The sequence below is a fragment of the Cryptosporangium phraense genome, from assembly GCF_006912135.1.
Taxonomy (GTDB): domain Bacteria; phylum Actinomycetota; class Actinomycetes; order Mycobacteriales; family Cryptosporangiaceae; genus Cryptosporangium; species Cryptosporangium phraense.
Genome location: NZ_VIRS01000044.1, coordinates 1 through 53876, shown reverse-complemented (window position 1 = coordinate 53876; position 53876 = coordinate 1). Strand labels below are relative to the sequence as shown.

The 53876-nt window shown below is 72.5% G+C and carries 49 protein-coding genes; 36 read left to right on the top strand and 13 right to left on the bottom strand.

Translation table 11 applies throughout. The features are described from left to right. Nucleotides 1–1630 (top strand): sensor histidine kinase (locus FL583_RS35830; RefSeq protein ID WP_205752756.1); only part of this gene is annotated, 1630 nt, incomplete at its 5' end. On the opposite strand, the gene FL583_RS35825 is transcribed toward FL583_RS35830, so the two are convergent. Next, nucleotides 1627–2385, bottom strand: a complete 759-nt coding sequence (locus tag FL583_RS35825; RefSeq protein WP_170324048.1) for a serine hydrolase — start codon at nucleotides 2383–2385, stop codon at nucleotides 1627–1629. The two genes, FL583_RS35830 and FL583_RS35825, sit on opposite strands and share 4 nt — an antisense overlap. 182 nt (nucleotides 2386–2567) lie before the next feature. On the opposite strand from FL583_RS35825, the gene FL583_RS35820 reads away from it, so the two are divergent. After that, complete coding sequence (locus FL583_RS35820) at nucleotides 2568–3941, top strand: NADP-dependent succinic semialdehyde dehydrogenase (RefSeq protein ID WP_142709344.1); 1374 nt, start codon at nucleotides 2568–2570, stop codon at nucleotides 3939–3941. 3 nt (nucleotides 3942–3944) lie between these two features. Here FL583_RS35820 and FL583_RS35815 read toward each other — a convergent pair whose 3' ends face one another. Further along, a complete protein-coding gene (locus FL583_RS35815) occupies nucleotides 3945–5114 on the bottom strand; it encodes a serpin family protein (RefSeq protein WP_142709343.1) in 1170 nt (389 codons plus the stop codon). 101 nt (nucleotides 5115–5215) lie between these two features. Between FL583_RS35815 and FL583_RS35810 the strand changes: the two genes are divergently transcribed. From FL583_RS35810 to nagA, 8 genes are all read left to right on the top strand, one after another. Next, nucleotides 5216–5980: a GntR family transcriptional regulator gene (locus tag FL583_RS35810; protein ID WP_205752755.1), complete on the top strand. Its 765-nt coding sequence runs from the start codon at nucleotides 5216–5218 to the stop codon at nucleotides 5978–5980. Next, on the top strand, nucleotides 5977–7443 hold the full coding sequence (locus FL583_RS35805) for a glycoside hydrolase family 3 protein (RefSeq protein WP_170324046.1): 1467 nt from the start codon (nucleotides 5977–5979) through the stop codon (nucleotides 7441–7443). The genes FL583_RS35810 and FL583_RS35805 overlap by 4 nt, the downstream gene beginning before the upstream one ends. Nucleotides 7444–7554: 111 nt before the next feature. Further along, on the top strand, nucleotides 7555–8853 hold the full coding sequence (locus FL583_RS35800) for an extracellular solute-binding protein (protein ID WP_205752754.1): 1299 nt from the start codon (nucleotides 7555–7557) through the stop codon (nucleotides 8851–8853). A 73-nt stretch (nucleotides 8854–8926) separates the two neighbouring features. Further along, a complete protein-coding gene (locus FL583_RS35795; protein WP_205752753.1) occupies nucleotides 8927–9868 on the top strand; it encodes a carbohydrate ABC transporter permease in 942 nt (313 codons plus the stop codon). Next, nucleotides 9865–10689: a carbohydrate ABC transporter permease gene (locus tag FL583_RS35790; protein WP_142709340.1), complete on the top strand. Its 825-nt coding sequence runs from the start codon at nucleotides 9865–9867 to the stop codon at nucleotides 10687–10689. The genes FL583_RS35795 and FL583_RS35790 overlap by 4 nt, the downstream gene beginning before the upstream one ends. Further along, a complete protein-coding gene (locus FL583_RS35785; RefSeq protein ID WP_205752752.1) occupies nucleotides 10686–11693 on the top strand; it encodes an SIS domain-containing protein in 1008 nt (335 codons plus the stop codon). The genes FL583_RS35790 and FL583_RS35785 overlap by 4 nt, the downstream gene beginning before the upstream one ends. After that, entirely contained in the window at nucleotides 11690–12553 is an 864-nt protein-coding gene (locus FL583_RS35780) for an N-acetylmuramic acid 6-phosphate etherase (protein WP_142709339.1), read from the top strand. Before FL583_RS35785 ends, FL583_RS35780 begins: the two co-directional genes overlap by 4 nt. Next, a complete protein-coding gene (gene nagA, locus FL583_RS35775; RefSeq protein ID WP_142709338.1) occupies nucleotides 12550–13662 on the top strand; it encodes an N-acetylglucosamine-6-phosphate deacetylase in 1113 nt (370 codons plus the stop codon). The genes FL583_RS35780 and nagA overlap by 4 nt, the downstream gene beginning before the upstream one ends. Before the next feature lie 15 nt (nucleotides 13663–13677). On the opposite strand, the gene FL583_RS42655 is transcribed toward nagA, so the two are convergent. Then, nucleotides 13678–13812: a hypothetical protein gene (locus FL583_RS42655; protein WP_276611667.1), complete on the bottom strand. Its 135-nt coding sequence runs from the start codon at nucleotides 13810–13812 to the stop codon at nucleotides 13678–13680. Nucleotides 13813–13915: 103 nt separating this feature from the next. After that, nucleotides 13916–14701: an LLM class flavin-dependent oxidoreductase gene (locus FL583_RS35770; protein ID WP_142709337.1), complete on the bottom strand. Its 786-nt coding sequence runs from the start codon at nucleotides 14699–14701 to the stop codon at nucleotides 13916–13918. 196 nt (nucleotides 14702–14897) lie between these two features. On the opposite strand from FL583_RS35770, the gene FL583_RS35765 reads away from it, so the two are divergent. From FL583_RS35765 to FL583_RS35750, 4 genes are read left to right on the top strand one after another with little or no spacing between them, the layout of a single operon-like run. Then, nucleotides 14898–15797, top strand: coding sequence for an FAD/NAD(P)-binding protein (locus FL583_RS35765; protein ID WP_142709336.1), 900 nt, complete (start codon nucleotides 14898–14900; stop codon nucleotides 15795–15797). 56 nt (nucleotides 15798–15853) lie between these two features. Further along, nucleotides 15854–16210 (top strand): hypothetical protein, encoded by a 357-nt coding sequence (locus FL583_RS35760; protein ID WP_142709335.1) that lies wholly within the window; start codon nucleotides 15854–15856, stop codon nucleotides 16208–16210. Next, nucleotides 16203–16619 (top strand): hypothetical protein, encoded by a 417-nt coding sequence (locus tag FL583_RS35755; RefSeq protein WP_142709334.1) that lies wholly within the window; start codon nucleotides 16203–16205, stop codon nucleotides 16617–16619. The genes FL583_RS35760 and FL583_RS35755 overlap by 8 nt, the downstream gene beginning before the upstream one ends. A gap of 43 nt (nucleotides 16620–16662) precedes the next feature. Then, a complete protein-coding gene (locus FL583_RS35750) occupies nucleotides 16663–19425 on the top strand; it encodes a helix-turn-helix transcriptional regulator (RefSeq protein WP_142709333.1) in 2763 nt (920 codons plus the stop codon). Nucleotides 19426–19955: 530 nt separating this feature from the next. Here the strand turns inward: FL583_RS35750 and FL583_RS35745 are convergent. Next, the gene (locus tag FL583_RS35745; protein WP_142709332.1) at nucleotides 19956–20372 is read right to left on the bottom strand and encodes a MarR family winged helix-turn-helix transcriptional regulator; all 417 of its coding nucleotides are present in this window, start codon (nucleotides 20370–20372) and stop codon (nucleotides 19956–19958) included. 73 nt (nucleotides 20373–20445) lie between these two features. Here FL583_RS35745 and FL583_RS35740 point away from each other — a divergent pair, with 73 nt between their 5' ends. From FL583_RS35740 to FL583_RS35710, 7 genes are all read left to right on the top strand, one after another. Next, entirely contained in the window at nucleotides 20446–21360 is a 915-nt protein-coding gene (locus FL583_RS35740; protein ID WP_142709331.1) for an NAD-dependent epimerase/dehydratase family protein, read from the top strand. Nucleotides 21361–21379: 19 nt separating this feature from the next. Next, nucleotides 21380–21877 (top strand): NUDIX domain-containing protein, encoded by a 498-nt coding sequence (locus FL583_RS35735; RefSeq protein WP_205752751.1) that lies wholly within the window; start codon nucleotides 21380–21382, stop codon nucleotides 21875–21877. A gap of 75 nt (nucleotides 21878–21952) precedes the next feature. Next, entirely contained in the window at nucleotides 21953–23620 is a 1668-nt protein-coding gene (locus FL583_RS35730) for an NAD(P)/FAD-dependent oxidoreductase (RefSeq protein WP_142709330.1), read from the top strand. A 39-nt stretch (nucleotides 23621–23659) separates the two neighbouring features. Next, nucleotides 23660–25144 (top strand): ATP-binding protein, encoded by a 1485-nt coding sequence (locus tag FL583_RS35725; RefSeq protein ID WP_142709329.1) that lies wholly within the window; start codon nucleotides 23660–23662, stop codon nucleotides 25142–25144. Nucleotides 25145–25739: 595 nt separating this feature from the next. Next, a complete protein-coding gene (locus FL583_RS35720; protein WP_142709328.1) occupies nucleotides 25740–26696 on the top strand; it encodes an aldo/keto reductase in 957 nt (318 codons plus the stop codon). Between the two features lie 160 nt (nucleotides 26697–26856). Beyond that, nucleotides 26857–27135: a hypothetical protein gene (locus FL583_RS35715; RefSeq protein WP_142709327.1), complete on the top strand. Its 279-nt coding sequence runs from the start codon at nucleotides 26857–26859 to the stop codon at nucleotides 27133–27135. A 49-nt stretch (nucleotides 27136–27184) separates the two neighbouring features. Further along, the gene (locus tag FL583_RS35710) at nucleotides 27185–27439 is read left to right on the top strand and encodes a hypothetical protein (RefSeq protein ID WP_142709326.1); all 255 of its coding nucleotides are present in this window, start codon (nucleotides 27185–27187) and stop codon (nucleotides 27437–27439) included. Nucleotides 27440–27490: 51 nt separating this feature from the next. On the opposite strand, the gene FL583_RS35705 is transcribed toward FL583_RS35710, so the two are convergent. Beyond that, complete coding sequence (locus FL583_RS35705) at nucleotides 27491–29242, bottom strand: MFS transporter (RefSeq protein ID WP_142709325.1); 1752 nt, start codon at nucleotides 29240–29242, stop codon at nucleotides 27491–27493. A gap of 107 nt (nucleotides 29243–29349) precedes the next feature. Here FL583_RS35705 and FL583_RS35700 point away from each other — a divergent pair, with 107 nt between their 5' ends. From FL583_RS35700 to FL583_RS35690, 3 genes are all read left to right on the top strand, one after another. Beyond that, a complete protein-coding gene (locus FL583_RS35700; RefSeq protein ID WP_142709324.1) occupies nucleotides 29350–30141 on the top strand; it encodes a hypothetical protein in 792 nt (263 codons plus the stop codon). Next, nucleotides 30138–30941 carry a hypothetical protein gene (locus tag FL583_RS35695; RefSeq protein WP_142709323.1) on the top strand — a complete coding sequence of 268 codons (804 nt, stop codon included), beginning with the start codon at nucleotides 30138–30140 and terminating at the stop codon, nucleotides 30939–30941. Before FL583_RS35700 ends, FL583_RS35695 begins: the two co-directional genes overlap by 4 nt. A gap of 74 nt (nucleotides 30942–31015) precedes the next feature. Then, complete coding sequence (locus FL583_RS35690; RefSeq protein ID WP_142709322.1) at nucleotides 31016–32434, top strand: serine hydrolase; 1419 nt, start codon at nucleotides 31016–31018, stop codon at nucleotides 32432–32434. Here FL583_RS35690 and FL583_RS35685 read toward each other — a convergent pair. From FL583_RS35685 to FL583_RS35670, 4 genes are read right to left on the bottom strand one after another with little or no spacing between them, the layout of a single operon-like run. Continuing rightward, nucleotides 32409–34295, bottom strand: coding sequence for a glycoside hydrolase family 127 protein (locus FL583_RS35685; RefSeq protein WP_142709321.1), 1887 nt, complete (start codon nucleotides 34293–34295; stop codon nucleotides 32409–32411). The genes FL583_RS35690 and FL583_RS35685 overlap by 26 nt on opposite strands. A gap of 12 nt (nucleotides 34296–34307) precedes the next feature. Continuing rightward, nucleotides 34308–35114 (bottom strand): carbohydrate ABC transporter permease, encoded by an 807-nt coding sequence (locus tag FL583_RS35680; RefSeq protein ID WP_142709320.1) that lies wholly within the window; start codon nucleotides 35112–35114, stop codon nucleotides 34308–34310. Beyond that, entirely contained in the window at nucleotides 35114–36028 is a 915-nt protein-coding gene (locus FL583_RS35675; RefSeq protein WP_142709319.1) for a carbohydrate ABC transporter permease, read from the bottom strand. The genes FL583_RS35680 and FL583_RS35675 overlap by 1 nt, the downstream gene beginning before the upstream one ends. 2 nt (nucleotides 36029–36030) lie before the next feature. Then, complete coding sequence (locus FL583_RS35670) at nucleotides 36031–37320, bottom strand: ABC transporter substrate-binding protein (RefSeq protein WP_142709318.1); 1290 nt, start codon at nucleotides 37318–37320, stop codon at nucleotides 36031–36033. A gap of 134 nt (nucleotides 37321–37454) precedes the next feature. On the opposite strand from FL583_RS35670, the gene FL583_RS35665 reads away from it, so the two are divergent. After that, complete coding sequence (locus FL583_RS35665) at nucleotides 37455–38441, top strand: LacI family DNA-binding transcriptional regulator (protein ID WP_142709317.1); 987 nt, start codon at nucleotides 37455–37457, stop codon at nucleotides 38439–38441. A gap of 814 nt (nucleotides 38442–39255) precedes the next feature. Here the strand turns inward: FL583_RS35665 and FL583_RS35660 are convergent. Continuing rightward, complete coding sequence (locus FL583_RS35660; protein ID WP_142709316.1) at nucleotides 39256–40002, bottom strand: site-specific integrase; 747 nt, start codon at nucleotides 40000–40002, stop codon at nucleotides 39256–39258. Between the two features lie 211 nt (nucleotides 40003–40213). Between FL583_RS35660 and FL583_RS35655 the strand changes: the two genes are divergently transcribed. From FL583_RS35655 to FL583_RS35645, 3 genes are read left to right on the top strand one after another with little or no spacing between them, the layout of a single operon-like run. Further along, nucleotides 40214–40501 carry an STAS domain-containing protein gene (locus FL583_RS35655; RefSeq protein WP_170324045.1) on the top strand — a complete coding sequence of 96 codons (288 nt, stop codon included), beginning with the start codon at nucleotides 40214–40216 and terminating at the stop codon, nucleotides 40499–40501. Further along, on the top strand, nucleotides 40498–41181 hold the full coding sequence (locus FL583_RS35650) for a lysophospholipid acyltransferase family protein (protein WP_142709314.1): 684 nt from the start codon (nucleotides 40498–40500) through the stop codon (nucleotides 41179–41181). Before FL583_RS35655 ends, FL583_RS35650 begins: the two co-directional genes overlap by 4 nt. A gap of 56 nt (nucleotides 41182–41237) precedes the next feature. Further along, nucleotides 41238–42335 carry a magnesium and cobalt transport protein CorA gene (locus FL583_RS35645; RefSeq protein WP_142709313.1) on the top strand — a complete coding sequence of 366 codons (1098 nt, stop codon included), beginning with the start codon at nucleotides 41238–41240 and terminating at the stop codon, nucleotides 42333–42335. Here FL583_RS35645 and FL583_RS35640 read toward each other — a convergent pair. Next, entirely contained in the window at nucleotides 42332–43411 is a 1080-nt protein-coding gene (locus FL583_RS35640; protein ID WP_142709312.1) for an ABC transporter permease, read from the bottom strand. The genes FL583_RS35645 and FL583_RS35640 overlap by 4 nt on opposite strands. Nucleotides 43412–43483: 72 nt before the next feature. Here FL583_RS35640 and FL583_RS42650 point away from each other — a divergent pair, with 72 nt between their 5' ends. The 6 genes from FL583_RS42650 to FL583_RS35610 all read left to right on the top strand — a co-directional run bounded on the left by FL583_RS42650 (nucleotide 43484) and on the right by FL583_RS35610 (nucleotide 51164). Beyond that, a complete protein-coding gene (locus FL583_RS42650; RefSeq protein ID WP_142709311.1) occupies nucleotides 43484–46348 on the top strand; it encodes a helix-turn-helix transcriptional regulator in 2865 nt (954 codons plus the stop codon). A 98-nt stretch (nucleotides 46349–46446) separates the two neighbouring features. Next, complete coding sequence (locus FL583_RS35630; protein ID WP_142709310.1) at nucleotides 46447–47202, top strand: ABC transporter ATP-binding protein; 756 nt, start codon at nucleotides 46447–46449, stop codon at nucleotides 47200–47202. Then, nucleotides 47202–47918, top strand: a complete 717-nt coding sequence (locus FL583_RS35625) for an ABC transporter ATP-binding protein (RefSeq protein ID WP_142709309.1) — start codon at nucleotides 47202–47204, stop codon at nucleotides 47916–47918. Before FL583_RS35630 ends, FL583_RS35625 begins: the two co-directional genes overlap by 1 nt. Continuing rightward, nucleotides 47918–48784, top strand: coding sequence for a branched-chain amino acid ABC transporter permease (locus FL583_RS35620; protein WP_142709308.1), 867 nt, complete (start codon nucleotides 47918–47920; stop codon nucleotides 48782–48784). The genes FL583_RS35625 and FL583_RS35620 overlap by 1 nt, the downstream gene beginning before the upstream one ends. A 5-nt stretch (nucleotides 48785–48789) precedes the next feature. Beyond that, nucleotides 48790–49860 (top strand): branched-chain amino acid ABC transporter permease, encoded by a 1071-nt coding sequence (locus FL583_RS35615; RefSeq protein WP_142709307.1) that lies wholly within the window; start codon nucleotides 48790–48792, stop codon nucleotides 49858–49860. Nucleotides 49861–49895: 35 nt separating this feature from the next. Next, nucleotides 49896–51164, top strand: coding sequence for an ABC transporter substrate-binding protein (locus FL583_RS35610; RefSeq protein ID WP_142709306.1), 1269 nt, complete (start codon nucleotides 49896–49898; stop codon nucleotides 51162–51164). A gap of 93 nt (nucleotides 51165–51257) precedes the next feature. Here the strand turns inward: FL583_RS35610 and FL583_RS35605 are convergent, their stop codons facing one another. Continuing rightward, entirely contained in the window at nucleotides 51258–51641 is a 384-nt protein-coding gene (locus tag FL583_RS35605; RefSeq protein WP_142709305.1) for a winged helix-turn-helix transcriptional regulator, read from the bottom strand. A 124-nt stretch (nucleotides 51642–51765) separates the two neighbouring features. Here FL583_RS35605 and FL583_RS35600 point away from each other — a divergent pair, with 124 nt between their 5' ends. Beyond that, complete coding sequence (locus tag FL583_RS35600) at nucleotides 51766–52614, top strand: SDR family oxidoreductase (RefSeq protein ID WP_142709304.1); 849 nt, start codon at nucleotides 51766–51768, stop codon at nucleotides 52612–52614. Nucleotides 52615–52647: 33 nt separating this feature from the next. Beyond that, nucleotides 52648–53832: a GNAT family N-acetyltransferase gene (locus tag FL583_RS35595; RefSeq protein ID WP_142709303.1), complete on the top strand. Its 1185-nt coding sequence runs from the start codon at nucleotides 52648–52650 to the stop codon at nucleotides 53830–53832. Nucleotides 53833–53876: the final 44 nt, after the last annotated feature.

The window sequence follows — 53876 nt, the reverse complement described above, 5'->3', positions numbered from 1 at the left end:
CGGGTCCGCGCCTGGCGGGTCCACGCTGCCCGCGCAGGCCACGCCTGCGCCTTCCGGGCCGCCCGCGGGGCCGCCTGCGGGCGGCCCGGAAGGCCGCGCCGACCCGCTCGCGCCCGGCGCCGCGCCCGGTTCCGCGCCCGGTTCCGCGCCCGGTTCCGCGCCGGGTTCCGCGCCCGGCTCTGCGCCGGGTTCCGCGCCCGGTTCCGCGCTCGGGGTGCTGGCTCTGCCTCATCGGTATGTCGTGTTGAACCGGACGCTCGACGGGACCGCGGCTCGGATCGGACGGGACGCCGGGGCCATCCCGGCCGCCCGCCAAGCCATGGACCTCGCCTTGCGACGGGGCAAACCCACCGCCAGCGCGACCTACGTCCTCCGCCGGGACGTCGAACAGGTGCCGGCCGCCCGGCGCCAGCTGTCGTTCGTGGTCGCGTCGCCGGTCCGGTTGCTCGGGAACGCCGGGACCGGTGAGCTCCGCGGGTGGCTGGTCCTGGGCATGCGTGGCCAGGACTTCCTCCAGCGGACCCTGCAACGCGCGGCTGCAGGCCAGGTCCGGGTCGAGCTCCGCGACGTTCAGGGTTCGACCTCGCAGCGGGTCGCCAGCTGGCCCCCCGGCACGCCAACGACCAGCGGCGCCTCCGCCACCAGCCCGGCCTCCGGCCCGGCCAGCGCCACCAGCCCGGTCACCGCCGAAAACACGAACACGAACGCACAGCACCGCCGCGTCGACGTCGCCGGCCGCACCTGGCTCCTCACCGTCGCCCCCATCGACGGCTACGTCCACCCCGACGGCACCCTCGACACGGTCGTCCTCGTCGCCGGCACGCTGATCGCCCTGCTCCTGGCCTCGCTCGTCGGCACGCTCAGCCACTCCCGCGCCCGCGCGCTGGCCGACGTCGACCGCGCTACGGCGGCGCTGCGGGCCGACGTCGCCCGGCGCGAGGACGTCGAGCGAGCACTACGTCGTCGGGAGAACGAGCTGGCCGGCTTCGCCGGGGTCGCGGCGCACGACCTCCGGACGCCGCTCACCGCCGCGTCCGCCTACCTGGAGGTGCTGGCCGACGACGGCGAGCTCGACGCGCAGAGCGCGGAGTTTCTCGGCCGGGCGCGGTCGGCGGTCGCCCGCACCGACCGGATGCTGACCGACCTGCTCGGGTACGCGACCGCGGACCAGGTCGAGCTCCGCCGGACCGAGGTCGACCTCGGACGCCTGGTGGCGGACGTGGTCACGGAGCGGACCGCCCGGCTGGACGCCGATCCGCGGCGGGTCGTGGTGGGGGAGCTGCCGGTGGTGTCGGGGGACGCGAACATGATCCGGCAGGTGCTCGACAACCTGATCGGCAACGCGCTCAAGTACACAGCACCGGGTCAGCCGCCGCGGGTGTCGGTGACCGGGCGGTGGGTCGGGAGCGGCTGGCGGATCGAGGTCGCCGACCGGGGGATCGGCCTCCCGGCCGCCGAGCGCGCCGGCGTCTTCGACGCGTTCCAGCGGGGCGCGGGCAGCGGCGGCTACTCCGGCAGCGGGCTGGGCCTGGCGATCTGCCGCCGGGTGATCGAACGCCACGGCGGCACGATCGGCGTCGACGACAACCCCGGCGGCGGCAGCACGTTCTGGTTCACTCTCCCCGGCTAGGCGAACAGGATGCGGGCGACCTCGGACGTGGTCTCCACCCCGGAGGCGTAGGTCCCGCGGGAGCGTTGATCGGCCATCACCGCGACGAGATACCGCTGATGAGCCCCCACCCAGCCGACCGAGTTGAGCACCCACCCGGCCCGGTACCGGAACCAGCCGTTCTTGTTGCCGCGCACCCAGCCCGACCCAGCCGACCACACGCCCCACTGCTGGTTGTCGGCCACCCCGCGCATCCGCGCCATCAGGTAGCGACGCACCTCGCTGGGCGTCTCGCGCACCACGTACCGGACCAGCCGGCGCAGGTCGGCCGCGGTCGTCTTCATCGAGCCCCAGTGCCGCTCGAGGCCGGGCACGAACCCGGTCTCGGTCATCCCGTAGTCCTTCCAACGGTCGACCATCGACGCGCCGCCATACCGGTTCCAGAGGTGGTTCGCGGCCCCGTTGTCGCTGCTCACCAGCGCCGCGTAGAGCCAGCGCCAGTCGTCGGTGGACAGTTGGACCTCACCCCGGTGGCGGCGCATCAGGATGTCGAGCGCGATCGCCAGCTTCGCGGTGGAGGCGGCGTAGATCGGCCGGTCGGCGTACTCGTTGCGCCAGACCCGGTCGCGCCAGCCGTCGGACACCGCGACCCCGGTATACCCGGGCCGGCTCTCCACGTACTTCTGCACCCGGGCCAGGCGGGCCGCGAAGTCGCAGTCGAATCCGGTGGTCGCATCGACACACCCGTCAGCGCGGGCAACGCCTGGAGCGACCACCAACGCTCCGCCCAGGAGGGAAACTAGGACACAGATCGCGAGACGTAGACGCACGGCACTCTCCGAGTCACTTTTGTACCTAAAAGTGACGGTAGTACCGATTTGGAACATTTAAGAGGACCGTTCACGGCGGGTCGGCCTGGGTACGTCGAACGCGACACCGAACAACGAGGAGGCGCTCCGTGGCGATCGCGACGATCGACCCGACCGACGGCCGGGTCCTCAAGACCTACGACCCGCTCACCGATGCGGACATCGAGACGAGCCTGGCCCGCGCCGCGACCGCGTTCGAGACCCTGCGACGGACGACGTTCGAGCAGCGCGCGACCTGGCTCCGCGCCGCCGCCGACATCCTGGACGCCGAGCGCGACGAGATCGCCCGCGTGATGACCGTCGAGATGGGCAAGACGCTGACCGCGGCGAAGGCCGAGACCGCCAAGTGCGCGACGGCCTGCCGGTTCTATGCCAAGCACGCCGAGCAGTTCCTGGCCGACGAACCGATCGACCCGGCGCTGGTCAAGGCCCGCCAGGCCTACGTGCGCTACCAGCCGCTGGGCCCGGTGCTCGCGGTCATGCCCTGGAACTTCCCGCTCTGGCAGGCGATGCGGTTCGCCGCCCCGGCGCTGATGGCGGGCAACGTCGGGCTGCTCAAGCACGCGTCGAACGTGCCGCAGACCGCGCTGTTCATGGAGGACCTGTTCCGCCGGGCCGGCTTCCCGGAGGGGTCGTTCCAGACCCTGCTGATCGGATCGGCGCAGGTCGAAGCGGTCCTCAAAGACAAGCGAGTGACAGCCGCCACGCTCACCGGTAGCGAGGGCGCGGGCAAGGCGGTCGCCGCGATCGCCGGCCGCGAGCTGAAGAAGACCGTGCTGGAGCTGGGCGGCAGCGACCCGTTCGTCGTGATGCCGAGTGCCGACGTGCAGAAGGCCGCCGAGGTCGCGGTCACCGCCCGGTGCCAGAACAACGGTCAGTCGTGCATCGCCGCCAAGCGGTTCATCGTCCACACCGACGTCTACGACGCGTTCGCGACCGCGTTCGTCGAGCGGATGGCCGCGCTCGTCGTCGGTGACCCGATGGACGAGAAGACCGACGTCGGTCCGCTCGCCACCGAGCAGGGACGCCGGGACGTCGAAGAGCTGGTCGCGGACGCGAAGGCGCACGGCGCGACCGTGCTCACCGGCGGCCAGGCGCCCGACCAGCCCGGCTGGTGGTACCCGCCGACCGTGGTCGCCGGCCTCACGAAGGACATGCGGATGTACGACGAGGAGGTTTTCGGCCCGGTCGCCGGCCTGTACCGGGTGAACTCCTACGAGGAGGCGATCGAGGTCGCGAACTCCACCGACTTCGGCCTCGGGTCCAACGCCTGGACGACCGACCCGGCCGAGCAGGAGCGGTTCGTGACCGACCTCGAGGCCGGTGCGGTGTTCGTCAACGGGATGGTCACGTCGTACCCCGAGCTCCCGTTCGGCGGTATCAAGACGTCCGGCTACGGGCGCGAGCTCTCCCACCAGGGCATTCGCGAGTTCTGCAACGTCAAGACCATATGGATGGCATGAAATTCAGGTTCTGGGTGGGTGGGTGGGGGGTGTAGGGCCGGAGGGTTGGGTGACCCAGGCCGAGAACACCGGGACGCGGTCCCAGGGGCCACCGGGCTGATTGGCCACCGCGACCACTGCGTACGGGCGACCGAAACGCAGGGTCGCGGTGCGGCGCACCCCGTCCCGCGGTTCGACGTACGACAGGCTCCGGACGCCCAGCGCGGTGACCGCGGCCGCCGCGAAGCCGGTCTTCGTGTACCGGGCCAGCGCGGTCTGGACGGCCTCGGCCTCGAGGTCGTCCTCCGGCGCGAGCAGCGAGAACAGCGCCGCGGCCGCCTCCCGGAAGCCTGCGTCCATCAGGTCGTGCGTGCTCTCGGCGTCCCAGGCCGGGAGGATCGCCTCGCAGCGCTCCTCCCGGCCGGTCCGGGACGTCGTCCGGACCGGCTCCTCGGCCAGCGTCCAGGCGTGGCCGTCGCCGAGTGGCAGGTCGAACAGCGAGCGCCGGTCGTCGTCCGCCGCCCGGTGGGCCGCGCGCAGCACGGTGAGCGGCGGCACGTCCGGCGCCGCGATCACCGATACGACCGAGATCGGCTCCGCGTCGCCGCTCGCCGCACGGTGCACCGCGATGTCGCCGGCCTCCGGGTCGGCCGCGATCCAGGCCTGGTGCGTCGGCGCCGACCGCAGCACGGTCGTCAGCTCCCAGTCGGTCCGGCCGAGCGCGCTCGCCGGGACGTCCTCGAACGGCTCGGCCCAGTCCACGTCGGTGGCCAGCGCCGACGCCAGCACCAGGACCGTCTGCGCGTCGAGCGGGAGCGGGAACTTCTCGATCAGCCCGCCGGTGCGTCCGGCGGTCCAGGCGTCCGCGTCGGCCTGGGACGGGACCGGCCCGCGCTCGACCGCGGCGCTCAGCCCGGCCTCCCACGCCTGCAGCGCAGGCGTCCGGCGGTCCGCCCTGGTCCAGACGGCCGCGGCCGCGCCGACCGCCGGGTGGGGCTTCTCCAGCAATGCGGACGCGTACCCGCGGGCGTCGGCGGCCGAGCAGCCGAGCGCGTCCTCGAGAGCCGGATCCGGACGCGCGCCCGCGGCCAGGGCCAGCACCAGCCAGGCGCCGAGCGGGGAGGCGACGTGGTGGTCGGATCCGATCGCCGCGTGCAATCGGTCGGCATAACGAGCGATCAGGGCCGGGAGCATCGCCCCAGTGTGGCAGCCGGACGCTTGACGGACGCCCGCGTGAAGTGGTCTAGTCCGGGCTGGACCAGATACCGTCGCCGCCGGAGGCCATGCTGAGCGCCGTGAACACACCCGCCGAGGGATCGAACGTGATCGACGCGCGCAGCCCGATCCCGAAGTACTACCAGCTGCGCGAGATCCTGCTCGACCTGATCGAGCGGGAACTCACCGTCGACGCGCCGGTGCCGAGCGAACGGGAGCTCGCGGCCCGCTACAACCTGTCCCGGATGACCGCCCGGCAGGCGATCGAGCACCTGGTCAGCGAGGGGAAGCTGTACCGCGTCCAGGGCCGGGGCACGTTCGTCGCCCGGCCGAAGATCGACATGCCGCTGCAGCTGACGTCGTTCAGCGAGGACATGCGGGCCCGCGGGATGATCCCCGGCGCGCGCGACCTGGGCCGGCGCTCGATCGACGCACCGGCCGCGGTCGCCCGCGAGCTCGGCGTCGAGGCCGGGGCGCCGCTGTACGTCGTCGAGAGACTGCGCACGGCTGACGGGGTGCCGATGGCGCTGGAGCGCTCGCACCTGCCCGCGCGGCTGGTGCCGGGGCTGCTCGACCAGTCGCTGGCCGACCGCTCGCTGTACCAGTTGCTGGCCGGCGAGTACGGCCTCGTGCTCGACCGCGGTGACCAGGTGATCGAGGCCGGCATCGCCGACCGGGGCGACGCCGAGATCCTCGCGCTCACGCCCGGCAGCGCGGTCCTGCGGCTGCAACGCCGGTCGTGGGCGGGCGCGGTGCCGGTCGAGTACGTCGTCTCCACGTACCGGGCCGACCGGTACCAGCTGCGGGCGTCGCTCGACATCGCGCCACCCAAGGGAGCCCCGTGACCGATCCGATAGACCGAGTGCTGCTCGTCGGGTTCGAGGAACCCGACCCGCCGGAGTGGCTGCGCCGGGCCGCGCCCGGCCTCGGGGGAGTGGTCCTCTACGGCCAGAACCTCCGGACCGATACCGACGCGTCCCGCCTGGCCACGCTGCTGCACGCCGAGTCCGACATCGTGCTGGCGGTGGACGAGGAGGGCGGCGACGTCACCCGGCTGCACTACCGCAACGGCAGTCCGACGCCGGGCAACTACGTGCTCGGCGCCGTGGACGACGTCGAACTGACAGCCGCGGTGGCGACCCGGATCGGCCTCGGCCTGCGGGCCGCCGGGGTGGGCTGGAACCTCGCGCCGGACGTCGACGTCAACTCGGCGCCGGAGAACCCGGTGATCGGGGTGCGGTCGTTCGGCGCGTCGACCGGGGTGGTCGCGCGCCAAGGGGCAGCCTGGATCCGGGCGTTACAGGCCACCGGAACGGCCGCCTGTGCGAAACACTTTCCCGGCCACGGCGACACGGTCGCCGACTCGCACCACGGGCTGCCGGTGGTGGAACTGAGCGAACGCGAGTGGCGGGACGTCCACCTGCCGCCGTTCGTCGCCGCGATCGAGGCCGGAGTCGACTCGATCATGACCGCGCACGTCGTCGTGCGCGCGCTCGACGACACGCCGGCGACGATGAGCCGTCGGCTGCTCACCGACGTACTCCGTACCGAACTCGGTTACGACGGGGTCGTCGTGACCGACGCGCTCGACATGGGCGCGATCCGAGACGGCGTCGGCGAACCGGCCGGCGCGGTCGCCGCGCTGCGGGCGGGCGCGGACGCACTCTGCCTCGGCGCGGTCGGCGGGGAAGGGCTGTACCGGCGCGTCCGGGCCGCGATCGCGGCTGCGGTCGAGGACGGCTCGCTGGCGCGGGCCCGGCTGGAACAGGCCGCCGACCGCGTCGAGGCCCTGTCGACCCGAATCCGCTCCGCCCCGGCCTCCGCGCCCGGTGGTGGCGACGATGAGCCCGGCGGCACCGATCCGGGGCTGCTGGCCGCTCGGCGAGCCGCTTTCACCCGTGGGCTGCACGGGCCGCTGGCCGGGCCACCCGTGGTGATCGAGTTGCGCGGGGAGTCGAACCTGGCCGTCGGCGAGGCTCATTGGGACCTGGCCGAGCCGTTGCGCCGGCTCGGTATTGAGCCCCGACAGGTCCATCGTCTGTCCAGTGGGGATCTGCGGTACGGCGCCGAGACCCTGCCTACCGCCGACGGTTCGCCGGTCGTCGTGATCGGACGAGACGTCGTGATGCACGAGTGGCAGACGGCCGCCTGGCGAACCATCTACGGGCAGCGGCCGGATGCGGTCCTCGTCGACCTCGGGCTGCCGCGACCGGACGTCGCGCTCCCGGGACAGCGCGTGTTCGTCGGCGGAGCCGGACGACCGAACCTGCAGGTCGCAGCCGAGCTACTCACCGGCGCCGGTCACTGACCGCAGCGTTACCGAAATGAACTCTTGACGGGCAACGGGGGAAGTGCCAATCTCCCGGGCTAGACCGGTATGGACCACTCGCCGTACCGAACAACCGAGCGAGGAGGCGACGTGGGCGTTCGCCGAACGTTGACCGTGGGGATCGCGGCGCTGGTCACCGCGTCCCTGGCGTTAGCGGGCTGTAGCAGCAGCGACGACAGTGGCAGCGGGGACGGCGGGTCGAAGAAGCTCACCGTCTGGCTGATGACCGGCTCGGCGCCGGACACGCTGGTCGACGAGATCAACACCGACTTCACCAAGTCGCACTCCGGCTGGACGGTCGACTATCAGGTCCAGCAGTGGGACGGCATCCAGGACAAGCTCAAGACGTCGCTGGCCGGCAACAACCCGCCCGACATCGTGGAGCTCGGCAACACCCAGGCCCCGCTGTTCGTCGACTCGAACGCGCTGGCCGACCTCTCGGGCAAGAAGAACGACCTGAACGGCGGCAACTGGCTCGACGGCCTGGCCGCCACCGGCGAGAAGGACGGCAAGACCTACGCGACGCCGTTCTACGCGGCGAACCGCATCGTGGTCTACCGCAAGAGCATGTTCGCCAAGGCCGGCATCACGGCCCCGCCGAAGACCATCGACGAGTTCATCGCCGCCGGTCAGAAACTGAAGACCTCGTACGCCTCGGACAAGCAGTTCCAGGCGCTCTACCTGCCCGGTCAGTCCTGGTACACGCTGCTGTCGTGGGTCTGGGCGAACGGCGGGGACGTCGCCAAGGACGAGGGCGGCAAGTGGACCGGCACGCTCGACAGCCCCGAGGCGCAGAAGGGCTTCGAGGACTACGCGAAGGTCTACAAGGCGCTCTCGAAGGCCCCGGTCGACCAGGACGAGGCCAACCCGCAGCAGTCCACGGTGTTCGCCAAGGGCCACGTGGCGATGTTCATCGGCCTGCCCTGGGAGATCGGCACCGCGACCGCCCCCGACGGCGGTGACCCCAAGCTGAAGGACGACATCGGCACGTTCGAGATCCCCGGCCCGACCGGCCCGGCCCCGGTGTTCCTCGGTGGTTCGAACCTCGCGGTGGCGGCGGGCAGCAAGAACGTCGACGCGGCGACCGACTGGCTGAAGCTGATGCTCAGCGACAAGTACCAGAAGGAGCTGGCCGCGAACGGCGTCGTCCCGGCGCTGACCAACCTCGGCGACACGATCTACGGCGACAACGAGGCGGCCAAGGTCATGGCCGCGGCGGCGACCAACGGCGGCAAGGTCACCCCGGTCACCCCGGCCTGGGCCGCGGTGGAAGCCGGTACCAACCCGATCAAGAACGCGATGACCAAGGTGCTCCGCGGCACCGACGTGGCCACCGCGTCCAAGGAAGCCAGCACGTCGATCACGGAAACCATGGGTAAGGCGAGTTGATCGCCGTCCGCTGACCGGGTGTTCCGCCGGACCCACGGGGGGTCCGGCGGAACATCCTCATGTAAGGAGTGCCATGACCGTGCCGACAGTGACTCGGCCGGCCCCGGAGCTCTCGCCGGAGCCGGCTCCCCGGCCGCCGGGGAGGGGGCGGCGGGAGCCGCTGCCCTACGTCCTGCTGATCCCGAGCCTGGTCGCGCTGGCCGCGCTGTTCGTCTACCCGGTGTTCCTGCTGTTCCGGATGTCGTTCCAGCAGCTCGGCTTCGGTGAGCTGGTCCGCCGGGCGACGGTCTACACCGGCTTCGACAACTACACGTCGCTGCTCGGCGATCCCGAGTTCTGGCACGTGGTCGTGCGGACGGTCGCGTTCACCGCGGTCTGCGTCGGGCTCACGATGGCGCTCGGCACCGGCATCGGCCTGCTGCTGGTGCGGCTGGGCCGGAAGATGACGATCGCGGTCTCGATCTCGCTGGTGCTGGCCTGGGCGATCCCGATCGTCACCGCGACGACGCTCTGGCAGTGGATGTTCGACTCGACCTACGGTGTCGTGAACTTCGTGCTCGGCACGCCGGGCCACGACTGGTTCGCGTCCGGCGTCTCGACGTTCGCGGTCATCGTCATCATCATCGTCTGGCAGGCGGTGCCGTTCGTCGCGTTCACCGTGCAGGCCGGGGTGCTGACGATCCCCGAGGAGTACTACGAGGCCGCGCGGATGGACGGCGCCAGCGGGTTCCGGGCGTTCCGCGCGGTGACCGTGCCGATCCTCCGGCCGATCCTGACCGTGCTCGCGTTCCTCTCGACGATCTGGGACTTCAAGGTCTTCACCCAGGTCTTCGCGGTCCGCCAGGGCGGGCCCGACGGGTCGACGGTCACGCTGCCGGTCTACCTCTACAACCAGGGCATCGCGTCGAGCCAGTACGGCCTGGCCGCGGCCGGCGCGGTCCTGATGGTCGCGCTGCTCGCGATCGCGATGGTGCTGTACCTGCGACACATGCTGCGGACGGAGTTGGACGAATGAGGCTCGTACGCCGGGCGTGGCCCAACGCGCTCGCGGTGGTCGTGATCCTGTTCTTCGCGTTCCCCGCGTACTGGATGCTGCGGACCGCGTTCCTGCCGACGCTCGACATCCAGAGCGACCCGCCGGTGGTCTTCCCGACCCATCCGACGCTCGACCACTTCGGCACCGCGCTCTCCCGGCCGTTCTTCTGGACCTACGTCCGGAACAGCCTGCTGGTGACGCTGAGCGCGGTGGCGCTCTCGACCGCGGTCGCGCTGCTGGCGTCGGTGGCGGTGGCCCGGTTCCGGTTCCGGGGGCGCAAGGCCTACCTGGTGCTGATCCTGGCCGTGCAGCTGGCGCCGTTCGAGGCCCTGTTCATCCCGTACTTCCTGGTGTTCCGGCAGTTCGACCTGCTCAACCGGCTCCCGGCGCTAGTGATGGTGTACTTCGTCTCGATCCTGCCGTTCACGATCTGGACGCTGCGCGGGTTCGTCGCCGCGGTGCCGGTGGAGCTCGAGGAGGCCGCGCTGGTCGACGGGTGCACCCGCTGGCAGGCGTTCCGCCGGGTGGTGCTGCCGCTGCTCGGCCCGGGCCTGGTCGCGACGTCGATCTTCGGGTTCATCACCGCGTGGAACGAGTATCTCTACGCGTTCGTGTTCATGCGCGATCCTCAGCACTACACGCTGCCGGTCTGGCTGGCCACGTTCCGCACCGCGTTCGGCGACGACTGGGGCGGCGCGATGGCCGGGTCGGTGCTGTTCACGCTGCCGGTCCTGATTTTCTTCCTTTTCGTCCAGCGCCGGATGGTCGGCGGGCTCACCGCAGGTGCGGTGAAAGGATGACGTACGTGATGAATGCCGCGCCTGGTGCGCTCATGTCCGCGGAGATCTCCGAGCAGCCGACGGTCCTGTCGGGGCTGTTGTCGGCCGCGGACGGGATCTCGTCGGCCAGTTCGGCGATCCTGGAACGCTCGCCTCGGTTCGTGATGCTGGCCGCCCGCGGCACCAGCGACCACGCCGCGCTGTACGCGAAGTACCTGGTCGAGACCCGGCTCGGGCTGCCCGCCGGGCTGGCGTCCCCGTCGTCGATGACGCTCTACGGCAGCCGTCCCGACCTGCGTGACGTGCTGTTCCTGGGCGTGAGCCAGTCGGGCGCGTCGCCGGACCTGGTCGACTCGATGACGGTCGCGGGGGAGTGCGGGGCCACGACGGTCGCGGTCACGAACAACCCGTCCTCGGCCCTGGCCGCGGCGGCCGAGTTCCACGTCGACGTGCGGGCCGGAGCCGAGCAGGCGGTGGCCGCGACCAAGACCTACACGGCCGAGCTGCTGGCGCTCTACCTGCTGCTCGGCGGGTCGTCGGCGGACGCGCTCCCGGACGCCGCGGCGGCCACGCTGGCGTCCGGCGACGTCGCTCGCGCCGCGGCCCGGTACCGGTTCGCCGAGCGGCTGGTCACCACCGGCCGCGGCTTCGGCTACCCGACCGCCCGCGAGGCCGCGCTCAAGCTGATGGAGACCAGCTACCTCTCGGCCCAGGCGTTCTCCACCGCCGACCTGCTGCACGGCCCGCTGGCGATGATCGACTCCGGGGTCCCGGTGATCGCGGTGGCGACGCCGGACGCGGGCGGGGCCGCGGTGGCGCCGGTCGTGTCCCAGCTCCGGTCGTCGGGCGCCGACGTGCTGGTGGTCGGGGAAGACCTGCCGGTCGTCCGCGACGGCGTGCCCCCGGAGCTCTCCCCGGTGCTCGACATCCTGCCGCTGCAACGTCTCGCCTGGCAGGTCGCGATCGACCGCGGCGAGAACCCGGACCGCCCCCGCGGCCTGTCGAAAGTGACCGAGACCCGATGACCACTGAGGTGCCCCTCGACCAACTCTCCGCGGTCGCGGCCGTCGAGCGCCTGCTCGACGCCGAGACGCGGGTGGTCCCCGCCGTTCGCACGGCGTCGGGGGCCATTGCCGACGCCGCTGAGCTGATCGCCGCCCGGATGGGCGACGGCGGCACGCTGACGCTGATCGGCGCCGGCACGTCGGGCCGGCTGGCCGTGCTCCAGGCGGCCGAGCTGCCGGGCACGTTCGGGCTGCCGGTCGACCGGGTCGTCGCCCGCACCGCCGGCGGTGGCCCGGGCGGCCTGACCGGCACCGACGGCGACGAGGACGACCTCGACGCGGGCCGGCGCGACCTCCTCGAAACCGGCTTTGACACCGGTGACATCCTCGTCGCGGTCGCGGCCAGCGGCCGGACGCCGTACACGCTGGCGGCCGCCCGGCTGGCGGCCGAACTCGGCGGCGCGGTCGTGTCGGTGACCACTCAGGTGGGCTCGCCGCTGGCCGATCTCGCCGACGTGGCGGTCGAGATCCCGGTCGGTCCGGAGGCGCTGCGCGGCTCCACCCGGCTGACCGCGGGCACCACGACGAAACTCGCGCTCGACGCGATGACCACGGTCGCGATGGTGCAGCTCGGACGGGTGCACGGCGACCTGATGATCGACGTGGTGCCCGCGAACGCGAAGCTCCGGGCGCGCAGTGCCGGGCTGGTGGCCGAGATCGTCGGCTGCCCGGACGGGCACGCGCTCGAGGCCCTGGACGCTTGCGACGGCAACGCGCGGGCCGCGGTGCTCGTGCTGACCCGCGGCCTGGAGCCGGGCGAGGCCGCGTCGATCGCGGCCGAGCACCGGACGCTCCGTTCGGCCCTGGCGGCGGCCCGATGACGCTGCTGACGAACGCCCGGGTGGTCACACCGTCCGGGGTGCTGGATCCGGGCTGGGTCCGGGTCGACGGAACCTCGATCGCCGAGATCGGCTCCGGGGAGGCGTCCGGCGTCGATCTCGGCGGGGCCTGGGTGCTGCCCGGATTCATCGACCTGCACGTGCACGGCGGCGGCGGGCACGACTTCACCGCGTCGGCCGACGACCTGGCCGCGGGCGTGGCGTTCCATGCCTCCCGGGGCACCACCCGGACGCTGATCTCGCTGGTCACCGCCCCGCTGGACGCGCTCGAGACGCAGCTGTCCTGGGTCGCCGACGCGGTCAAGACGCTGCCCGGCGTGGTCGGTGCCCACCTGGAGGGGCCGTTCCTGGCCTCGGCCCGCTGCGGCGCCCAGAACCCGGCCCACCTCCTCGACCCGACCCCGGCGGCGCTGGACCGGCTGCTGGACGCCGGCCGCGGGTGCGTCCGGGTGGTCACGGTGGCGCCCGAGCGGCCCGGCGGCCCGGCGGCGATCGAGCAGCTGGTCGCGGCGGGCGTGATCGCCGCGGTGGGGCACACCGACGCCGACTACGCGACGACGCTGTCGGCGTTCGAGCGGGGGGCGTCGCTGGTCACGCACGCGTTCAACGGCATGCGCGGGCTGCACCACCGCGAACCGGGCCCGGTCCCGGCGGCGCTGGACGCGGGCGTGGCCCGGGAGCTGATCAACGACGGCGTGCACGTCCACCCGGCCGCGGCCCGGCTGCTGCTGCGCGGGCCGGACGAGGTCGTGCTGGTCACCGACGCGATCGACGCGACCGGCGTCGGTGACGGTACCTACGTGCTCGGTGGCCAGGACGTCGTGGTCAGCGACGGGCAGGCCCGGCTGGCGTCCAACGGGTCGCTGGCCGGTAGCACGCTGACGATGGACGTGGCGGTGCGGCGCGCGGTCGTCGACGTCGGGATGTCGGTGGTCGACGCCTCGGTCGCCGCGTCCGGCACCCCGGCCCGCCTGCTCGGGCTGGCCGACCGGTGCGGGGCGATCGCGCCCGGCCTGGACGCCGACCTCGTCGTGCTGGACGAGTCGCTGAGGCTCACCCGGGTGATGCGCCAGGGCGCCTGGCTCAGCTGAGGCTCGGGGCCCCGGTCAGGAGTTTCCGGTCGGGGCCTCGGCCGGGCGGGGTGCGAGGTCGTCGGTCAGCCGGACCTCCATCCGCGGCAGCGCGGTGAGCATGGCCCCGGTGACCGCGACGAGCGCCAGGATTAACAGGGCGATGAACACGGTGCCTCCTCGGCTGCGGCCCGTTGACCGCGTCGCTGGGGTCGTTACCCCGCGACACGGGAGTTGATGCGCGCCTCCGGCGTGTTCCCTCGTCGCATCCACATCAGACGGCGACCGCGCCACGCACTCCCCGCACGAGCGGGACGACTTCGCGGGCGACGAACGGCAGGCCGGCCTCCGGGTCGGGCAGGTCGAGCACGACCAGCCCGACGCCGGCCCGCGAGTAGCCGGTCAGCGTCTCGGCCAGGCTCTCGGCGTCCAGCCGCTCGACGTGCAACTCGGTGGCCAGCCCCACCCGTCGGCCGGTCGACGCAAGAGCGGTGACCTGCTCCTCGGCGTCGAGCTCGCGGGGCAGGAACCAGTCGCCGCTGCGGGCGGCGAGCGGCTGGGCGGCCCGCCAGCCGCCGGAGACGACGATCTCCGGCGGTACCTCGGGCCGGACGCTCGGCCGCAGCCCGCGGGCCGTGAAGTGCCGCCCGGTGGCGTCGACGACGTTCCCGGCCCAGAGCTCCCGGACGATCCGCGCGAACTCCTCGACCCGGTGGTCGTCGGGGTGCGGGCTGCTGCGCAGGTCGACGGCGAACCGGCCGCCGGAGAGCCGGGCCGCCACCGCCCCGAACCGGGCCAGCAGCGCCGGGTGCCAGGCGGTGACCGAGATCGGGGCGACGACCGTGAGCCGCCGGGCCGCGCCGAGCAGCGCGAGCGTCGTCTCGCTGGACAGGCCGGCGTCGCCGCCGCTGAACACGTAGTCGAACCCCAGGATGTCGGCGAGCGCGGTCAGCCGCCGGGCCTGCGCGACCGCGGCGTCGCGGTGGACGGACGGAGTGAGCTGAGGGCGGCCGGTGCGGCCGACCGGCAGGCGCACGCCGAGCTTCAGTGGTGCGGGCATGAGAATTTCCTTCTCCGCCGCAACCCGGCGCGGGTCTACGGCGTCTCTAAAGGGGTACGGGAGCGGTCAGTGCCGACCGGCGACATCGGAACCTGGGAGAACTCACATGCCCAGGATAGACCGATTATTCCTATCGGTTCAATAGGAATAACGTATCGTGGTGCCACCCTTACCGGAACGGCGAAGGAGCAGGCACATGCACCGGGTGGTTCTGGTCGGCGCGGGCTCCCGCGGAACCGACCTGCTCGAGCGGCTGACCGCGTCCGGGTCACCCCTGCAGATCGACGTCGTCGATCCTCGTCCGGGGCCGTTGCCGGACGCCGTCCGGGTGCACCGCACCACGGCGGTCGACCTCGTCGACACAGCCGGGGGGCCGGACGGTCCGCAGTCGGTGGCGCTGGCGTCCGGGTGCCCGCTCGACGCCGACGTCGTGCTGCTCGCCCAGGGCCGGCCCGGCACCCGGCCGACGCCCGAGCAGTGGGCCCGGGCCGACTTCGCCGACTGGCACGGACTCCGCTACCGCCGTCCGCGCGAGGGTGACGCGATCGACCTCACCGACGTCCCAGCCGGGGTCGACGTCCTGCTGCGGGACGCCGGCGCGCTCACCGGGGACCTGATCGCCCCGCTGACGCTCGGGCGCGGGGGCCACTACTCGTACGGCGAGTACCGCCCCAGCGGCGGCGAGCCGCGCATCCACCTGCTCCCATCGGGCCGTCCGGAGTGGACTCTTTCGCTGGGCCCGGCCTGGGCCGAACGGCGGGCCGCGCTGATCCGGGCCGGCGTCGCGATCCCGCACCCGGCCGGCGAGCCCGTCCGCCCGGACGCGGCCCGGGCCGCGTTCGTCCTCGGCCCGGTCGCCTCGCGGACGCTGATCGAGCCCGACACCGCCGACGGCCCGCTCCGGGCCAGCGCCGACCCGCTGCTGCGCACGCTGGCCGAGCGGGGTGAGCTGGCCGGCTGGAGCGGCACCGGCGCGCTGCTCGACCGGCACGGCCGGGCCCATCCGCGGCGGTTCGCGTTCGGCCGGCTGACCGGGGTCACGGCTCCGGCGCTCGACGTCGTGCTCGGCGCGGTACCCGCTGCCGTACCGGCCTGAGAACCGTCGACGCTTCGTAGTAGGTTCAGCCCGAATGACGGGCTGAGGAGGGAAGAGTGGTCGACGGGCTGGCGACCGCGGTGACGGTCGTCGCGCTGGTGCTGGCGCTGTGGGCGGGCGTCGAGCTGCTCCGCGGGAAGGCGCCGCACCGGCCGCTGCTGATCGGCGTCGCCGGGCTCGAGGCGCTGCTGGTCGTCCAGGTGATCGTCGCGGTCGTGAAGCTGGCCACCGACCGGACGCCGGACGAGCTCGCCACGTTCATCGGCTACCTCGCCGCTTCGCTGGTGATCCTCCCGGTCGGCTGGTTCTGGGCCTGGTCGGAGAAGAACCGATCGGCCAGCGGCGTGGTCGGCGTCGCCTGTCTGGTGATCCCGGTCCTCGTCCTGCGGATGAACCAGGTGTGGGATGCCTGAGGCCACCGGGACCGCGCACGGCCCCGGCCGGATCCTGATCGCCGTGTACGCGGTGTTCGCGCTGGCCGCCACGGCCCGGGCCGGCGTCCAGATCGCGACGAAGTTCTCCGAGGCCCCGCTGGCCTATCTGCTCTCGGCGTTCGCCGGGATCGTCTACATCGTGGCCACCGTGGCGCTGGCCCGGGACGGCGTCCGGTGGTGGCGGGTCGCGGTCGGGTGCTGCTCGGTGGAGCTGCTCGGCGTCCTCGCGGTCGGGACGGCGAGCCTGCTGGTGCCCGACGACTTCCCGGACGCGGCGGTCTGGTCGGGATTCGGCAGCGGCTACGGGTTCGTCCCGCTGATTTTGCCGATCCTCGGGCTGCTCTGGTTGCGGCGCACCCGCCCGTCGTCGGAACGTCCCCTATCCTGACTGCACTGTCCTCTGCACTGTCTGCAACGGCCCGGGGAGCACGATGGACTTGAGCCGCTCCTTCGTCGGACGAGGTCCGGAGTTGGCGCTGCTCTCCGACGCCTGGGCCGCGACGGCCGGCGGCGATCCGCGGATCGTCGGCGTCACCGGCGCGCCGGGCACCGGAAAGACCCGTCTCGTCGAGGAGTTCCTCAACGGCCTGTCCGGCGTCACCACGCTGTGGCTGGCGGCCGACGAGAACGAGGTCGACCTGCAGTGGGAGATCCTGCGGCTGACCGTCGGCCGGTTACCGGGGTCCGCGACCGCGGAGTCGATCCGCTCGGTCGACCCGCACGCGAACCCGGTGTTCATCGGCGACGCGCTGGCCGGTGACCTGTCCCGGGCGGCTCCGCTGGTGCTCGTCGTCGACGACGCCCACTGGGCTGACCGGGCGTCGATCGAGGCGATCCGCTACGCGGCCCGCCGGTTGCACTCGGCCCCGGTGATGGTCGTCGTCGTCCACCATCCGCCGGGCGCCGTCCGGCGCATCCCCGACGGTCAGCCCAACCCCGGCCTGCCCGACGGCTGGCGCCGGATGATCGAGTCCGACCGCGGGGTCGCCCTCGAGATCGAGGGCCTGGTCCCGGACGAGCTGATGCAGCTCGCCGCGGTCCACGGCCGGCCCGGGCTCTCGCCCGCCGCCGCCGCGCGGCTCTGGGAGCTCACCGACGGCAACCCGCTGCACGTCCGTCACCTCCTCCCGCAGCTCTCCATGCGGACGCTGGCCGCGGACTCGAGCCCGCTGCCCGCGCCGTACTCGATCGCCGGCACGATCGCGTCCCACCTGGCCACCTGCCGGGCGGCGACCCGCGACCTGGTGTCGGCGGCCGCCGTCCTCGGCGAGCGGTTCCGGCTGTCGGACGCGGCCGCGGTCGCGTCGCTCGACGGGGCCGCGCTGACCGGCGCGACCACCGAGGCGCTGGCCGCCGGGCTGATCGTCGAGGTGCCGGGTGCCGGTGGCCGCGAGTTCGAGTTCGCCGACCGGCTGACCCGGTCGTCGCTCTACCACGACCGGGCGCTCGCCCAGCGGCAGGAGCTGCACCGCCGGGCCGCGCTGCTCGGCGGCCCGGACGCGCTCGCCCACCGGCTCACCGCGGCCGCCGGGGGCATCGACGCCGAGCTCGCCGACGAGGCCGAGCAGGCCGCCCGCGAGCGCTGGCGGTCGGGCGACCTGAGCGCGGCCGCGGCCATGTACCGGCACGCGCTGGAGCTCACCCCGCGTGGCCCGGCCCGCGCCGCCCGGGTGCTGACCACGGTCGAGGCGCTGCTGGTCGCGGGCGACGCGGCCGGCGCGAAAGACTACGAGAGCGACGTCGCGGCCACCGGCGAAGGGCCGTGGACCGACTACGTCGAGGGATACCAGCTGCTGCTCGGCGGCCGGATCCCGGAGGCGTCGGAGCTGCTCCGGAGGTCGCTCACCGCCCTCCGGGCCGGGGATTCCCCCGATCACCCCGCCGACCTGCGCCCCCGGGTGGCCGCGCAGCTCGCGATCATCGGCATCCTCACGCTGAACTACGCCGAGATGGCCGAGTACGGCATCGAGGCGATCGAGGCGCCCTGGACCGAGCCCTGGGTCGCCGCGTACACCCGGTTCGCGCGGGCGATCGGGCTGGCCCTCTCCGGCCAGGCCGAGGACGCCGCCGCCGCGCTCACCGACGCCGACACCCCCGGCGCGGCCGGCGCGCTCGACGCGCTCTGCGCCCGCGGGATGATCGCGCTCTGGACCGACCGGCTCGCCGAGGCCGACCGCGACCTGCGCCAGGCGGTCGCCAGGGCCACCGCCGGGGAGGCGCTGCGCATCGGGCAGGCCCTCGGGTTCCTGTCCGAGGTCGAGTACCGGCGCGGCGAGCTCGCCGACTCGGTGCTGCACGCCGAGCTGTCGCTCGGGGACGCCGAGGAGAACCTACGGGTCTGGGAGTACGCGATCCTGCACGCGCTGGCCTGCTACCCCCGGGCGGCTCGGGGGGAGTGGGCGGCGGCCGACGGGCACGTGCGGGCGGCGGCGCACTGGGCCGGTCTGATCGGGGCGGGCTCCGGCCTGGCCTACGCGGCCGGCGGCCTGGCCGCCATCGCCCAGGCCAAAGGAGACGCCTCGGCGCTGCTCGCGGCCGCGTCCGACATCGAGCAGCACTACGACTCGCAGGAGCCCGGCACGCACCTGTTCGGGCCGCTGCGCGCCGACGCGCTGGCCCAGCTCGGGCGTCCGGCCGAGGCCCGGGCGTCGCTGGCCGCGTTCCGGGCCGGGCTGGCCCGGCCCGATCGCCGGTCGGTCCAGCTGAGCATCGCCCGGGTCGAGGCCCAGATCGCGCTGGCCGAGAACCGCCTGAAGGACGCGCTGCGGCACGCCGGCGACGCGCTCGGGCTGGCCACCGAGATCGGGCTCCCGCTCGAGGGGGCCCGGATCAACCTGCTGACCGGTCAGATCCTGGCGACGCTGGAGCGCCGCGCGCCCGCGGCGGCCGCGTTACGCACCGCGCTGCTCCAGGCCCGCGCCCTCGGGGCGACGGCCTACGCCGAGCAGGCGGTGGACGCCGCCCGCACCCTGGGCCTGTCGATCGAGACCCCGGAAGCCGTGTTCGCCGGGCTGACCGCGACCGAGCTGAGCATCGCCAAGCTGATCGGACGCAACCGCACCAACAAGGAGATCGCGACCGAGCTCTCGCTGAGCGTCAAAACGGTCGAGGGGCACCTGACGAGCATCTATCGCAAGCTCGGCGTGGGTGACCGGATCGAGCTGCGCCATCTCGCCAGCCGCTCGTCGAGCTGACCCCTTGGGCCGGGCCGCCGGGCCCCGGGCTCGACCAAGGGGTACCGGGCCGGATTCCCAGGGGTGATCCCGGAAGACAACCGAGGCGGACATTTCTACGCTGACTCGGCAGTGGCACTGACGGGGGGCGGAATGCGTCTCATTATTGAGCTGAGCCAGAGCGCACAGGGTCGGCTCGAGGGCAGCGTTGCACGTCCGGGCACCCTCACCGAGGCTCGGTTCGAGGGAATCGTCGAGCTGGTCGGGGTGCTCGAGCAGCACCTGCGGGCCGGCGGGACGTCCGGCAGCACGGGAGGGTCTGCATCGGACACTCCTTAGTGCCCGCCCCCAAGGGGCCGACCAGCAAAAATCCCGGGACCGAGACGGTTCCGGCGTGGCCCGCGTCACCGTACGGTCGAACCGCACCACCACGAGGGCACGGGTGGACATCCGCAGGGGCCGCGGATCCGTGCTGAGGGGGACGGTGTGGTGTTCCGGACCGGGGGGGCCGGCCTGTTCGGTAGGCGCCAACGCGATTAGGCGTCTACCGTTCAGGGCCTCTCGAGGGCTCCGATGATCTTGATCAGGGCCGACTCGGTCGCGGCCCGCTCCTCGGCGGTGAACTCGGCGGTGACCTTCTCGGCCAGCGCCTTCCGGGCCGCTCTCACCGGCTCCTCGGCGTTCCGTCCGGCGTCGGTCAGGTAGAGCCGGACCAGGCGGGCGTCGGCGTCGTCGCGGCGGCGGGTGATCAGGCCGGCCGCCTCCATGCGGGTCGCCGCGTTCACCACGGTCGGCGTGCTCACCCGCAGCCGGGTCGCGAGGTCGCCGGGAGTCAGGCCGTCGTCGGCCCAGAGCACCTCCAGCACCAGGTTCTGCCCCACCCGGACGCCGTGCGCGCTCATCGCCTCGTCGGAGGCGGCCTGCAGGAGCTTGTGCGCTCGCGTGAACAGCCGGAGCAGATCGGTCATGCGTCGAACCCTATTGCCGCCGAGGTCATTAGCTAGCTAACGTTAGCCAGCTAATGATACCGGAGGAGTGGGCATGATCCTGGTCACCGGAGGTCTCGGCTTCCTCGGAACGCACACCGCGCGGGCGTTGCTCGACCTGGGCGAGGAGTGCCTCGCGGTCGGCCGCTCGGCGCCGGCCGGGCGCACCGGCCGGCTCGTCGTCGAGCCGCTGGACTGCACCGACCTCGGGGCGTTACTCGCTCTCGGCGGCCGCTATCCGGTCACCGGGATCGTCCATCTGGCCGGTGTCCGGCCCGGCTCGGTGCCGGTCGTCGACGAGCTGCGGGCCAACGTCACGGCCGGGCTGAACGTGGTCGCGGCGGCGGTCGCCTGGGGCGTGCCCCGGGTCACGGTCGCGAGCACGATCGGGGTCTACGGCGGCGTTCCCGGCCCGGTCTGGCGCGAGGATTCGCCGTTGCCCGTCGCGTCGGCGGGGGGCATTCCGGCGTCCAAGAAAGCCGTGGAGGTGCTGCTGCCGGTCGCGGCGGCCGGCGCCACCGAGGTGGTGCACGTCCGGATCGGCGCGGCCTGGGGGCCGGGAGGCCGACCGGCCTCGCCGTTCATCGCGGCCCCGGCCCTCGTCCACGCGGCTGTCCGCGGGATGGATCCACCGGTCGTTCAGGCGGACGACGCGGTCGACCTGATCTACGCGCCGGACTGCGGACGGGCGATCGCGGCGGTAGCGACGGCGGAGCGCCTTCCGCACGCGGTCTACAACATCGGCGGCGGAGCCGCGGTCACCAACGCGCGGTTCGCGGACGCCCTGCGGTCGGCCGTGCCCGGAGCCGAGGTCGCGCTGAGCCCGGGCCGGAGCGAGCGCGCGGTGCCCGGCGACCCGTACCTCGACCCGACCCGGCTGCGGGCCGACACCGGGTTCCGGCCCGCGTTCGACCTGCCCGCCGCGGTCGCGGACTACGTGGCCTGGCTGCGCGCCGGGCACCCCCGCTAGACGCGGTACCGTTCGCGGCGTGATCAAGGAGCCGACCGCCACCGTCTTCGTGTTCGGGCTGGTCGAGGGGCGGTACTGCCTCGGGCTGGTGTTCCATCCCCGGCTCGGCGTCTGGATCCCGCCGGGCGGTCACATCGAGCCGGACGAGACCGCCGCCGAGGGGGCGCTCCGCGAGGTCACCGAGGAGACCGGGCTCACCGCGACGCTGCTGCCGCCCCCGCACCCGCGCCTGCCCGACGGCTACCCCTACCGGGCCGTGTCGCCGCCCTGGTGGACCGTCGAGATCCCGGTCGGCCCGGACGCGCACACCGGCGAGGACCACGTTCACGTCGACCATCAGTACGTGGCGCTGGCCCACTCGGGCCGGCCGGACGAGACCGCGCATCCGTTCGTCTGGCGGACCGAGGCCGACCTGAGCGAGCCGGAGGCGATCATCCCCGACGCCCGGGGCCAGGCGAACGCGCTGTTCGCTCAGGTCCACGAGCTGGTGCTCTCACAGACTGGCTGGCCAGGCTGATGCCACCGCAACGTCGGCAAGGCAGACTAGCTACCGGTCGGGGCGCATCGGCGCCCCGCGTGTCCGGGAGGGCTGATGGGTAAGCCGGTCCTGCTCACCGTCGACGACGATCCGTCGGTGTCGCGCGCGGTAGCGCGCGACCTGCGGCGTCGGTACGGCGAGGACTACCGGGTGATGCGGGCCGACTCCGGTCCGCAGGCGCTGGATGCTCTCAAGGAGATCAAGCTCCGCGGCGACCGGGTGGCGGCGATCCTCGCCGACTACCGGATGCCGCAGATGAACGGCATCGAGTTCCTCGAGGCCGCGATGGACCTGTTCCCGCGCGCCCGCCGGGCGCTGCTGACCGCGTACGCCGACACGGACGCCGCGATCCAGGCGATCAACGTGGTGGACGTCGACCACTATCTGCTCAAGCCGTGGGACCCGCCGGAGGAGAAGCTCTACCCGGTCGTCGACGCGCTGATCGCGACCTGGCAGGCGGCCGGCGACTCGCCGGTCGACGAGATCAAGGTCGTCGGGCACCAGTTCTCGCCCGCGTCGTTCGAGCTGCGCGACTTCCTGGCCCGCAACCAGGTCCCGTACCGCTGGTACCTGGCCGACACCGCCGAGGGCCGTCGCCTGCTGGAGTCGGCCGACGCCGACCCCGAGCAGCCCGACGTGATCCCGCTGGTCGTGACGCCCGAGGGCGAGGTGCTGCGCAATCCGTCGACGACCGAGCTGGCGTCGCGGGTCGGGCTGGCCACGAACCCGGCGGAGAAGTTCTACGACGTCATCATCGTCGGTGGCGGCCCGGCCGGGCTGGGGGCCGCGGTCTACGCGGCGTCCGAAGGCTTAAGGACGGTGCTGGTCGAGCAGCAGGCGACCGGCGGGCAGGCCGGAACCAGCTCGCGGATCGAGAACTACCTCGGGTTCCCCGACGGGGTCAGCGGCGCGCAGCTGACCGAGCGGGCCCGGCGGCAGGCGATCAAGTTCGGCGCGGAGATCCTGACCACGCGCCGGGTCTGCGAGCTGACCGTCAAGGGCTCGGCCCGGGGCGTGAAGTTCGAGGACGGCTCGGAGATCGCGGCGCACGCGGTCGTGCTCGCCACCGGTGTCTCGTACCGGCGGCTGATCGCCGACGGTATCGACGACCTCACCGGGCGCGGTGTGTACTACGGCTCGGCGGCGGTGGAGGCTCCGGCCTGCGCCGACCAGGAGGTCGTGGTCGTCGGCGGGGCGAACTCGGCCGGTCAGGCCGCGGTGTTCCTGTCCCGGCACGCGGCCCGGGTGCGGATCGTCGTCCGCGGCTCGTCGCTCGAGGCGTCGATGTCCGCGTACCTGATCAAGCAGATCGCCGACATCGACAACATCGTCGTGCAGACCCGGACGACGGTGTGCGCCTGCGTCGGCGAGGGTCAGCTGCAGCGGCTGGATCTGAAGAACGAGGACAGCGGCGAGATCGAGCAGGTCGACGCCGGGTTCCTGTTCGTCTTCATCGGCGCGGCTCCGCTCACCGACTGGATGGACGGTGTGGTGGCGCGGGACTCGTCCGGGTTCGTGCTCGCGGGCACCGACCTGCTGGGGGACGACGGCACCCGTCCGGAGGGATGGAATGCCGACCGCGATCCGTTCCCCCTGGAGACCAGTGTTCCGGGAGTCTTCGTCGCCGGTGACGTCCGCTCGCAGTCGGTGAAGCGGGTGGCGTCGGCGGTCGGCGAAGGGGCGATGGCGGTGACGCTCGTTCACCGCTACTTGAGCTCCTGAGGGAGCACACTTGTCGTAGGCGCGACGGAGGGAACTGCGATGGCCGACCGGGTGAGCCCTGACGAGCTCCGGAAGCTCTTCCTGTTCGAGGCCCTCAACCCCGAGCAGCTGACCTGGTTGTCCGAGCACGGCGAGATCGAGGAGCGCGAGCCGGGCACCACCGTCTACGCCGAGGGTGACCCGGCGACGTGCTTCTTCGTCCTGCTGTCGGGGACGATCAAGATGAGCCGGAACGTGAGCGGTGCGCGGGTGGAGATCTCGCGAACCTCGCAGGCCGGTTCCTACGGCGGCTCGTACATGGCCTACCTGGGCGACCGCGTGCCGCAGCGGTACCTGCAGACGCTGACCGCGCTCACCAGGTCCCAGTTCTACGTGCTGCCGGCCGCGGACTTCGCGACCGTGGTGACGACCTGGTTCCCGATGACCGTCCACCTGCTGGAGGGTCTGTACTTCGGCAACCAGGCCAGCCAGGCGACGGTCGGGCAGCGGGAGCGGCTGCAGGCGCTCGGCTCGCTCACCGCGGGCCTGACCCACGAGCTGAACAACCCGGCCGCGGCCACCGCCCGGGCGGCGTCGCTGCTGCGCGAGCGGGTCGCGAAGTCCCGGCACAAGCTGGCCGCGCTGGCCCGGGGCGACATTCCGCGCGAGCGCCTGGCCGTGCTCGTCGACCTGCAGGAGGACGCGGTCGAGCGGTGCGCCAAGGCCAAGGACCTGTCGCCGGTCGAGGCCAACGACCGCGAGGACGAGCTGGGGGACTGGCTCGAGGAGCGGGACGTGCCGTTCGCGTGGGACCTGTCGCCGACGCTGGTCGCGGCCGGTATCGACGTCGAGTGGCTCTCCGACGCCGAGTCGCGGCTGGGCGGCGAGCACCTGGACTCGGCGCTGCACTGGATCGGCTACACGCTCGAGACCGAGCAGCTGATGATGGAGATCTCGCAGGCCTCGGGCCGGATCTCCGAGCTGGTCACCGCGGCGAAGCAGTACTCGCAGCTGGACCGGGCGCCGCACCAGTGGATCGACGTGCACGAGGGCATCGACAGCACGCTGGTGATGCTGTCGGGGAAGATCAACAAGAAGGACATCACGGTCGTGAAGGAATACGACCGGACGTTGCCGCAGATTCCGGCGTATCCCGGTGAGCTGAACCAGGTCTGGACGAACCTGATCGTCAACGCGATCGGGGCGATGAACGGCCAGGGCACGCTGACGATCCGGACGAGTCTGCGGCGGCCGGAGGATCCGGACAGCCCGGTTCAGGTCGAGGTGTGTGACACGGGGCCGGGTGTGCCGAAGGAGATCCAGGAGCGGATCTTCGAGCCGTTCTTCACGACGAAGCCGGTGGGGGAGGGGACGGGCCTGGGGCTCGACATCTCCTGGCGGATCGTGGTGAACCGGCACGGCGGTGACCTGACCGTCGAGAGTGTGCCGGGGGACACGAAGTTCGTCGTGTGCCTGCCTCGGAACGAGCCGCACCGGAACATCGCCGCCGAGCGGGGCGTACCCGCCGAGCCGGCGGAACACTGACGCGCCGGCGCCGTCCCGTTCGGAGCCACGGCGTCACTGGCCTCGTACCGACGAACCACCCGAGCCCCAACCGATTCACAGGACAGCACTAGTCGGAACCACGCGTCGGTCCATCGCGGACTGAACCGCCGATCCGGCGCCACGGCCGCGAGGCGCACGAACCAGCGTCGCTGCGTCCACCTGAGCCGTAGGCCGGTCGCCGCGAGGGGCGGGCGGTCATGGATCGCCGCGGAAGCCCCGTGGAACGAGGCACCAGTCGGTGGCTTCGCGGCGGCCTTCGCGCCGAGCCTCTGCCGAGCCGGCGCGCTGCGCGTCGTCGCGTCTCGCGCGTCGGGCGGTCGGTGGGATGCCGGCCCGGGTCGGCCGGCCCAACTCCCGGCTTCGGGCGTCCCCGTGGCTCGCGGAGCGTCGGAAGAAGTCGTCGGGCAGGCGGTCGCGGTCGGCGGCAGCCGACGACTCCGGGTCGCCACCTGCACCCAGCACAACGACCAAGGCGTCAGTTTCGGGCGGAACGTTGGTTATTTCGACCTATTAGGCTGGCAGTTGAGACGCCTGAGACGCGTACACCCCACGCCGACCGGGAAGGACGTAAACCATGAACATGCCGTTGAGGGCGCTGGGCGCATCCGGGCTCACCGTGAGCAGGCTGGCGCTGGGCTCATGGCGGACGTTCGAGCGGATCAGCCGAGAACAGGGCATCGCCGTCATGCAGGCGGCCCGCGACGCCGGGATCACGTTCCTCGACGACGCCCGGTACGACGACGAGACCGGCTCCGCGCCGATCCCGACCGGCTACTCCGAGGTCGTGTTCGGCGAGCTGTTCCGCGCGGCCGGCTGGGAGCGCGACGAGGTCGTCGTCGCCAACAAGCTCTGGTGGGAGTTCTGGCCCGAGCAGTCGGCCGCCGCCGAGCTGGACGCGTCCCTCCAGCGTATGGGGCTGGACCACGTCGATCTGATCTACGCCGAGGCGCCCCCGGCCGGGCTGGAGATCGCCGACGCGGTCGGGCAGATCGTCGAGCTGATCCGGGCCGGCAAGGCCCGGGCCTGGGGCGTCCTGAACTGGACCGCGGAGCAGGTCCTCGAGGCGGCCCAGATCGCCGACATGGACAAGCTCCCCGGCCCGGCCGCGGCCCAGCTGCCGTACAGCCTCGTGCGCCGGGACGTCGTCGAGGACGACCACCTGATCCGGTCGCTGGCCGCGGCCAACACGGCCGTCGTGGCGTCGTACGCGCTCGCCGGAGGGCTGCTGACCGGCAAGTACGCCGCCGGTGGTGACGGGCGTCACTCCGGCGACCGGTCCGATCCCCGGTTCGCCGACGCGCTGGCCGCGGGCGACGCGCTGGCCGCGCTGGCGGCCGACCTGCACACCGACGCGGCCACGCTGGCACTGGCGTTTCCGCTGCTCAACCCGGCCGTCGCGAGCGTGCTGTTCGGCGCCACCCGGCCCGAGCAGGTCTGGGCCGACATCAACGCGCTGGAACTGGCCGAGACCCTCGACGAGACCGACGCCGACCGCCTCCGCGCGATCGCCCTCCCGGCGGCCGCCGCTTAGGGACGCGGCGGCCGCGCCCAGGGACGCGGCGAAAGCGGTCTGGGTCACGAAATATCTCCGGACGACTGCTCATTCGGCTCCCACCGCTGCCGACTCCTTGGGTGCAACGCTCGGACCGCAGGCACGGATGCCGCGGCCGGATTGCCCCGAGGAGGTACAGATGTCCGTTAGCGCGCCCAGCATGGCCAGCTCCGCATTATCCGGGATGCTCCACGCCCCGGCCCGGTCGACGAGCAGCAGTACCCGAGTCGACGAGGCGAGCCGGCAGGTGAAGCAGGACCAGCAGAAGGTGGACGAGCGGAAAGTCGAAACCGAGCGCAAGGCCCAGGCAGCGCAGCAAGCCAACTCGGAGCTGAAGACGGCGAAGGCCGAGGTCGCCCGCGACCAGGCCGAGCTCAACACGGCGAAGACCAAGGCGAAGCTCGACGTCTACACCTGAGGTCACCTCGGGTTCCCGTTCCCTCACCCCACCTTTCTCTGGAGCTGATATGTCCCTGTTAGCCGTGACCGGTAAAGCCGACTACCGCCCCGCCTCGTACGCGGCCGTCCGCGACGCGAACGACAATCGGGCGGCGGCGAACGCCGAGCTACGACAGCAGCGGGCCGACGCGCAGCAGCGCGTCGGTGAGCTGACCGCCCAGGAGCGGGTCGCGGACACCCGCGACCGGCAGGCGGACGCCGCTCGGCAACAGGCGGCGCTCGTGCAGGCCACGACCGGTTCAGTGCTGAACGTGTACGCGTAGTACCTCCGAGAGGGTTACGTGGGCTCCTCGCCCACGTAACCCTCTCGTGGTTCACCCCCGGATCGACGCGAGCTCGCGCTCGACCGCGGCCTCGTGCTCGGCCGCATCGCGGGCCGCCCGGCGCGGGCTCCAGCGTCCGGCCAGCAGGAACACGAACGGCAGGAAGATCACCTGGCCGGCGAACGCGACCCACCACCACCGCTGCCACTCGTGCGGCGCGTTCTGCTGGGCCCGTTGCACGGCGGCGCCGTGCTCCTTCAGGTAGGCCAGGTCCTCGGCCGGGACCTTCCCGAGTGCGGTCAGCGCGCCCACGGCCGCGTTCACCCGGTCGCCGTACTGGGCGACGGCCTGCTGCTCGGCCGGCGGCGCGAGCGAGACGTCGGGGTACTTCTGCTCGGTGGTCAGCACCGCGCCGACCGTCGTCACCGGCAGGCCGGCGATCTCCGCCACCGCGACCGCCTGGACGACCTGGTTGCCCGGTTCCCGGGCCAGCGTGTCGCTCGTCGACGGGGAGATCTTGGCCGCGGTCCCGAGCTCGGACGCGTACTTCGTCGCCAGCGTCTGGACCTTCGAGCCGTGATCGACCAGCGCGTTCGCCGACGGCACGGCCAGGATCAGCCCGATCAGCGACAGCACGACGATGACCCGCAGCAGGCTGCCCCACACGGCCAGCCCGGTGGCCGTCGCGGCCGGGTTGTGCCGCTCGACGGTCTCGGTGAACGCGGCCATCCAGGCGCAGTAGGCGACGCCGCCGCCGGCCGAGATCACGACGAGCAGCCAGGCGAACGTGTAGTAGCCGGTCTCAGGATGGGTCGTGAGCAGCGCGAACACCGCGACGCCGGCCGCGCTCACGACCCCGCCGGCCACCATGAACGGCTTCCGGACGCGCAGCCGGTCGGAGACGACGCCGACGACCACCAGCGCGATCGCGTTCGAGATCCAGTACCAGTTGGCCAGGCTGTTGGCCCGGGCCTCGGAGTACCCGAACTGGATGGCGTAGTAGATGACGAAGAACCCGACCGCGAAGTAGTAGAAGAGCAGGAACACGCTCACCGCGAACGCCGATCCGACGATGTCCGGGCGCAGCATGTCCCGCCAGGAGTGGGCGGCGGCCCGGGCCGGGTCGATGCCGGCCGCGCGCGCCTCGACCAGCGCGCGGTCGCGCAGGCTCACCATCAGCTGGTCGCGGATGCCGGGCGAGAGTTCACGCAGCCCGACCAGTGCGAGCACGAACACGACGAGACCGATCACGCCGCAGACGTAGAACTGGAACCGCCAGTCCGGGTGGCTGGGCAGCGTGTTCGACGACACCGTGGTCACGACCAGGCTGCCGATCACCGGCCCGAGCGTCCAGAACCCCATCGCCGACGCCCGCCCGAGCTGGGGCGAGAAGTCGCGGATCAGCGCCGGGGTGGCCACCAGGACGACGCCCTCGACGAAGCTCAGCACGCTGAAAAACACCAGGTAGGTCAGCCGGGAGGACGCGTTGGGCAGCCCGGCCAGGATGATCAGCGCGGTGACCAGGAGCCCGGCCACCACCATGTTCGCCCGGCCCCAGCGGTCGGCCAGCCCGGCCACCACCGAGGCGAGCGCGCCGGCCGCGTTACCGACGATCGAGACCAGGACGAAGTACCGGAGCGTCATGCCGTACTCGGCGATGATCTGCGTCGCCACGGCTCCCTGGATGTAGAGCTCGTAGTACAGGACGATCGTCGCCAGGACGACGATGCCGAGGTAGAACGCGCGAGGCGCGGTCGCGGGGTAGTGGTCGAGCTGTCGCCGCCATAGCCGGGTGAAGTACATCGCGCACGCCCTTCGTTGGACGAGGTACCGCGGGGAACCACCGAAGTTAGCAGCGCTAGTTTGCGAGTGTGACCCGAACCACCAATCGGGTGCCCTACGCTGCCGCCGTGGCCGATGGGAACGCTGAGCCGGTCGAGCGGATCCACCGGACGCCGGTTCAGTACCTGTTGCTGGTGCTGGCCCGCCCCTCGATCTGGCTGATCTGGTTCGGCGGCGTCGCCGTCGGGCTCGCGGTGTTCTCGCTGCTGCTCCCGCGCTGGATGTGGACGCTCGGCAGCCCGGTGTACGCGGCCGCCGTCCTCGTGCCGCTCTGCGCCTGGCGGATGCGAGTGCTGGACTCCCGGGCCGTCGCCGAGGGCCGGCTGGCCGTGCCCGAACCGCGCCGGTTGCCGGCCGAGGCCCTCGAACCGGCTGCGCTGCGCGCGACCGTGGACGACGCCCTGCGCGGCCTGTTCCGCTACGACCGGGTGGGCCGGTACCTCGTGCTGGCTCTCGCGGTGCTGGTCTTCGCGTCGATCTTCCTCCCGACCGACGACATTCCCCGCTGGGTGTGGATACCGTTCGTGGTCGGCGGCGGCGGCTGGATGTGCTGGATGGTCCTGCGGGTGATCCCTCGGTTCCAGGCCGCGGCCCGGGAGACCCGGGACGGTTTCGTCGCCGGGACCGTGCCGCAGCGCGTCGGACGCATCGTGCGGATCAACGTCGGCGACCCGGTCGTCGAGATCCCGGACGAGGAGACGCGGTACGAGGTGACCTGCGGCTGGTCGTCCCCGCCGGGCGTCCGGGCCGACGACGAGGTGCTGGTCGTCGGGGAGTGGCGGCGCGGTGCGGTGGTGCTGGTGACCGGCGTCGATCACAAGGGCCGGCCGAAGAGCTTCTGGGGAGAGCTGAAGCCATGACCGACGAGAGCCCGGCGCCGGTCGAGAGGATCCACCGGACGCCGGTCCAGTACCTGCTGCTGGTGCTGGCCCGCCCGTCGGTGTGGCTGATCTGGCTCGGCGGCACGCTCGCCGGGCTCGGGCTCCTCGAACTCGGGGTTCCGTACTGGATCTGGTCGTTCGTCAGCCCGCTGTACCAGTTCGGAATTCTGGTGCCGCTCTGCGTCTGGCGGATGCGGGTGCTCGACGCCCGGGCCGTCGCCGAGGGCCGGCCGGCCGAGGCTCTCGACCCGCCGCCGGCGGAGGCCCTCGACCCGCCGCCGGCCGAGCTGCGGGCGACGGTGGACCGCGAGTTGCGTCGTCTGATCCGGGTCTCCGGCTGGAACGGGGCCGGCCTGCTGGCGTTCGGGATCTGCTTCGTCGCGGCGGCGGCGTTTCTTGATTCCACCGACACCCCGCGGTGGGTCTGGATCCCGGTCATGCTGGCGGCGGGAGCCTGGATGACCTGGCTGGCCGTGCGCACGATCCCGCGGTTCCGGCGCGAGGCACGCAGGACCAGGGACGCGTTCGCCACCGGGCGGGCTCCGTGGCACGTCGGGCACATCGTGAAGACCAGCGCCTTCGTGCCGGTGCTCGAGGTCGCCGCCGACGAGACGCGGTACGAGGTGAGCTGCCCCTGGACGGCTCCGCGGGGCGTCCGGGCCGACGGCCGGGTGCTGGTCGTGGGGGAGTGGCAGCGTGGCGCGATCGTGCTGGTCACGGGCCTGGACGCCAAGGGGCGGCGGAAGGGCTACTGGGGAGAGCTGAAGCCCGCCGACTGACGTGTCCGCGTGTTCCCTCACCGATCTTCGTTGCGCTGCTTGAATGGGCCTAACGGGGGCAAATAGGGGGATAGGTGCGTCGGACGACCGTGGTTGCCGCACTGCTCGTCGGCGCCGTGCTGTTCGGAAGCGTCGTCACCGGCTGCCAGGACGACGCGGGCGCGCGGCCCGGGTCCCGTCCGGCGGTGGCGAGCGCGCCGGTCGTCCCGGACGGGTCGGTGGGGCCGAGCGGGCCCGCGGTTCCCGAGACGACCGGCCCGGCCCAGGACTCCGAGCGCTCCGCCTGGCTGGGCCGCCGCCTGCGGAGGATCGTCGACGCGCAGCGGTTCGACGACGTGGTGAACGCGAAGACCGGCGCCCCACCCCCCGCGGTGCCGAACGTCGACGCGGCGGTGATCGAGCTCGACGACGCCGGGCGGCCGGTCGCGGCCGCGAACACGCTGCTCTCGCAGGACTACCCGCACGGTGTCGCGGTGCCGGTGTCGCAGAACTGGTCCGCGCCCGGGGTCGACTGGACCCACTGGAGCAACGACGTCTGGGCCGCGCACGGACGGACCGACCCGCTGATCCCGGCCCGGGCGTCCAAGCCGCTGGAGTTCATGGCGCCGTACCCGGCGTCGGTGTTCAAGCTGATGGTCGCGTTCGGAATCGGCCGGCTGGCCGACCGGGGCGGCGTCCGGTTCGACGAGACCTACGACTACCGGCCGCGCAAGGCGACCTGCCCGGGCGGACGGCAGCCGGGCACGCACGAGGTGTCGTGGTGGCTCGACGCGATGCTGACGTACTCCGACAACGGGGCCACCTGCGCGCTGCTCATGCTGCTGCACGAGCGGGGCGGCGTCACCCCGACGAACGCCGAGCTGCGCGACCTCGGGCTGACGACGCTGCAGATCCGCGGCACCGACGGCGCCGACGGCGGCGGCTGGTCGTTCGAGGGCCTGACGATGACCGCGCTCGACACCGCGCGCCTCCTGCTGCTGTTCACCGACGCCCCCGGAATTCTCTGGCGCACGCCCACCGGCGAACCGGTCACGACGAGAACGCTCAGCCGGAGCTCCCGGCACACGATCCGCGGCCGCCTGGCCGAGCAGGGGCTCAACCAGGCGCTGTCCACCGCCAACTGGTGCGGGCAGAGCTATCCGGCCCCGGGCATCCCGCAGCGGGTGCCGAGCCGCTGGATCGACACCTCGACCGGCATCGTGTCGGTCGCCGGCCGGGTCTGGAGCGGCGACGTCCGGGGCTGCGCCGGCGACGCCCAGGTGGAGTTCGACCACAAGACCGGCCTGGTCGAGAGCGCGGGCGCCGACGCGGGCATCGTCACCGCGCTGCCGGGCCGGCGGCCGAGGCACTACGTCGTCGCGGTCTTCTCCAACCTGGGCTGCCGGTACGCCGACCACGTCGGCGCCCACGGCGGCGTCTGCCGCTACACCGAGAAGCTCGCCACGCTCGGCGCGGCGATCGACCGCCTCATGATCGAGGCCCGGTCGCGGTAGGGATCCACACCCGCATGGCGCCGGGCTCCCGGTTGGCCCACAGGAAGTAGGGAATCGCGGTCAGCGTGACCGGCGCCCGCTCGCCGGACGGCCCGCCCCCGTAGAGCGGTGCGCCCTCGGACGACGCCACCGCCCCGTGCGCGGTCAGCACGACCGGGATCGCGCCGTCCCTCGGCTCCGCCTCGATCGGCGCTCCGTCGTCCAGGCGGACGTCTTCCAGGCGGACGTCTTCCCGCCGGACGTCGAGATCGGCCTGTTCGAGGCAGTAGACCAGCGGCCCGCGGAGCAGCGCGACGCAGCCCCGGACCGCGTCGACCCGCGGATGCGCGGACGTCACCCGCGGCTCCATCGGCAGCGAGAGCACGACCTGCTCGCCCGGCTGCCAGGCCCGCGTCACCGACGCGTAGTCGCCCGCGACCGGCGAACCGTCCAGCGTGGCCGACGTGCACCAGCCCGGGATCCGCAGGTCGAGCGTCCATTCCGTGCCCGGCGACGACGGCGTGACGGTCAGCGTCACCCGGCCGTCCCACGGGTAGTCGGTCGCGACGTCCACCACCCCGAACGGCGTCTCGACGCGGCCCGCCGCGTACAGGTGCACCTGCACCCCGGCGTCCGTCGTCGTCGCGACGTAGCTCTGCAGCGACGCGACGAGCCGGGCCAGGTTGGGCGGGCAGCATGCGCACGAGTACCAGGACAGCCGCTCCGACGGGGCGTCCTCGTGCGAGCCCTCGTGCCCGGTGCGCAGCTGGAGCGGGTTGGAGTAGAAGAAGTGCGTGCCGTCCCGGGCGGTCGAGCCCGCGATCCCGTTGTAGAGGACGCGTTCCAGCTCGTCGGCGTAGCGGTGGCCGCCGGTGGCCAGCAGCATCCGCCAGTTCCAGGAGAAGCTGGCGATCGCCGCGCAGGTCTCGGCGTAGGCGCGGTCGGGCGGCAGCTCGTACGGGTCGCCGAACGCCTCGTCCCGGTGCCGGGAGCCGTGTGCGCCGGTCAGGTACGTCTTGGTGCCGAACGCCGACTCCCAGAGCCGGGCGGCGGCGTCCAGCAGCCCGGCGTCGCCGGTCTCGACGGCCACGTCGACGACGCCGGCCAGCAGGTAGAGCTGCCGGACCGCGTGGCCGGTCACCTCGTCGGCCTCCCGGACCGGGAGATGGTCCTGGTAGTAGTGCCGCCCGAACCGCGGCTCGTCACCGAGCAGCCCGCGGCCGCGCAGCTCGACGAACCGGGCGGCCAGGTCCAGATAGGGCCGGTGCTCGGTCTCCCGGTACAGCTCGACCAGCGCGGTCTCGATCTCCGGGTGCCCGCACACGCCGTCCTCGACGCTGAACCGCGCGACGAGCAGGTCGGCGAACCGGCGGGCGACGGCCAGCAACCGATCGCCCACCCCGGCCCGGGACGCGGCCACCGCGGCCTGGATCAGGTGCCCGGCGCAGTACAGCTCGTGGCTCCAGACCAGCGCGGCCCACTGCTCGTCGCGGTGGTCGGTCTGGAAGTACGAGTTCAGGTAGCCGTCGGCGTCCTGGGCCTGCTCCAGGAGCGTCGTGAAGTCGTCGAGCACCTCGACCGAACCCGTGCCCCGACCGATCTCCCAGGCCACCGCCTCGAGCGTCTTGTAGACGTCGGAGTCGGCGAACCACATCCCGCGGAACTCGCCCGCTCCGGTGGTCACCCGGCGCAGGTTGCCGACGTTCCCGGCCGCTTCGAGCTGGTCCAGGCAGTGCGGCAGCGACGCGGTGGAGTTGCGGTGCTGCCAGGCCCCGAGCAGCCCGTCCGGGTGCAACGTCGTCGCGCGCAGGCCGAGCGGTCGCAGCGCGCCGATGGTGGGGGCGGCCGGTCCGGCCGCGGCGAGAAGAGTCGTGTCGGACATCGTGAAGACCCCTTAGCCTTTGAGTGCGCCCGCGCTGAAGCCGCTGACGTAGTAGCGCTGGAGCAGCAGGAACACCAGCACGCAGGGCAGGGCCGCGGTGACCACACCGGCCTGCAGCGCGCCGTAGTCGATCGAGCCGAGGTTCCCCGACTGCAGGTTGTAGAGCGCGATCGGCAGCGTGAACTTGGTGCCGTCGGTGAGGAAGATCAACGGAGCGACGAACTCGTTCCAGGACGCCAGGAACGAGAACAACGCGACCGTGACAATGCCCGGCGCCACCCCGCGCAGCAGAACGCGCCGCAATGCTCCACCCGGAGTGCACCCGTCGATCAGCGCGGCCTCCTCCAGCTCGACCGGCAGCGCCTCGAACGAGTTGCGCATCATGAACAGCCCGAACGGCAGCTGGAACATCGCCAGCACGAGGCCCAGCCCGATCAGCGAGTTCTGCAGGCCGAGCCAGCCCAGCACGATGTAGAGCGGGATCAGGATCGTCGTGTACGGCACCATCAGGATCGCCAGCGTGACCAGGAACAGCAGGTTCTTGCCCGGGAACGACAGCCGGGCCATCGCGTACCCGCCGAGCGTGGTCGCGACGACCGTGACCAGCACGGTCACCAGCGCGGCGACCGTCGTGTTCAGCACGTAGAGCCCGATGCCCTCGCCGTACCTCGACATCCGCTCGTAGTTGTCGACGCCCCAGCCGCCGGCTCCGTTCGTCGCCTGCGGGCCGTGCGTCGACGAGTAGAGCGTCCAGATCATCGGCAGCAGGAAGAGCACGGCCAGCACCGTCGTGGTGCTGTAGTAACCCGCCTTTCTCATCAGTCCTCCCTGCGGATCAGACGCATTTGGACGGCGTTGAGCAGGATCAGCACGGCGAGCACCGCGACCGAGATCGCGCAGGCCCGGCCGAGGTCCTGGTTGAGGAACGCCTCGCGGTAGATGTCGATCGCGACGGTCGTCGTGTCGTGCCGCCCGCCGGTGATGATGAAGAACTGGTCGAACGCCAGCAGCGAGCCGGTCACCGACAGCACGGTCATCAGCGCGAGCGTCGGCCGCAGCAGCGGCAACGTCACGTACCGCATGATCTGCCAGCGGCCGGCGCCGTCGGTGCGCGCGGCCTCGTACAGCACCGGTTCGATGCTCTGCAGACCCGTCAGCAGGATGAGCATGTAGAACCCGGCGAAGCGCCAGGTGATCATGCCGATCGTCGACGACAGCGCGCTGCCGTTCGTCCCGAGCCAGTCGACCGGACCGAGGCCGACGTCGGCGAGCAGCGTGTTCAACGGCGAGTCGCCGGTGTTGTAGAGGCCGTAGAACAGCAGGCTCGCGGAGCCGAGCCCGACCGCGGCGGGCAGGAAGTAGATCGTGCGGAAGAAGCCGACGCCGCGGCGGGCCTCCTGCATCAGCAGCGCCAGCCCGAACGCGACCAGGCTCAATACGACGGTCGTGACCAGCGTGTACTTCAGCGTGAACCAGATCGCGCGGAGGAACAGCGGGTCGGAGAGCGCGGAGTAGTTCTCCACCCCGTTGGGGGCGGACGCGCCGAGCAGCGGCCAGTGGTTGAACGACATCCAGAACATCAGCACGAGCGGGAGCACGAACAGCAGCAGCACGATCACGGCCATCGGCGCGGAATAGAGCAGGCCCAGCCGCCGCCGGCCGCGGCCCGGTCCGCGGCCGGCGGGGGCTCCCGCCCGGACGCTGCGCGCCGGGCGGGAGAGTGTTGCCACCATGCTCAGCCGCCCGAGGACAGCGACTCGGTGATGCTCGGGTTGTGTTTCGCGAGCGCGTCGGCCGACGTCCCGGAGCCGAACACCGCGTCGACGATCGTGGCCGTCCAGGGGCCGCTCGGGTCGTTGAACGTCTTGCCGAAGTTCACCGAGATCGGTGTCTGGCCCTTGCCCGCGAGCTGGTTGAACACGCCGAGGCGCGGGTCCTGCTTCGCGTAGGCGTTGTCGGCCAGGTCGCTGCGGACCGTGATGTTCTTGTTCTTCGCGACGACCTCGACCTGCGCCTTCTCGGACAGCGTCCAGGAGATGAAGTCCCAGGCTTGGGCGGCCTTGGTGGTGTTCGCGCCGATGCCGATCACGTCGCCGCCGACGAACGAGCTCTCGCCGCCGGTGAGGCCGGGGATCGGAGCGACGCCGATCTCGAGCTTCGGGCCCTCCTTGAACGTCTGGAGCGCGGTGGCGCCGAGCGGCTGGATGCCGATCTTGCCCTCGCCGAACGCCTGCGTCCACGTCGGTCCGCCCTCGTTCTTGACCGCGGTCGGGACGAGTTTCTCCTTGTACATCCGCTTGTAGAGCTCGTAGACCTTGGCCGCCGCCGGGTTGTCGACCGTCGACTCGGTGCCCTTGTCGTTCAACACGTTCGCGCCCGAGGCCCAGATCATCGGCCAGGTCGTGAACAGCGTGCAGCCGGGGCAGGAGCCACCGAAGAAGTACCCGTCGACGCCGTTTCCGAGCGCGTCGATCTTCTTCACGTCGGCGTAGAGCTCGTCCAAAGTGGTCGGCGGTTTGTCGGGGTCGAGGCCGGCCTTCCTGAACAGCACCTTGTTGTAGAAGACGGCCGAGAGGTCGATGTCGTGGGGGACGCCGTAGACCTTGCCGTCGTAGGTGGCGGTCTTCATGTGCGCCGGGGCCAGCGTGCCCTTGAACGACAGCGTGTCGACCTTCGCGGTGAGGTCCTGGAAGATCCCCTTGGACGCGTAGTTCGGCGCGTAGACGACGTCGGCGGCCAGGACGTCGGGGAGCTTCTTGGCGCCGCTCGCCGTGCCGACTTTCTGCTGGTAGGTGTCGGACGGGATGACCGTCAGCTTCACCTTGTTCCGGTGCGTCTTGTTGTACTCGGTGACCAGCGTCTGGGTGAACGTGGCCGTGGCGGAGCGGGTCCACATCGTGATCGTCGAACCGTCGTCCTTGGCCTCGGTGCCGCCGGACGCGGTGGTGTCGCCCGCGCTCTGGCAGGCGGCGGACAGCAGGACTGCGGCGATGACGAGAGCTAAACGTGGTCGGAGCTGGCCCATCGGTGCCTCCTTGGACGTCGGGGCCTCGCGATTCCGGCAACTTCGGAAACCGTTTGCCGGGAATCTAGGGCTGCCGCTCTCAGCGTGTCAACGGCGAAGAGGTACCCTTCGCCGGGAGTCGGGGAGGAAACGCCGTGCGGAAAACAGATCGGCTCGCGACCATTCGTGACGTCGCCGCGCTGGCCGGGGTGTCGGTGGGCACCGCGTCCAAGGCGCTCAACGGCCGGGGGACGCTACGGGCGGAAACCCGCGAGCGCGTGCGGGAGGCGGCCGACCGGCTCGGCTTCGAGGCGAACGCGGCGGCCCGCACGCTGAAGGCCGGGCGCACCTACACGGTCGGGATGATCACCACCGACAGCATCGGCCGGTTCAGCATTCCGCTGATGCTGGGCGCCGAGGACGCGCTCGGTGCCGGCCAGATGTCGGTGCTGCTGTGCGACGCCCGCGACGACCCGATCCGCGAGCAGTACTACCTGCGGACGCTGCTCACCCGCCGGGTCGACGGCATCATCGTGACCGGCAGGCGGGCCCAGGCCCGGGCTCCGCTCGCCCCCGACCTGCCGGTGCCGGTCGTGTACGCGTTCATCAGCTCGACCGACCCGGGCGACTGCTCGGTGATCCCCGACGAGGCGGGCGGCGCGGCCAAGGCCGTCGAGCACCTGCAGGCGATCGGACGGCGGCGGATCGCGCACGTCACCGGGCCGGAACACCACGAGTCGGCGATCGGCCGGGCCGCGGCGGTCGCGGACTCGCTCGTCCGGCCCCCGCTGTACGGCGAGTGGAGCGAGGCCTGGGGCCGCCAGGCGGCGGCGTTGCTGCTGGCGGACGGGACTGATTTCGACGCGGTGTTCGCCGGTAGTGACCAGATCGCTCGCGGTGTCGTCGACACGTTGCGCGGGGCCGGGCGCCGGGTGCCGGAGGATGTCGCGGTGATCGGGTTCGATAATTGGGACGTGATGGTCTCGGCCAGCCAGCCGCCGTTGAGCAGCGTCGACATGGATCTGGATGGGCTGGGGCGTTCGGCGGCGAATTTGCTGCTGGCGGCGATCAATGGGGAGCCGGCCCCGGGGCGGCACGTGCGGCCGTGCCGCCTGGTTCTGAGGGGATCGACGTCCATTTAGGGTTCGTGTGTAATGGCGAGGCTGTGCCGCCGCTGCCCCGGTGCCGCCGGGAGTGACCTGTCTTGCCCGGCCTTTGGGCGGCCGTTGCGATCTGGTCGGACCGTTCGGGGCAGGGTCGGCCCGGACCGATCCGGGCGATCCCGGGCGATCCGGATGCGATCGAGCAGCGGCGTATCACCGGCCTGGGCGCCGGGGGGCTTTCCGTCGGCGGGCCGCGCCGGTCGACGGCGAGGTGGATCGTGGTGCTCAACCGCGCCGCGGGACCGTTCGGGCCGTTCGCCCTCGACCGCGAGCGGCTCGACCGCGATCCCGCGGCCCGACCGGTCGCGCAGCCCGACGCTGACGATCCACCCGACCTCGCCCACCGAATCGCCTTGAACGATCACGCGATCGAGGATCGTCCGCCAGGTGCCATCGGCGGTCCACAGCTGCTCGTGTGCGCTCTTCCACGGCCCACAGCGTTCGGCCGAGCCGCAACAACCCAGGTTCGGACCGGCAACGGTTCCTGCGACAGACCGCAGCCACGCCGCCTTCGGCGGTTGACTACCCGTACCGGGCGTGCCGGTGAGCTCGGAGCGCGCGGGCCGGCCTCGCTCCGGCCGGCGGCCGGTGATCAGCCGCAGCCGGCACGTTCGGAGCGGAGCCTGAGCTGCCGTGGAGTCGCCGACCGATGCCCGACCAAGCGGTGAGGGCACACGCCGTCGACCCCAACGGAGAGCGCGCTCACCAGAGCGCCGAGGTCTCACGCACCACGGCACCCTCCGTCGCATCGCAGGGGCCAGAACGCGCCCTCAACCCGCAACGAACCGAACATCTACGCCGTGCGGTACATCAGGGCGGCTCGGCGGAGTTGGTGGAGATCCCAGCCCGGTTCGCCGTCCGGCGTCCGGGTGTGTTGATCCAGCAGGATGCGCGCGCGGTCGTAGCCGAGCCTCGCCCGCCCGGTGTACGGGCAGAGGTCCGACCGCGACGGACGCCGGGCCGGCGGCGGCCGCCGCTCGGAGAGGAACACCGGACCGCGGGAGCGGCCCTCGATCAGCCGGGGCAGCAGGTGCGCGCTCCCGGCGTCCCAGCGCAGCGCGCCCGCCCGGCGCCCACGCAGATCGAGGGTCTCGATGTTCAACGCGAGAACGTCGTTCGCGCGGGCCGCGGTCTCGAACAGCAGGCGCCACAGCGTGCGTTCCCGCAACGGGACGTCCGGGCGCAGGATCAGCCGTTCGATCGCGTCCCGGGAGAGCGTGGCGGTCGGCTCACGCTCGCCGCTGCGACGCTCGACCGACAGCTCCGGCGCCTGCTGGCCTCGGGCCCGGCACCAGGCCAGCCAGCCCGCGACCGCGGCCCGGTTGCGGTTCCAGGTCGCCGCGGCCGCGCTGCCCCAGAGCCCGGTGATGGCGCTGAGCAGCTCTTCCTCGCCGACCTCGGTGAGCGGGCGGTGACCGCCCAGCCAGCCGGCGAGCCGGTCCAGCACGCTGCTGTAGGCCCGGTGGGTGTTCTCGTTCGCGCACTGTGGCGAGGCCAGGTAGGCCTCGACCGCCGCGTCGACACTGTGCGCATCACTCATCGCCGGGCACCGCCTCGGCGATGTACCGGATAACGTTTGGGGGTGAACCCGGCGGGTTCGAGGTCACAGCGGTACCCTACGCCAAGATGTACCGGATAACGGTGTCATGAGCGGGAGGCCGGCAGTGGGTTCAGCCGCGTGGTCGGACGCTGGGGACGATGTTGCCCCCAGTGTCACTGAGCGTGCCACCGAGCGGCCCGGTGCGGTCTCGGTGGAGAACGGCGACGGTGTGGTGCGGATCGCGCTCACCGGGGCGGTCGACGCCGTGCTGGCGCCGCGGCTCGACGGCGCGGTCGCGGACGTCATCGCCGCGCAGCCGGCCGACGTCCGGCTCGACCTCGGGGAGGTGGACTTCCTCGGCTCGCACGGGATGGCCTTCCTGGTACGGGTTCAGCACGCGGCCCGGGCGGCCGGCCGCGGTGCGGGCATCGACGCCGTGTCACGACATGCGCTGATCGCGTTGCGGGTCGCTGGTCTCGAGCACTACGTACAGGTATGAGCGTATCCCCGGTCGACCGGAGCGGATATCTGTACTGGGTTTTCAAGGTCCTGCTGACCGGGCCGATGACGCTGTACTTCCGGCCCCACGTCGAAGGCATCGAGCACGTCCCCCGGCACGGCCCGGTGATCCTGGCCTGCAATCACGTGTCCTACCTGGACTGGCTGCTGCTGCCGCTGGTCGTGCGCAGCCGGCGGATCAGCTTCCTGGCCAAGCAGGAGTACTTCGTCGAGCCCGGGCTGCGCGGACGCTGGAAGAAGTACTTCTTCACCGCGACCGGCCAGGTGCCGGTGCTGCGGGTGCCCGGCGCGGGCGACGCGGCGCTGAACACCGCGGCCGGCCTGCTCGCCGGCGGCCGGGTCGTCGGCATCTTCCCGGAGGGCACCCGGACCCGCGACGGGCGGCTCTACCGCGGCCGCACCGGCCTGGCCCGGATCGCCGCCGCGACCGGCGCGCCGGTGGTCCCGTGCGCGACGGTCGGCGTCTTCGAACTCGCCCCGCCCGGCGCGCGGTTCCCGCGCCCAGGCCGCGTGACGGTGAGGTTCGCGCCCGCGATCACGTGGGACGCCCCGGAGGACGCCCTGCGGGAGCGCACCGACCAGCTCATGGACGTGATCCAGAAGCTCTCGGGCCAGGAGTACGCCGGGGTGGACGCTGTTCTTCCGGGGCGCGACAACTGATCGGGGCTACCCCGGCGGCTCGTCGGCCCGATTCGTCGTCGCTCTATCCTGGCGCGATGCGTGCCTCTGCGTTTCGGCGTCTCGCGCGGTTCCTGGAGGGGGCGGCGGACGAGCCCACCGAACCCTCGGAGCAGCCGCGGCCGAACCACTCGGCCGAGCACGCGGTCGTCGACTGCGCCCGGTACGTCGACGGCGTCCGGGTGAAGGGCCGCCTCCCGCTGGCCGAGGCTCCGCGCGCGCTGCGCCGGCGTGACGGCTTCGTCTGGGTCGGCCTCCGAGAGCCGACCGCCGAGCAGTTCGCCGAGGTCGCCGAGCGCTTCGCGCTCCCTCCCCTCGCGGTGGCCGACGCGGTCACCGCGCATCAACGTCCGAAGCTGGAGCGGTACGGCGAGGTTCTGTTCGCGGTCCTCAAACCCGTTCACTACGTCAATGCCGACGAGGTCGTCGACGTCGCTGAGCTGGCCGTTTTCGTCGGACCGAAGTTCGTGGTGATCGTCCGCCACGGCGATACGGACGTCCCGGCGCGGGTCCGGGCCCTGGCCGACGGGGACCCCGAGGTGAGCAAGCACGGGCCGCTGGGCGTCCTGCACCGGATCATGGACGTCGCGGTCGACGGGTACACCGAGGCCATCGACGGGATCGACGAGAACATCGACGACATCGAGTCGCAGGTGTTCGGCGGCGACGAGAACGACCACGCCGAGCGGATCTACAAGCTCAAGCGGGAGGTGCTGGAGTTCCGGCGGGCGGTGAAACCGCTGGCCCCGGCGTTGCAGCGGCTGTCGTCGCCGGATTCCGGGATGGTCGGCGAGACGCTGCGCCCGTACTTCCGGGACGTGCACGACCATCTGATGCGGGCGGCCGACGCGATCGACCAGTACGACAGCCTGCTCACCGACGTCCTGCAGGCCGATCTGGCGCAGGTCAGCGTCCGGCAGAACCGGACCGCGATGCGTCAGAACGAGGACATGCGCCGGATCTCGGCGTGGGCGGCGATCGCGCTGCTGCCGACCGCGATCGCCGGCCTGTACGGGATGAACTTCGACCACATCCCGGGGTCGTCGTCGCCGTACGGGTTCTGGGCGGTGATCGGCGTGCTGGCGGCCGCCTGTGTCCTGCTCTGGGTGTCGTTCCGGAGGAACGGCTGGCTCTAGGCTCCCGGTAGCGGGAGTTCCGCCGTGCGGTCGGTGCGGTTGGGCAGGAAGTTCGTCACCAGGATGGCCAGCGCGCCTAGCCCGGCGTACAGGCACAGGATCAGCAGCGGGTGCCCGAGCGGCGCGTCCGGGAAGTAGAGGCTGTCCCGGACGTACTGCGTCCCGGCGCCGGTGGGCAGCGCCTGACCGAGGTGACGGCCCCAGGCCGGCAGGAACTCGGGCGGAATGCTCGCGCCGGAGATCACGGTCCCGATCGTGAAGTACAGGAAGCCGGCCGCCGCACCGGCCGGGCCGATCAGCGCGACGAACCCGGCGGTGGAGCCGGTGATCGCCAGCGAGACCAGGCTGAAGCCCCAGTAGAGCGTGGAGTGGTCGGCGTCCCGCCCGACGCCGAACCAGCTCGCCGACCAGAGCACGATCGCCGCGGACGCCAGCGCGTACACGACCAGCGTCGTCAGGTGCCCGACGCCCCGGCGCCAGGACCGCCGGGCCCGCGGGATGAGCCGGCCGAGCCCGATCGAGGCGACGGTGCCGCCCAGGGCCAGCGCCTGCACGAGCATGCCGAGCGAGCCGCCGTTCCGGTCGTCGGCCGGCAGCGGGACGACGTCGGTGATCGTGCCGGGCGCGGTCAGCGTGCGGACGGTCGCGATCGGAACCGTGCCCGGCAGCTGCGCGACGGCGGCCGCGGTCTGCTTCTCCAGCACGGTCGTGAACGTCGTGCGGAGCACCGCGGCCGCGGCCGGTCCGGCGGCGCCCGCGACGTAGAGGTGCGGTGTGGTGCCGGTGACGTCGAGGCCGCCGTAGATCTCGCGCCTCTCGGTGGCGGCGATCAGGTCGGCCGCGGTGTCGTAGCGGGTGACGTCGTAGCTGTGCTCGGCGTTGAGCTGGACTTCCAGGCCGGCGGCCTGACCCTCGTTGGCGATCAGGCCGACCGGGAGCTCCCGGGGCTTCGGGGCGTGGGCCATGCCCAGGTAGTAGCTGGTGAGCAGGAGCTGGACGAGCACGCCGACGCCGGCGACCGCGCTCGCGATCCGGCGGAACTGCCGGGCCGAGGTGATCCGCGTTTCGGAGCTCATGGGCGTTTTATAGCAATTCGAGGTTGGGGAAGTGGGGGACGGCGTAGTAACCGGCGGGTAACAATCCTGGGCATGTCTGGCACCGTGCTCCGTGGCCGCTCGGCCGAGATCGCGCGGCTGGACGCGTTGGTCGCGCGAGTGGGGGCGGGGTCCGGCGGTGGGGCGGTGCTGATCTGCGGCGCGCCGGGGTCCGGGAAGACCGCTCTGCTCGAGCACCTGGCCACGGCGCCGGTGCGGGTGGTGCGGGCGTTCGGGATGGACGCGGAGTCCTCGCCGTACGCGGCCTTGGCGCGGGTGCTGAGGTCGCTGGCCGCGGAGCCAGCGTCGCCGCCCGCGCCGCCCGGGGCGGCCGGGCCGCCAGGGGCGGCCGGGGCGCTGCGGCGCGCGCTCGAGACCGGGGTGGACGAGCCGCGGGACCGGTTCGCGCTGTCCGTCGCGGTGCTGAACCTGCTGGTGGCGGCCGGGGAGCAGCGGCCGGTGCTCGTCGTGGTGGACGACGTCGACCGGATGGACGCGGCCTCGCGGGACGTGCTGGCGTTCGCCGGCCGGCGGCTGGCGACGGCCAACGTGGTGCTGGTGGCGACGTCCGGGCCGGTCGACGTGTGGCCGGGGATCGAGCGGATGCTGCTGGGCGGCCTGGACGCCGGGGCTGGGCAGGAGGTCGTCGCGGAGTTCGGGGTGGCGCCGGAGGTCGGGTCCGAGGTCGTCCAGCGGTGCGGCGGGTTGCCGCTGGCGTTGCGCGAGGTGGCGGCGGCGTTGACTCCGGAGCAGGCACGCGGGCGGGAGCCGCTCCCGTCCGAGTTCCCGCCGGGCAGCCGGATCCGCCGCGCCCACGAGAGGTGCCTGCGGGCCCTCCCTGCGCCCACGCGAGCGGCCCTCCTGCTGCTCGCCGCGTCCCCCGACGGATTGGATCCGGAGTTCGCCGGTCTGGCGGCCTCGCTGGAGCCCGCCGTCGCGGGCGGGCTCGTGGAGATCGCCGGCGGACGTCTGCGCATCACGCCGCCGCTGCTGGGCGGCGGCCTGTACGCGAGCGCGCCCCCGGCCGAGCGCCGGGCCGCCCACCGCCGCCTGGCCGCCGCGCTGGCTCCGGACGCCGACGACCCGATCGGACGGGTGCGCTGGCTGTGGCAGGTCGCGGCGGGCGGTGACGCCCCGGCCGGGTCGCTCGCGGAGAAGTTCGTCGCCGCGGCGGCCGCCGTGCGGGCCCGGGGTGACCATGCCACGGCCTCGCTCGCGGCCGAGCGTGCGGCCGAGCTGAGTCCGCACGCCGGAGCCCGGGCCGAGCACCTGCTCGCCGCCGCCCGAGACGCCTGGCTGGCCGGCCGCCCCCACCGGGCCGGAGTCCTCCTGAGCCGCCTGAGCCCGGCCCCCGACGCGCCCCGGCCCCTGGCTCCCGCCGGCTCCCGGCCCGCGGCCGGCGGGCTCGGGGACCTGCTGCGGGGGCAGATCGCGTTGCGGGCCGGGTCGCCGGCCGTGGCTCACGAGGCGCTCCTCGGCGCGGCCGCCCACCTGGCCGAGCGCGACCGCACCGCCGCTGTCGTCGCGCTCCTGCACGCCGGCGAGGCCAGCTTCCTCACCGGTGACCTGCGCCGCTACGTCGAGATCTCGCTGCGCGCGCTGGCGCTGCGCGAGGGCGGCGAGCCCCCGGACCGCGAGCTGATGTTCGCCTACGCGGCCGGCATGATGGCGCTCTTCCGCGGCCGGCACAGCGAGGCCGTGCACCGCCTCCGCGACGTCCTCGACCTCGTCCCGCGCACCGACGACCCCACCGCGCTCACCTGGGCCACGCTCGCCGCCCTGATGCTCGGCGAAGAGTCCCGCGCGTTCCGCCTCACCGAGCGGGCCGGGGCCGGGGCCCGGGCCCGGGGCGAGCTCGCGCTCGTACCGCGCACGCTCGAGCTCGCGACGTTCGCCCAGCTCTGGCTCGGCCGCTACGGTGCCGCCCTGACCTCGGCCCGCGAGGGCCTCCGCCTGGCCCAGGAGGCCGGCCTCGACAACTCGGTGACGCTGCACCGCGCGATGCTCGCGCTCTTCTCGACGCTCCAGGGCGACGACGACGCGAGCCTCCACCACGCCACCGCGGCCACCGCCGACGCCCGCAATCGGGGCCTGGCGATGCCGCACGCGCTCGGCTCGTGGGCGCTGGCCCACCGCGACCTGGCCGCTGGGCGCGCCGCCGACGCCGCCGGCCGGCTCCGGGCCCTGGCCGGTGCGGGCCGCGGCCCCGGACACGTCACCGGCCGGGTCCTCACCACCCCGCATTTCGTCGAGGCGGCCGTGCGCAGCGGCGACCGGGCCGGCGCGGTCGAGGCCACCGACCTCTTCGGACGCTGGGCCACGAACACCGGTAGCGCCGCCGCCCGCGCGCTGCTGGCCCGCTGCCAGGCCCTCACCGCGACCGATCCCGCCGACGCCGACGATGCCTTCCGCGAGGCGCTCACCCTCCACCTGATGGCCGACTCGGAGTTCGAACGCGCCCGCACCGAGCTGCTCTACGGCCGGGAGCTGCGCCGCCGCCGGGGCCCGTCGGCGGCCCGGGCGCACCTGCGCGGTGCGTACGACGCATTCGTGCGGCTCGGCGCGGTGTCGTGGGCCGAGCAGTGCCGCCGCGAGCTCCGCGCGACCGGCGAGTCCCTACGCCCGGCCACCGCCGGCAACCCGGCCACGCCCGGATACCCGGCCACGCCCGGATACCCGGCCGCGCCCGGATACCCGGCCACGCCCGGCAACCCGGCCACCACCCCGAGCCCACTCACCCCCCAGCAGCGCACGATCGCCGAGATCGTCGCCCAGGGAGCTACCAACCGCGAGGTCGCCGCACAGCTGTATCTGAGCCCGCGCACGGTCGACCACCACCTGCGCAACATCTTCGTCAAACTCGGCGTCCGCTCCCGGGTCGAGCTGGTCCGCCTGCTGAGCTCCGGGATCGGGCCGTAGAAATCGGGCCATAGCGACGCTGGCGATATTGCCGACGCGTCCGTCCGCGCTGGTCAACCAGGATCTCGTGCATCCCTTCACCGTCGATCGGGAGCGCGATGAGCGGGCTGCACGTGACCGAGGTCGGGGTGCGCTTCGGCGGCCTCGTCGCCCTCGACGACGTCTCGGTGGACGTACCGCCCGGGAGCGTCGTCGGCGTCATCGGGCCGAACGGGGCCGGCAAGACGACGCTGTTCAACGTCGTCTGCGGATTCGTCCGGCCGACGACCGGGACGCTGCGCTGGGACGACCGCCCGTTCCGGCCCCGGCCCGACCGGCTGGCCGCGGCCGGGATCGCCCGGACGCTGCAGGGGCTCGGCCTGTTCGCCGGCCTCACCGTGCTGGAGAACGTCATGGTCGGCGCCCCGGCGCGGGCCGGGTTCGCGTCGGCGCTGTTCGGGCTGCCCGCCAGCGACCGCGACGAGCGCGAACTCCGCGCGGCCGCCCGGGCGGCGCTCGACGACCTCGGGATCGGCCCGGAGGCCGCCGAACTCCCCGGCGCCCTGCCGTACGCGGTGCAGAAGAAGGTCGCGCTGGCCCGCGCGCTGGTCTCCCGTCCCCGCCTGCTGCTGCTCGACGAGCCGGCCGGTGGGCTGGGCGCCGACGAGGTCGACGAACTGGCCGCGCTGATCCGGGGGCTCCCGGAACGGTCGGGCTGCGCGGTGATGCTGGTCGAGCACCACATGGACCTGGTCATGGCGGTCTGCGACTCGATCGTCGTCCTCGACTTCGGCAAGCGCATCGCGGCCGGTACGCCGGCCGAGGTGCGCGACGACCCGGCGGTCACCGAGGCCTACCTGGGGGTGGCCTCCTGATGGCCTCGCTGCTCCAGGTCGAGGGCCTGACCAGTGGTTACGGCCCGGTGAGCGTGCTGAAGGACGTGTCGCTCACCGTCGAGCGGGGCTCGATCACCGCCGTGCTCGGCGCGAACGGGGCCGGGAAGACCACGCTGCTGCGCACGGTGTCCGGCCTTCTCCGCCCCACCGGCGGCCAGATCCTGTTCGACGGCGCCGACCTGCGGAGCGTCCGCATGGAGCAGGTGGTGCGCAAGGGAATCGCCCACGTGCCGGAAGGGCGCGGGGTGGTGGCCGAGCTGACCGTCGACGAGAACCTCCGCCTGGGCGGTCTCTGGCGGCGCGACCGGCCGGACGCGGCGAAGGCGCTGACCGAGGTGTACGAGCTGTTCGAGCCGCTGGCGCGGCGACGCCGGAGCGTCGGTCACCAGCTGTCCGGCGGCGAGCGGCAGATGCTGGCGCTCGGCCGGGCGCTGGTCGCGCGGCCGCGGTTGCTGCTGCTCGACGAGCCGTCGCTCGGGCTCGCGCCGCGGGTGACCGCGCAGATCCTCGGCCTGCTGGCGCGGCTGCGCGAGCAGACGGGCCTGACCGTGCTGCTCGTGGAGCAGAACGTCCGCAGCGCGCTGTCGGTCGCCGACCACGGGGTCGTGCTGTCGGTCGGGCGGGTGGCGATGTCCGCGCCCGCGGCCCGGCTGCGGGACGACGACGACCTCCGCCACGCCTACCTGGGGTTCTGATGGATCGATTCCTGTTTCTCTCGTTGGACGGACTGTCGCGGGGTGCCGTGTACGCGGCGTTCGCGCTGGCGCTGGTGCTGATCTGGCGCGGGACGCGGGTGGTGAACTTCGCGCAGGGGGCGATGGCGGTCGCGACCGTCTACCTCGCGTACTCGGTGTCGTCGGCGACCGGGTCGTACTGGCTCGGGTTCGCGTCGGCGCTGGTCGGGGCCGCGTTGCTGGGGGCGGTCGTCGAGGTCGTCGTCGCGCGGCGGGTGCACGACGCGCCGCCGCTGAACGCGATCGTGGTCGCGATCGGTCTGGTGCTGCTGATGCAGGCCGTGCTCGGGATGGTCTACACGAACGAGTACCTTGCGTTCCCGGCCCCGTTCAGCCAGACCGCGGTCGTGTTCGGCGTCTCGCCGTACGACCTGTTCGTCTTCGCCGTCGTCGGCGTCCTGCTCGTGCTCCTGACCGTCCTGTTCACGCGGACGCCACTGGGCCTGCGGATGCGCGCGTCGGCGTTCGCGCCCGAGGTGTCGCGCCTGCTCGGGGTCGACGTGGCCCTCATGCGGACGCTCGGCTGGGTGCTGGCCGCGGTGGTCGGATCGCTGGCCGGGCTGCTGGTGATCCCGACCGAACTGGGGCTGCATCCGACCGCGATGGACGACATCTTCGTGGCCGCGTTCACGGCCGCGGTCGTCGGTGGGCTGGACTCGCCGCTCGGCGCCGTGGTGGGCGGGTTGATCGTCGGCGTGCTGCTGTCCTGGGTCGGCGGTTACGTGCGCAGCGACGCGACGCCGCTCGCGGTGCTGGTGCTGCTGGTCGGGGTGCTGCTGGTCCGGCCGGGCGGCCTGTTCGCGGCGCCGCGCGCCCGGAAGGTGTGAGCGGGATGGATTCGCGGGTGATCGACGAGGCGCGCGCCGGTGGAGCGCGGCGGGCGTCGGAGGTGTCTTCTCCGCGCCGGGTGAACACGTTGCTGCGGCACCTGGTGATCGCGGTGGTGGTCGGGGTCGTCGTCGTGTGCGCGACCTACCAGATCTCGCCGTTCCGGAACTACCAGCTGGCCACGGTCGCGGCCTACCTGTGCGTGCTGCCCGGCCTGATCGTGCTGACCGGGTTCAACGGGCAGATCTCGCTGGGGCACGGGGCGCTGATGGCGGCCGGGGCGTATCCGGTGGCGTTGTCGCAGAACCTCCTGGGCGGGGACGCGTGGTGGCACCTGCCGGTCTCGATCCTGGCCGGGGTGGTGGTCGCGGTGCTGGTCGGCGCGGTGATCGGCGTCGCGGCGGCCCGGCTGCACGGGCCGTACCTGGCCGGGGCGACGCTCGCGGTCGCGGTCAGCGTCCCGGCCGTGGCGACGACGTTCGACGGGGTGTTCGGCGGCGACGCCGGGCTCTCGTTCGCGCTGGCCCCGGCGCCGTCGTCGCTGGGCGCGTATTTCCCGTTCGAGCGCTGGCAGGCCTGGGTCGCGCTGCTCGGCGCCGGGATCGTGATGCTGCTGCTGGCGAACCTCGTCCGGAGCCGGTACGGCCGGACGTTCCGCGCGGTGCGCGACGACGAGGTGGCGGCCGCGCTGGCCGGGATCCACGTCGGACGCGCCCGGGTGCTGGCGTTCGTGGTGTCGGCGGCCGGGGCCGGGCTCGGCGGGGCCATGTTCGCGGTGCTGGCCCAGAGCGTGTCGCCCGGCGCCTACGGGCTGACGCTGTCGCTGAACCTGGTGCTCGCGGTCGTGCTCGGGGGGCTGGGCGGGCTGCGCGGAGCGGTGTGGGGCGCGGTCGCGCTGGTCGCGCTGCAGCCGGTGGCCGATGCGGCGACCGGGTGGCTCGACCTGGGCGCGGCGGCTTCGCAGCGGCTCGAGGGGACGCTCCCGCTCGCGGTCTTCGGCTTGGCGCTCATCGTCGTCATGACGACTGCCCCCGGCGGCCTGGACGCGCTCGTGACCCGAATCTTGCGTCGCTGATCTCTCCACCCCAACCTCATCAGAAGGGCCGGTCCATGCTTCGTTCCCTGTGGCGCGGTGTCGCCGTCGCTGCCGCGCTGGCGGTCGTCGCCGCGTGCTCCGAGGATTCGCCGGGCGGTAGCGGCGCCGCCGTGCCGGGCGTCACCGACACGACGATCGTCGTCGGCACGCACCAGCCGCTCACCGGCCGGGCGGCCGCCGGCTACTCGAAGATCTCGGCCGCCACCAAGGCGTACTTCGAGTACGTCAACTCGAAGGGCGGCGTCCACGGCCGGAAGATCGAGTACAAGGTCGTCGACGACGCCTACGACCCGGCCAAGACCCAGCAGGTCGTCCGGCAGCTCGTGCTGCAGGACAAGGTCTTCGCGATCCTCAACGGACTCGGTACCCCGACGCACTCCGGAGTGCTCGACTTCCTCAAGACGAACAAGGTCCCCGACCTGTTCGTGTCCTCGGGGTCGGCGCTGTTCAACCAGCCGTCGAAGTACCCGGACACGTTCGGGTTCAACGTCGACTACGTGACCGAGGCCAAGGTCCTGGCCAACTACGTCAAGAAGACGTTCCCCGGCCGCAAGGTCTGCTTCTTCGGCCAGAACGACGACTTCGGCGCCGACGCCCTGCGCGGGGTGGAGACCGTCCTCGGGCCGGTCGCCGTGTCGCAGAAGTACGTGCCGACGAACCCGAACGTGGCGCCGCAGGTCGGGGCGCTGAAGGCGGCCGGTTGCCAGGTGAACGTGCTCGCGACGATCACCCCGTTCACCGCGCTGACGATCGGCACCGCGGCCAAGCTGGGTTACCGGGCGCAGTGGGTCGGCAGCAGCGTGGGCGGCGACTTCACCGGGTTGTCGGCGTTGCTCGGCAAGCCCGCGGGAGTGCTGCTGGAGGGTTACGTGACGTCGGGGTACCTGCCCAGCCCACTGGACGACGCGAACCCGTGGACGAAGCTGTTCAAGGACGTCAACGCGAAGTTCAACGGGAACGCGACGTTCGAGGTCAACACGCTGTTCGGGATGGCCGTGGGGTACACGTTCGTCCAGGCGCTGCAGGCCGCGGGGGAGGATCTGACCCGGGAGTCGCTGATCTCCGCGGTGGAGAAGGGTGGGTTCGCCGGGCCGTCGCTGGTGCCGATGCGGTACGGCAAGGACGATCATTCCGGGTTCAGCGGGACTCAGATCTCGGTGATCCGTGGGGGGAAGCAGGCGTTCGTCGACACGCCGTACGTCACCGACACCGGGAACGGTCCGGTGGAGCCGCACCCGGCCGACGCGTCCGTGCCACCGGCCGACGGGATCCCGACGGCCTGAGTTCCGGGCCCCCGTCGGCCTCGGCCGGCGGGGGCGGAGCCGGCCGGGCCGGCGGGCGGGTTCGGGCGGCGGAGCCGGCCGGCCGGTGGGGGATCAGTGGTTGGCGTCGTAGTCGGCGCGGGCGGCGGTGACCTCGGGCATGCGGCTCTCGATCAGCTCGATGAGCCCGAAGATCTGTTCCGCGACGTCGGCCCCGAGCGGGGTCAGGGTGTACTCGACGCGCGCCGGGATCGTCGCCAGCACCTCGCGCTTGACCAGCCCGTCGCGCTCGAGCGCCTGCAGGGTCTGAGCCAGCATCTTCTCGCTCACCCCGTCGACCCGCCGGCGCAGCGCGTTGAATCGGTACGGGCCCTCGCGCAGCGCGGTGAGGGCGAGCCCGCCCCATTTGCCGGTGACGTTCTCGAGCGCCCGGCGCGAGGTGCAGTCGCGCGCGAAGACGTCAGCGACCAGATCCTCGGTCGACGGCTCGGCACTCACGTTTGCAGCGTACGCGGAGGCGGCGCTTTCCGCCCGCTCAGTGACCGTACTCACCCCGAGGTTGCACTTTCGAAAAGTTAGTACAAGCTAGGAGGCGTCTTCGACCGATCTGAAGGAGCACCTCGTGATCACCGTGACCGCCGCTACCGGCCACCTCGGCCGGCTCGTCGTCGCCGACCTGCTCGAACGGGGTGTGCCCGCCTCCGACATCACGGCCGCCGTCCGTACCCCCGAGAAAGCCGCCGACCTCGGCGTCCGCGTGGTGAAGGCGGACTACGACGAGCCCGACACCCTGGCCGAGGCCTTCGCCGGGACCGACCGGCTGCTGTTCATCTCGGCCAGCGAGGCCGGGGCGCGCTCGAGGCAGCACCGGAACGTGGTGGAGGCCGCGCGGGCCGCGAACGTGGGGCTGATCGCCTACACCGGGATCCTGAAGTCCGACACGACCAGCCTGAAGCTGGCCCAGGAGCACCAGGAGACCGAGGCGGCCATCAAGGCGTCGGGGCTGCCGTTCGTGTTCCTGCGCAACGGGTGGTACCTCGAGAACTACACCGGACAGATCGCGCAGGCGGTGGAGAACGGGGTCGTTCTCGGAGCGTCCGGAGACGGCCGGGTGTCCGCGGCGGCGCGCGCCGACTTCGCGGCCGCGGCGGCCGCCGTGCTGGTCGACCCGGTGCCGGGCTCGATCTACGAGCTGGGCGGCGACGAGGCCTTCACGCTGTCGGAGTACGCGGCCGAGGTCAGCCGCCAGAGCGGCACGCCGGTCGTCTACCGGGACCTGCCCGAGGCCGAGTACGCGCAGACGCTGGCCGGCTTCGGGATCCCGCAGCCGTTCGCCGAGATCCTCGCCGACTCCGACCGCGGACTCGCGGCCGGCGACCTGTTCACCGACAGCGGTGACCTGCGCCGTCTGATCGGGCGCCCGACGACGTCGCTCGCCGACGCGGTGGGGGACGCGCTGAAATCGGCATGACTTTTGTCGTAGGTGGGTGCTGAAGTTTCGGGCATGGCTTCCGTACGTGTTCTCGAGACTTCCGACGACCTCGCCCGCGCGTTCGAGGTCTTCCGCACCGCGCTGATCGGCATCCCGCCGTACCCCGGTGAGATCACCGGAATCAGCGAGCCCGGCCGGGTGCTCGGCGGCGTCGTCGACGACGAGATCGTCGGCACCGCCGCCGCGTACAGCAGCACGATCGTGGTGCCGGGCGGTGCCCGGCTGCCCCACCTCGCGGTGACGAGGGTCGGCGTCCTGCCGACCCACACCCGCCGCGGGGTGGCCCGCTCACTGATGAACTACCAATTGGCCGACGCTCGTCAGCGCGGCGTTCCGATCGCCACCCTGCGAGCCGCCGAGGGGGGCATCTACGAGCGGTACGGGTACGGCATCGCCGCCTGGATCCAGTCCGTCGAGGTAGCGGCCCGGAAAGCGGTGTTCCGGCCCGGCGTGCCGGTCGGCGGCCCGGTGCGGCTGGCCGCCGCCCCGTGGGCCGACGCCCGCCGGGTCTACGAGCGGGTCGATCCGTCCTGGGTAGGGGCGATGTCCCGCACCGACGAGTGGTGGACGGTCCGCCAGGTGCGCTCCGACGACGACAAGGAGCAGGCGGTCGTCGTCCTGCACGGCCCCCCGGGCGCCGAAGACGGCTACGTGCGCTACCACCCCGGCGAGTGGCGCGACGAGGGGTGCACGCTGCTCGTCGACGACTTCGTGGCCGGGTCGCTCGAGGCCCGGCTCGGGCTGCTCCGGTACCTGTTCTCGGTCGACCTGGTGGGCCCCGTCCGCTTCGACGCCCTGCCGATGGACGACCCGATCCGCGAGTTCCTGGTCGACGTCCGCCCGGTGAAGACGGTCGGCGTCGAGGACGAGATCTGGCTCCGCCTGGTAGACGTCCCGTCGGCGCTGGCCGCCCGGACGTACCGGGGCCCGGGCGAGGTCGTGGTCGGCGTAGTCGACGAGGTGCTGCCCGAGAACGCCGGCGCGTACTGGATCGGAGCCTCCGGCGCCAAGCCGACGACCGCCGCGCCCCAGCTCACGGTCGACGTCGCGGCGCTGGGAGCGGCGTACCTGGGCGGGGTGAGGTGGCGGGATCTGGTTGCGGCGGGCCGGGTGACGGTGGCGGATGCTTCGGCCGTGGCCGTTGCGGATGAGCTGTTCGCGGTGGATGCGGCGCCTTATTGCGGGACGTTTTTCTGAGGGGTGGGGTGGTGGTGCGGGGCGCCGGGCTCCCGGGGGCCGCC

Excerpts from the sequence above, each read along its gene's own strand:
- FL583_RS42650 (WP_142709311.1), top strand. The coding sequence starts at position 43,484 with ATGTCTGGCACCGTGCTCCGTGGCCGCTCGGCCGAGATCGCGCGGCTG.
- FL583_RS35610 (WP_142709306.1), top strand. The coding sequence starts at position 49,896 with ATGCTTCGTTCCCTGTGGCGCGGTGTCGCCGTCGCTGCCGCGCTGGCG.
- FL583_RS35815 (WP_142709343.1), bottom strand. The coding sequence starts at position 5,114 with ATGCTCCCGGCCCTGATCGCTCGTTATGCCGACCGATTGCACGCGGCG.
- FL583_RS35750 (WP_142709333.1), top strand. The coding sequence starts at position 16,663 with ATGGACTTGAGCCGCTCCTTCGTCGGACGAGGTCCGGAGTTGGCGCTG.
- FL583_RS35695 (WP_142709323.1), top strand. The coding sequence starts at position 30,138 with ATGACCGACGAGAGCCCGGCGCCGGTCGAGAGGATCCACCGGACGCCG.
- FL583_RS35675 (WP_142709319.1), bottom strand. The coding sequence starts at position 36,028 with ATGGTGGCAACACTCTCCCGCCCGGCGCGCAGCGTCCGGGCGGGAGCC.
- FL583_RS35770 (WP_142709337.1), bottom strand. The coding sequence starts at position 14,701 with ATGCCCGCACCACTGAAGCTCGGCGTGCGCCTGCCGGTCGGCCGCACC.
- FL583_RS35615 (WP_142709307.1), top strand. The coding sequence starts at position 48,790 with ATGGATTCGCGGGTGATCGACGAGGCGCGCGCCGGTGGAGCGCGGCGG.
- FL583_RS35785 (WP_205752752.1), top strand. The coding sequence starts at position 10,686 with ATGACGTACGTGATGAATGCCGCGCCTGGTGCGCTCATGTCCGCGGAG.
- FL583_RS35620 (WP_142709308.1), top strand. The coding sequence starts at position 47,918 with ATGGATCGATTCCTGTTTCTCTCGTTGGACGGACTGTCGCGGGGTGCC.
- FL583_RS35685 (WP_142709321.1), bottom strand. The coding sequence starts at position 34,295 with ATGTCCGACACGACTCTTCTCGCCGCGGCCGGACCGGCCGCCCCCACC.
- FL583_RS35745 (WP_142709332.1), bottom strand. The coding sequence starts at position 20,372 with ATGACCGATCTGCTCCGGCTGTTCACGCGAGCGCACAAGCTCCTGCAG.
- FL583_RS35650 (WP_142709314.1), top strand. The coding sequence starts at position 40,498 with ATGAGCGTATCCCCGGTCGACCGGAGCGGATATCTGTACTGGGTTTTC.
- FL583_RS35730 (WP_142709330.1), top strand. The coding sequence starts at position 21,953 with ATGGGTAAGCCGGTCCTGCTCACCGTCGACGACGATCCGTCGGTGTCG.
- FL583_RS35705 (WP_142709325.1), bottom strand. The coding sequence starts at position 29,242 with ATGTACTTCACCCGGCTATGGCGGCGACAGCTCGACCACTACCCCGCG.
- FL583_RS35710 (WP_142709326.1), top strand. The coding sequence starts at position 27,185 with ATGTCCCTGTTAGCCGTGACCGGTAAAGCCGACTACCGCCCCGCCTCG.
- FL583_RS35595 (WP_142709303.1), top strand. The coding sequence starts at position 52,648 with ATGGCTTCCGTACGTGTTCTCGAGACTTCCGACGACCTCGCCCGCGCG.
- FL583_RS35630 (WP_142709310.1), top strand. The coding sequence starts at position 46,447 with ATGAGCGGGCTGCACGTGACCGAGGTCGGGGTGCGCTTCGGCGGCCTC.
- FL583_RS35755 (WP_142709334.1), top strand. The coding sequence starts at position 16,203 with ATGCCTGAGGCCACCGGGACCGCGCACGGCCCCGGCCGGATCCTGATC.
- FL583_RS35765 (WP_142709336.1), top strand. The coding sequence starts at position 14,898 with ATGCACCGGGTGGTTCTGGTCGGCGCGGGCTCCCGCGGAACCGACCTG.
- FL583_RS35625 (WP_142709309.1), top strand. The coding sequence starts at position 47,202 with ATGGCCTCGCTGCTCCAGGTCGAGGGCCTGACCAGTGGTTACGGCCCG.
- nagA (WP_142709338.1), top strand. The coding sequence starts at position 12,550 with ATGACGCTGCTGACGAACGCCCGGGTGGTCACACCGTCCGGGGTGCTG.
- FL583_RS35780 (WP_142709339.1), top strand. The coding sequence starts at position 11,690 with ATGACCACTGAGGTGCCCCTCGACCAACTCTCCGCGGTCGCGGCCGTC.
- FL583_RS35680 (WP_142709320.1), bottom strand. The coding sequence starts at position 35,114 with ATGAGAAAGGCGGGTTACTACAGCACCACGACGGTGCTGGCCGTGCTC.
- FL583_RS35715 (WP_142709327.1), top strand. The coding sequence starts at position 26,857 with ATGTCCGTTAGCGCGCCCAGCATGGCCAGCTCCGCATTATCCGGGATG.
- FL583_RS35645 (WP_142709313.1), top strand. The coding sequence starts at position 41,238 with ATGCGTGCCTCTGCGTTTCGGCGTCTCGCGCGGTTCCTGGAGGGGGCG.
- FL583_RS35640 (WP_142709312.1), bottom strand. The coding sequence starts at position 43,411 with ATGAGCTCCGAAACGCGGATCACCTCGGCCCGGCAGTTCCGCCGGATC.
- FL583_RS35720 (WP_142709328.1), top strand. The coding sequence starts at position 25,740 with ATGAACATGCCGTTGAGGGCGCTGGGCGCATCCGGGCTCACCGTGAGC.
- FL583_RS35795 (WP_205752753.1), top strand. The coding sequence starts at position 8,927 with ATGACCGTGCCGACAGTGACTCGGCCGGCCCCGGAGCTCTCGCCGGAG.
- FL583_RS35670 (WP_142709318.1), bottom strand. The coding sequence starts at position 37,320 with ATGGGCCAGCTCCGACCACGTTTAGCTCTCGTCATCGCCGCAGTCCTG.
- FL583_RS35660 (WP_142709316.1), bottom strand. The coding sequence starts at position 40,002 with ATGAGTGATGCGCACAGTGTCGACGCGGCGGTCGAGGCCTACCTGGCC.
- FL583_RS35725 (WP_142709329.1), top strand. The coding sequence starts at position 23,660 with ATGGCCGACCGGGTGAGCCCTGACGAGCTCCGGAAGCTCTTCCTGTTC.
- FL583_RS35790 (WP_142709340.1), top strand. The coding sequence starts at position 9,865 with ATGAGGCTCGTACGCCGGGCGTGGCCCAACGCGCTCGCGGTGGTCGTG.
- FL583_RS35740 (WP_142709331.1), top strand. The coding sequence starts at position 20,446 with ATGATCCTGGTCACCGGAGGTCTCGGCTTCCTCGGAACGCACACCGCG.